This window comes from Streptomyces sp. NPDC046939 (assembly GCF_040644575.1).
Lineage (GTDB): Bacteria > Actinomycetota > Actinomycetes > Streptomycetales > Streptomycetaceae > Streptomyces.
This window is the reverse complement of the sequence record NZ_JBEYWV010000051.1, coordinates 1-50,952: the sequence shown is the minus strand read 5'-3', so window position 1 is coordinate 50,952 and position 50,952 is coordinate 1. Positions and strand designations below refer to the sequence as shown.

41 protein-coding genes and 1 pseudogene are annotated in these 50,952 nt (G+C 71.3%); 16 read left to right on the top strand and 26 right to left on the bottom strand.

The features are described from left to right. Window positions 1-101, top strand: a pseudogene (locus ABZ877_RS37745) (DUF2252 family protein); the annotation flags it as partial. A gap of 41 nt (window positions 102-142) precedes the next feature. On the opposite strand, the gene ABZ877_RS37740 reads toward ABZ877_RS37745, so the two are convergent. From ABZ877_RS37740 to eccD, 6 genes are all read right to left on the bottom strand, one after another. Further along, window positions 143-589, bottom strand: a complete 447-nt coding sequence (locus ABZ877_RS37740; RefSeq protein ID WP_361080803.1) for a hypothetical protein — start codon at window positions 587-589, stop codon at window positions 143-145. A gap of 9 nt (window positions 590-598) precedes the next feature. After that, the gene (gene dapB, locus ABZ877_RS37735) at window positions 599-1,354 is read right to left on the bottom strand and encodes a 4-hydroxy-tetrahydrodipicolinate reductase (RefSeq protein WP_361080801.1); all 756 of its coding nucleotides are present in this window, start codon (window positions 1,352-1,354) and stop codon (window positions 599-601) included. Between the two features lie 39 nt (window positions 1,355-1,393). After that, window positions 1,394-2,773, bottom strand: a complete 1,380-nt coding sequence (locus tag ABZ877_RS37730; RefSeq protein ID WP_361080799.1) for a pitrilysin family protein — start codon at window positions 2,771-2,773, stop codon at window positions 1,394-1,396. Further along, complete coding sequence (locus tag ABZ877_RS37725) at window positions 2,770-4,986, bottom strand: polyribonucleotide nucleotidyltransferase (RefSeq protein WP_361080797.1); 2,217 nt, start codon at window positions 4,984-4,986, stop codon at window positions 2,770-2,772. Before ABZ877_RS37725 ends, ABZ877_RS37730 begins: the two co-directional genes overlap by 4 nt. Before the next feature lie 283 nt (window positions 4,987-5,269). After that, complete coding sequence (gene rpsO / locus ABZ877_RS37720; protein ID WP_361080795.1) at window positions 5,270-5,557, bottom strand: 30S ribosomal protein S15; 288 nt, start codon at window positions 5,555-5,557, stop codon at window positions 5,270-5,272. Window positions 5,558-5,751: 194 nt separating this feature from the next. Next, a complete protein-coding gene (gene eccD, locus ABZ877_RS37715) occupies window positions 5,752-7,269 on the bottom strand; it encodes a type VII secretion integral membrane protein EccD (protein WP_361080793.1) in 1,518 nt (505 codons plus the stop codon). A 293-nt stretch (window positions 7,270-7,562) separates the two neighbouring features. Between eccD and eccCa the strand changes: the two genes are divergently transcribed. From eccCa to ABZ877_RS37700, 3 genes are all read left to right on the top strand, one after another. Further along, window positions 7,563-11,528: a type VII secretion protein EccCa gene (gene eccCa, locus ABZ877_RS37710; protein ID WP_361080791.1), complete on the top strand. Its 3,966-nt coding sequence runs from the start codon at window positions 7,563-7,565 to the stop codon at window positions 11,526-11,528. A gap of 173 nt (window positions 11,529-11,701) precedes the next feature. Further along, window positions 11,702-12,061 carry a DUF397 domain-containing protein gene (locus ABZ877_RS37705; RefSeq protein WP_361080789.1) on the top strand — a complete coding sequence of 120 codons (360 nt, stop codon included), beginning with the start codon at window positions 11,702-11,704 and terminating at the stop codon, window positions 12,059-12,061. 103 nt (window positions 12,062-12,164) lie between these two features. Beyond that, on the top strand, window positions 12,165-12,377 hold the full coding sequence (locus ABZ877_RS37700) for a hypothetical protein (RefSeq protein ID WP_361080787.1): 213 nt from the start codon (window positions 12,165-12,167) through the stop codon (window positions 12,375-12,377). Window positions 12,378-12,732: 355 nt separating this feature from the next. On the opposite strand, the gene ABZ877_RS37695 is transcribed toward ABZ877_RS37700, so the two are convergent. The 7 genes from ABZ877_RS37695 to ABZ877_RS37665 all read right to left on the bottom strand — a co-directional run bounded on the left by ABZ877_RS37695 (window position 12,733) and on the right by ABZ877_RS37665 (window position 20,271). After that, window positions 12,733-13,944, bottom strand: a complete 1,212-nt coding sequence (locus tag ABZ877_RS37695) for a hypothetical protein (RefSeq protein WP_361080785.1) — start codon at window positions 13,942-13,944, stop codon at window positions 12,733-12,735. Between the two features lie 312 nt (window positions 13,945-14,256). Continuing rightward, window positions 14,257-15,711, bottom strand: a complete 1,455-nt coding sequence (locus tag ABZ877_RS37690) for a PQQ-binding-like beta-propeller repeat protein (RefSeq protein WP_361080783.1) — start codon at window positions 15,709-15,711, stop codon at window positions 14,257-14,259. A gap of 101 nt (window positions 15,712-15,812) precedes the next feature. Next, window positions 15,813-16,112, bottom strand: coding sequence for a WXG100 family type VII secretion target (locus ABZ877_RS37685; protein WP_361080781.1), 300 nt, complete (start codon window positions 16,110-16,112; stop codon window positions 15,813-15,815). 64 nt (window positions 16,113-16,176) lie between these two features. Continuing rightward, window positions 16,177-16,509, bottom strand: coding sequence for a WXG100 family type VII secretion target (locus ABZ877_RS37680; protein ID WP_361080779.1), 333 nt, complete (start codon window positions 16,507-16,509; stop codon window positions 16,177-16,179). 123 nt (window positions 16,510-16,632) lie between these two features. Further along, entirely contained in the window at window positions 16,633-17,922 is a 1,290-nt protein-coding gene (locus tag ABZ877_RS37675) for a S8 family serine peptidase (RefSeq protein ID WP_361080777.1), read from the bottom strand. 25 nt (window positions 17,923-17,947) lie between these two features. Next, window positions 17,948-19,822 carry a hypothetical protein gene (locus ABZ877_RS37670; protein ID WP_361080775.1) on the bottom strand — a complete coding sequence of 625 codons (1,875 nt, stop codon included), beginning with the start codon at window positions 19,820-19,822 and terminating at the stop codon, window positions 17,948-17,950. Continuing rightward, a complete protein-coding gene (locus ABZ877_RS37665; protein WP_361080773.1) occupies window positions 19,822-20,271 on the bottom strand; it encodes a hypothetical protein in 450 nt (149 codons plus the stop codon). The genes ABZ877_RS37670 and ABZ877_RS37665 overlap by 1 nt, the downstream gene beginning before the upstream one ends. A gap of 675 nt (window positions 20,272-20,946) precedes the next feature. Here ABZ877_RS37665 and ABZ877_RS37660 point away from each other — a divergent pair. After that, window positions 20,947-21,657 (top strand): hypothetical protein, encoded by a 711-nt coding sequence (locus tag ABZ877_RS37660; RefSeq protein ID WP_361080771.1) that lies wholly within the window; start codon window positions 20,947-20,949, stop codon window positions 21,655-21,657. 26 nt (window positions 21,658-21,683) lie between these two features. Here the strand turns inward: ABZ877_RS37660 and ABZ877_RS37655 are convergent, their stop codons facing one another. Genes ABZ877_RS37655 through eccB form a run of 3 tightly spaced genes read right to left on the bottom strand, consistent with a single transcriptional unit; the run spans window position 21,684 to window position 25,168 of the window. Beyond that, entirely contained in the window at window positions 21,684-22,292 is a 609-nt protein-coding gene (locus tag ABZ877_RS37655; RefSeq protein ID WP_361080769.1) for a hypothetical protein, read from the bottom strand. Next, window positions 22,289-23,572, bottom strand: a complete 1,284-nt coding sequence (mycP, locus tag ABZ877_RS37650; protein WP_361080767.1) for a type VII secretion-associated serine protease mycosin — start codon at window positions 23,570-23,572, stop codon at window positions 22,289-22,291. The genes ABZ877_RS37655 and mycP overlap by 4 nt, the downstream gene beginning before the upstream one ends. Before the next feature lie 57 nt (window positions 23,573-23,629). Beyond that, window positions 23,630-25,168, bottom strand: a complete 1,539-nt coding sequence (eccB, locus tag ABZ877_RS37645) for a type VII secretion protein EccB (protein ID WP_361080765.1) — start codon at window positions 25,166-25,168, stop codon at window positions 23,630-23,632. A 251-nt stretch (window positions 25,169-25,419) separates the two neighbouring features. Here eccB and eccE point away from each other — a divergent pair, with 251 nt between their 5' ends. From eccE to ABZ877_RS37605, 8 genes are all read left to right on the top strand, one after another. Then, window positions 25,420-26,766 carry a type VII secretion protein EccE gene (eccE, locus tag ABZ877_RS37640; RefSeq protein WP_361080763.1) on the top strand — a complete coding sequence of 449 codons (1,347 nt, stop codon included), beginning with the start codon at window positions 25,420-25,422 and terminating at the stop codon, window positions 26,764-26,766. Next, window positions 26,766-27,503 (top strand): hypothetical protein, encoded by a 738-nt coding sequence (locus ABZ877_RS37635; RefSeq protein ID WP_361080761.1) that lies wholly within the window; start codon window positions 26,766-26,768, stop codon window positions 27,501-27,503. Before eccE ends, ABZ877_RS37635 begins: the two co-directional genes overlap by 1 nt. A gap of 364 nt (window positions 27,504-27,867) precedes the next feature. Then, complete coding sequence (locus tag ABZ877_RS37630; protein WP_361080759.1) at window positions 27,868-30,510, top strand: SCO5717 family growth-regulating ATPase; 2,643 nt, start codon at window positions 27,868-27,870, stop codon at window positions 30,508-30,510. A 280-nt stretch (window positions 30,511-30,790) separates the two neighbouring features. Then, window positions 30,791-32,677, top strand: a complete 1,887-nt coding sequence (locus ABZ877_RS37625; protein WP_361080757.1) for an ABC transporter substrate-binding protein — start codon at window positions 30,791-30,793, stop codon at window positions 32,675-32,677. Between the two features lie 64 nt (window positions 32,678-32,741). Next, entirely contained in the window at window positions 32,742-33,830 is a 1,089-nt protein-coding gene (locus ABZ877_RS37620; RefSeq protein ID WP_361080755.1) for an ABC transporter permease, read from the top strand. After that, the gene (locus tag ABZ877_RS37615; protein ID WP_361080753.1) at window positions 33,827-34,750 is read left to right on the top strand and encodes an ABC transporter permease; all 924 of its coding nucleotides are present in this window, start codon (window positions 33,827-33,829) and stop codon (window positions 34,748-34,750) included. The genes ABZ877_RS37620 and ABZ877_RS37615 overlap by 4 nt, the downstream gene beginning before the upstream one ends. Continuing rightward, entirely contained in the window at window positions 34,747-35,751 is a 1,005-nt protein-coding gene (locus ABZ877_RS37610) for an ABC transporter ATP-binding protein (protein WP_361080751.1), read from the top strand. The genes ABZ877_RS37615 and ABZ877_RS37610 overlap by 4 nt, the downstream gene beginning before the upstream one ends. Further along, a complete protein-coding gene (locus tag ABZ877_RS37605) occupies window positions 35,748-36,761 on the top strand; it encodes an ABC transporter ATP-binding protein (RefSeq protein WP_361080749.1) in 1,014 nt (337 codons plus the stop codon). The genes ABZ877_RS37610 and ABZ877_RS37605 overlap by 4 nt, the downstream gene beginning before the upstream one ends. A gap of 284 nt (window positions 36,762-37,045) precedes the next feature. Here the strand turns inward: ABZ877_RS37605 and ABZ877_RS37600 are convergent, their stop codons facing one another. The 10 genes from ABZ877_RS37600 to rimP form a co-directional block, all read right to left on the bottom strand. Then, complete coding sequence (locus tag ABZ877_RS37600) at window positions 37,046-37,534, bottom strand: carboxymuconolactone decarboxylase family protein (RefSeq protein ID WP_361080747.1); 489 nt, start codon at window positions 37,532-37,534, stop codon at window positions 37,046-37,048. A gap of 99 nt (window positions 37,535-37,633) precedes the next feature. Then, window positions 37,634-38,584, bottom strand: a complete 951-nt coding sequence (locus tag ABZ877_RS37595) for a bifunctional riboflavin kinase/FAD synthetase (protein WP_361080745.1) — start codon at window positions 38,582-38,584, stop codon at window positions 37,634-37,636. Window positions 38,585-38,753: 169 nt separating this feature from the next. Further along, window positions 38,754-41,414, bottom strand: coding sequence for a serine protease (locus tag ABZ877_RS37590; RefSeq protein ID WP_361080743.1), 2,661 nt, complete (start codon window positions 41,412-41,414; stop codon window positions 38,754-38,756). Between the two features lie 260 nt (window positions 41,415-41,674). Further along, window positions 41,675-42,580 (bottom strand): tRNA pseudouridine(55) synthase TruB, encoded by a 906-nt coding sequence (truB, locus tag ABZ877_RS37585; RefSeq protein ID WP_361080741.1) that lies wholly within the window; start codon window positions 42,578-42,580, stop codon window positions 41,675-41,677. A gap of 2 nt (window positions 42,581-42,582) precedes the next feature. Beyond that, the gene (gene rbfA / locus ABZ877_RS37580; protein WP_361080739.1) at window positions 42,583-43,044 is read right to left on the bottom strand and encodes a 30S ribosome-binding factor RbfA; all 462 of its coding nucleotides are present in this window, start codon (window positions 43,042-43,044) and stop codon (window positions 42,583-42,585) included. Between the two features lie 37 nt (window positions 43,045-43,081). Continuing rightward, window positions 43,082-43,375: a DUF503 domain-containing protein gene (locus tag ABZ877_RS37575; protein ID WP_037626190.1), complete on the bottom strand. Its 294-nt coding sequence runs from the start codon at window positions 43,373-43,375 to the stop codon at window positions 43,082-43,084. 158 nt (window positions 43,376-43,533) lie between these two features. Further along, window positions 43,534-46,620 carry a translation initiation factor IF-2 gene (gene infB / locus ABZ877_RS37570; RefSeq protein WP_361080737.1) on the bottom strand — a complete coding sequence of 1,029 codons (3,087 nt, stop codon included), beginning with the start codon at window positions 46,618-46,620 and terminating at the stop codon, window positions 43,534-43,536. Between the two features lie 146 nt (window positions 46,621-46,766). Continuing rightward, the gene (locus tag ABZ877_RS37565; protein WP_361080735.1) at window positions 46,767-47,045 is read right to left on the bottom strand and encodes a YlxR family protein; all 279 of its coding nucleotides are present in this window, start codon (window positions 47,043-47,045) and stop codon (window positions 46,767-46,769) included. A 129-nt stretch (window positions 47,046-47,174) separates the two neighbouring features. Beyond that, window positions 47,175-48,161, bottom strand: coding sequence for a transcription termination factor NusA (nusA, locus tag ABZ877_RS37560; protein ID WP_361080733.1), 987 nt, complete (start codon window positions 48,159-48,161; stop codon window positions 47,175-47,177). 2 nt (window positions 48,162-48,163) lie between these two features. After that, window positions 48,164-48,673: a ribosome maturation factor RimP gene (gene rimP, locus ABZ877_RS37555; protein ID WP_361080731.1), complete on the bottom strand. Its 510-nt coding sequence runs from the start codon at window positions 48,671-48,673 to the stop codon at window positions 48,164-48,166. A gap of 185 nt (window positions 48,674-48,858) precedes the next feature. On the opposite strand from rimP, the gene ABZ877_RS37550 reads away from it, so the two are divergent. From ABZ877_RS37550 to ABZ877_RS37540, 3 genes are read left to right on the top strand one after another with little or no spacing between them, the layout of a single operon-like run. Continuing rightward, complete coding sequence (locus ABZ877_RS37550; protein WP_361080729.1) at window positions 48,859-49,353, top strand: hypothetical protein; 495 nt, start codon at window positions 48,859-48,861, stop codon at window positions 49,351-49,353. A gap of 17 nt (window positions 49,354-49,370) precedes the next feature. Continuing rightward, window positions 49,371-49,847 (top strand): ferritin-like domain-containing protein, encoded by a 477-nt coding sequence (locus ABZ877_RS37545; protein WP_361080727.1) that lies wholly within the window; start codon window positions 49,371-49,373, stop codon window positions 49,845-49,847. A 54-nt stretch (window positions 49,848-49,901) separates the two neighbouring features. After that, window positions 49,902-50,804 carry an aminoglycoside phosphotransferase family protein gene (locus ABZ877_RS37540; protein ID WP_361080725.1) on the top strand — a complete coding sequence of 301 codons (903 nt, stop codon included), beginning with the start codon at window positions 49,902-49,904 and terminating at the stop codon, window positions 50,802-50,804. The last annotated feature ends 148 nt before the right edge of the window (window positions 50,805-50,952 follow it).

The window sequence follows — 50,952 nt, the reverse complement described above, 5'->3', positions numbered from 1 at the left end:
GGGACCTCAAACGGCTCGCCGCCTCGCTCGTGCTCGCCGGGCGCGAGGCCGGAGCGGACGAGGACGCGTGCCGCACGGCGGCCCACGACGCCGACGGTGCGGGCCCCTTCTCTCGTGACAGGCCACGCGGCCCTCTCTCGTGTCAGGCCGCGCGCCCCTCCTGGAGCGCGATCGCGCGCTGCATCGCCTTCCGCGCGCGCGGGGTGTCCCGCGCGTCCTTGTACGCGACGGCGAGCCGGAACCAGCAGCGCCAGTCCCCCGGCGCGTCCTCCGTCTCGGCCTTGCGGCGGTGGAAGACCTCGTCGGCGGAGTCGCGGTCGATGCGGCCGTACTGATCGCGCCGCAGCTCGTCGACGGGCAGGCCGCCCTCCGCCTCCAGGAGCTCGGCGAGCCGGTTGGCCTTGCGGACGAACTGGGTGTTCGCCCACAGGAACCAGACGCCGATCAGCGGCAGGATCAGGACGGCGACGCCGAAGGTGATCGTCAGCGCGGTGCCCTGCCCGATGAGCATGACTCCGCGTTCGCCGGCCAGGACGAAGTAGACGATCAGGACGGCGGCCGTGACCGCGTAGGTGATTTTCGCGCGCATTGCCGCCGGTCAGCCGTTCAGGTCGAGGAAGTGTTCCAGGCCGAAGGTGAGACCGGGGGTGGTGACGACCTTGCGGGCGCCGAGCAGGATGCCCGGCATGAAGCTGCTGTGGTGCAGCGAGTCGTGGCGCAGGGTCAGCGTCTCGCCCTCGCCGCCCAGGAGGACCTCCTGGTGGGCCAGGAGGCCGCGCAGGCGCACCGAGTGGACCCGGACGCCGTCGACGTCCGCGCCGCGCGCTCCGTCGAGCGCTGTGGCCGTCGCGTCGGGCTGCGGGGCGCTGCCCGCCTTCTCCCGCGCGGCGGCGATCAGCTGGGCGGTGCGGGAGGCCGTGCCCGAGGGGGCGTCGACCTTCTTGGGGTGGTGCAGCTCGATGACCTCGACGGACTCGAAGTACGGTGCCGCGGCCTCGGCGAACTTCATGGTGAGGACCGCGCCGATGGAGAAGTTCGGGGCGATGAGCACGCCCGTCTCCGGCGACTTGGCGAGCCAGCCGTTCAACTGCGCGAGGCGGTCCTCCGTCCAGCCCGTCGTGCCGACGACGCCGTGGATCCCGTGGCGTACGCAGAACTCCAGGTTCTCCATCACGGAGTCCGGCGTGGTCAGCTCGACCGCGACCTGGGCACCCGCGTCGGTGAGGGCGTCCAGCTTGTCGCCCCGGCCGAGGGCCGCGACCAGCTCCATGTCCTCGGCGGCCTCGACGGCCCGTACGGCCTCGGAGCCGATGCGGCCCTTGGCGCCGAGAACCGCCACGCGCAGCTTGCTCATGTTCTTCCCGTTTCTTTCAGCGATGAGAGCGAAGAGTTCTTACGCGACCGCTTCGTGCAGGCGTGCGGCCTGCTTGTCCTTGAGCGGGCCGATGACCGACAGGGACGGGCGCCGTCCCAGGATGTCGCGTGCGACCTCGCGCACCTCGTCCGGGGTCACCGCGGCGATGCGCGCGAGCATGTCGTCGACGGACATCTGCTCGCCCCAGCACAGCTCGCTCTTGCCGATACGGTTCATCAGCGCGCCGGTGTCCTCCAGGCCGAGCACCGTGGAGCCGGAGAGCTGACCGATGGCACGGCTGATCTCGTCGTCGCTGAGCCCGTCCTGTGCCACCTGGTCGAGCTCGTCGCGGCAGATCTTCAGGACGTCGTGCACCTGGTTCGGGCGGCAGCCCGCGTAGACCCCGAACAGGCCGCAGTCCGCGAAGCCCGAGGTGTACGAGTACACGCTGTAGGCCAGGCCGCGCTTCTCGCGGACCTCCTGGAAGAGGCGCGAGGACATGCCGCCGCCGAGCGCGGTGTTGAGGACGCCCATGGCCCAGCGGCGCTCGTCGGTGCGGGCGAGGCCCGGCATGCCGAGGATGACGTGGGCCTGCTCGGTCTTGCGGCCGATGATCTCCATGCGGCCCGCGGCGCGCAGCGTCTTGCTGCCGGTGCGCGGGCCGACCGGGGCTGCGGGCTCGACGTCCAGGGCGCCGGCCCGCTCGAAAGCGGCGCGGACCTGGCGGACGACCTTGTTGTGGTCCACGTTGCCCGCGGCGGCGACGACCAGGTGCGTCGGGTCGTAGTGCTTCTTGTAGAAGCGGCTGATCCGACCCCGGTCGAGCGCGTTGATCGTGTCGACCGTGCCGAGGACCGGGCGGCCGAGCGGCGTGTCGCCGAGCATGGTGTGCGCGAACAGGTCGTGCACACAGTCGCCCGGGTCGTCCTCGGTCATCGCGATCTCTTCGAGGATCACGCCGCGCTCCGCGTCGACGTCCTCCTGCGCGATGAGGGAGCCGGTCAGCATGTCGCAGACGACGTCTATGGCGAGCGGGAGATTGCTGTCGAGCACGCGCGCGTAGTAGCACGTGTACTCCTTCGCCGTGAAGGCGTTCATCTCGCCGCCGACGGCCTCGATCTCGGCGGAGATGTCGAGGGCGCTGCGCCGCGACGTGCCCTTGAAGAGCAGATGCTCCAAGTAGTGCGTCGCGCCGTTGAGCGCGGGCGTCTCGTCGCGGGAGCCGACGTGCGCCCAGATGCCGAAGGTCGCCGAGCGGACGGAGGGCAGCGTCTCGGTGACGATGCGCAGACCGCTCGGAAGAGTGGTCCTGCGGACCGTCCCGGCGCCGTTCGCGCCCTTGATCAGGGTTTGGGTACGGGCGACGGCCCGCGCCTCCGAGGAGGTGCGGGCCGTCGCCTTGGTGGTACGAGACGTCACTTGTCGGTGTCGTCCTTCGCCTCGTCGCCCTCTTCGCCCTCGACGACGGGGATGAGGGAGAGCTTGCCGCGGGAGTCGATCTCGGCGATCTCGACCTGGACCTTCTGGCCCACACCGAGGACGTCCTCGACGTTCTCCACGCGCTTGCCGCCGGCGAGCTTGCGGATCTGCGAGATGTGCAGCAGACCGTCCTTGCCCGGGAGCAGCGACACGAACGCGCCGAACGTCGTCGTCTTCACGACGGTGCCCAGGTAGCGCTCGCCGACCTCCGGCATGGTCGGGTTGGCGATGCCGTTGATCGTGGCGCGGGCGGCCTCGGCGGCCGGGCCGTCGGCGGCACCGATGTAGATGGTGCCGTCGTCCTCGATCGTGATGTCGGCGCCGGTGTCCTCCTGGATCTGGTTGATCATCTTGCCCTTCGGGCCGATGACCTCACCGATCTTGTCCACCGGGATCTTGACGGTGATGATCCGCGGGGCGTTCGGGGACATCTCGTCCGGGACGTCGATCGCTTCCATCATCACGTCGAGGATGTGGAGGCGGGCGTCACGGGCCTGCTTGAGGGCGGCGGCCAGGACGGAGGCCGGGATGCCGTCGAGCTTCGTGTCGAGCTGGAGCGCGGTCACGAACTCCTTGGTGCCGGCGACCTTGAAGTCCATGTCGCCGAACGCGTCCTCGGCGCCGAGGATGTCGGTCAGGGCGACGTAGTGCGTCTCGCCCTTGATCTCCTGGGAGATCAGACCCATGGCGATACCGGCGACGGGGGCCTTCAGCGGCACACCGGCGTTCAGCAGCGACATGGTGGAGGCGCAGACCGAGCCCATCGACGTCGAGCCGTTGGAGCCGAGCGCCTCGGAGACCTGGCGGATCGCGTAGGGGAACTCCTCGCGCGACGGCAGGACCGGCACGATCGCGCGCTCGGCGAGCGCGCCGTGGCCGATCTCGCGGCGCTTCGGGGAGCCGACGCGGCCCGTCTCACCGACGGAGTACGGCGGGAAGTTGTAGTTGTGCATGTAGCGCTTGCGCGTCACCGGGGAGAGGGTGTCGAGCTGCTGCTCCATGCGGAGCATGTTCAGCGTGGTGACGCCCAGGATCTGGGTCTCGCCGCGCTCGAACAGGGCGGAGCCGTGCACGCGCGGGATGGCCTCGACCTCGGCGGCCAGGGTGCGGATGTCGGTGACACCACGGCCGTCGATGCGCTTCTTCTCCTTGATGACGCGCTCACGGACCAGGGACTTGGTCAGCGAGCGGTACGCGGCGGAGATCTCCTTCTCGCGGCCCTCGAACTGCGGGAGCAGCTTCTCGGCGGCCAGACCCTTGACGCGGTCCAGCTCGGCCTCGCGGTCCTGCTTGCCCGGGATGGTGAGGGCGGCGGCCAGCTCGGTCTTGACCGCGGCGGTCAGGGCCTCGAGGACGTCGTCCTGGTAGTCCAGGAAGATCGGGAACTCGGCGGTCGGCTTGGCGGCCTTCGCAGCGAGGTCCGACTGGGCCTTGCACAGAACCCTGATGAAGGGCTTCGCGGCCTCGAGACCGGCGGCGACGACCTCCTCGGTCGGCGCCTCGGCGCCGCCCTGGACCAGCTGGATGGTCTTCTCGGTGGCCTCGGCCTCGACCATCATGATCGCGACGTCGCCGTCCTCCAGGACGCGACCGGCGACGACCATGTCGAAGACGGCGTTCTCCAGCTCGGTGTGGGTCGGGAACGCGACCCACTGACCGCTGATCAGCGCGACGCGGACGCCGCCGACCGGGCCGGAGAAGGGCAGGCCCGCGAGCTGCGTGGACGCGGACGCGGCGTTGATCGCGACGACGTCGTACAGGTGGTCGGGGTTGAGCGCCATGACCGTGGCGACGACCTGGATCTCGTTGCGCAGGCCCTTCTTGAAGGACGGGCGCAGCGGGCGGTCGATCAGGCGGCAGGTGAGGATCGCGTCCTCGGAGGGGCGGCCCTCGCGGCGGAAGAAGCTGCCGGGGATCTTGCCCGCGGCGTACTGCCGCTCCTCGACGTCCACCGTCAGGGGGAAGAAGTCGAGGTTGTCCTTGGGGTTCTTCGAGGCCGAGGTGGCCGAGAGCACCATGGTGTCGTCGTCGAGGTAGGCGACGGCGGAGCCGGCGGCCTGGCGCGCGAGGCGGCCCGTCTCGAAGCGGATGGTGCGGGTGCCGAAGGAGCCGTTGTCGATGACGGCCTCGGCGTAGTGGGTCTCGTTCTCCACTAAAAATTCTCCGTTACTTTCGTCTGTTACGTCTTTTGTCCACTGCTGCCCGTGTGGCAGTGGGACGGAACGGAGAAGCGCGCCGTGAATGCGGGCCGGTCTTCGATCGAAGCTCCCGGGGATCCTCGTGCGTCTCCGGGGGCCACTACCGAGGACCGGCGGCGGCGATGGTGCGCTTCTCCTCTTCGTACGTCACCAGAGTACAAAGCGTCGGTGACAGTGCGCACGTACGGCAAAGGGAGCGGCCCCCTCGAAAGTGGGAACCGCTCCCCTTCACGCTGCTCTAGCGGGCGCCGGCGGCACCGCGGCGGATGCCGAGGCGCTCGACCAGCGTACGGAAGCGCTGGATGTCCTTCTTGGCCAGGTACTGCAGCAGGCGGCGACGCTGGCCGACCAGGATCAGCAGACCACGACGGCTGTGGTGGTCGTGCTTGTGCGTCTTGAGGTGCTCGGTCAGGTCCGAGATACGGCGGGAGAGCATGGCGACCTGGACCTCGGGGGAGCCGGTGTCGCCCTCCTTCTGGCCGAACTCGGCGATGATCTGCTTCTTCGTAGCGGCGTCGAGCGACACGCGTACTCCTCTGGGGTTTCAAGGCCGCCGAGCGCCCCTGGTCTACATCTCAGGGGAGCTTCCGTAACTCGGAGGCGGGATCCGCTGGGCGCTGCCCTCTAATCACGTACTAGGGGGCGCGTACACAAGCGGCCGTCACACAGCGTACCAGCCGCTCGGAGCGCCTCCGAACGGGTCCCCCTGTGCCCCGGGATTCAGCTCGTCATCGCGCGCGCGGACGCGTAGACGTCGAAGACGGCCAGGGCGAGCGGGATCAGGGTGAGCAGGACGAACGTCTCGGCGATCTCCAGGAAGCGCCCCCAGAACGGGGTGACGCCGCGGCGCGGGGTGATCAGGCCGATCGCGGTGACCAGGGCGGCGGCCGCGCCGATGGCGGCGGCGATCCACACGGTGCGGATGTCGAGCGAGGTGGTGTCGTGCTTGATGATCGCCTCGCGCACGTAGTCCATCGGGGGGTGCAGGGCGAGGCCGAGGCCCAGGAAGACGAGGGCGGCGAGGCCCGCCGCGAGGGTGGCGCCGACCTGCGCGGTGTAACGGAACAGGTGGGCGCGCATGAGCATCGCGATGCCGGTGGCGAGGGCGAGGAGCTGGCCCCACACGTTGCTGGAGAAGCCGAGGACGATCGACGCGCCGACGGAGACGAGGGCGCAGCCGCCGACGAGGCCGACGAGCAGTTCGTGGCCGCGCCGCGCCTGGGCGGCGATGCGCTCGGCGTCGACGGCCTCGTGCGGGTCGGCGGTCTCGCTCGTGGTGTCGTAGCCCGCGCGTGCCTGGTTGGGCGCCGCGAAGCCGATGGGCAGGCGGGCGAAGCGCATGGAGAGGCCGGGCAGGAACGCCAGGGCGCTCACGGCGAGCGGCGCGCAGATGGCGGCCGTCTCGATGGGCTTCAGGTCGGTGAGGTTGGCGACGAAGGTGGTGAGCAGCCCGATCAGGGAGGCGAAGACGAACGCCACGAAGGGGCCGTCGCCGCCGGGCGAGACCAGGGTGAGGACGACGGAGGCGACCAGGACCGCCGCACAGGCGAGGAGGAACTGCAGGCGGCCGATGCCCTGGCCCTCGGAGAGCGAGAGGAGTCCGGAGCCCGCCACCGCGATGTTCGGCAGGGCGCCGAGGCCGAGGGCGACCGCCGAGCCGCGGTCGTTGTAGACCCGCGCGCGGACGCACGCCAGGGTGACCAGGAGGACGCCCGCGATGGCGGCGAGGATGCCCTGGAGGCTGTGCATGTCGTGGCGGAGCTCGGAGCTCCAGGCCACGAAGGCGATCAGGGCGGGCAGGACGCCGCCCGCGACGAGGCCCGCCGCGCGCGTGAGGTCGCCGCTCCACAGGGTGCGGTCCTTGGTGACGGCGGAGGCGACGGCCTCGGAGACGTCGTCGTAGACGGCGGGCGGCAGCGACTCGGAGAAGGGGCGCAGCGTGAGCAGCTCGCCGTCGAGGATGCGCTGCGCGGCGAAGGAGCGGGCGCTGTCGAGCACCGTGCCGTCGCGGCGTACGAGGTGGTAGCCGACGGGGGCGCCCTCGGCAGGGCTCTGCTGGGAGAGCCGCAGGATCTCGGGGTACAGGTCGGCGACCGGTACGTCGTCGGGCAGCGCCACGTCGATGCGGCTGTCGGGCGCCACGATGGTGACGCGGCAGAAGCCGAGGCCCGTGCCTGCCGCGGCAGGGGCTCGCGTGCCCGTTGCCCCGGCTCGGCCGGCCGGCGCGGAGGCCGTCATGCTCACCTGCTGTTCCCCCTTGCTCTGTAAAGACTTTGTGTACGTTGCGCGGTGCGGCTCGCGGGGCCGGTCACACTCGCCCTTCCGGGCGGATTCCAGGGAAGGCGCACGTTCCGAACCGCGTCGATTGCCCGCTTTGTCTGGGCGTATTCGCAACTGCTCACGCGTACCTCCGGCACCCTACCGCCCGCCCGTGTCAGTGGTTGTCAGTAGGATCGCGAACCGCGATCGACGTCCGCCTGACACGGGGCGGCGGACGGAACAACTCGGTCCGGCAAGGGAATTGGTGCAGAGTGAGCCACATCGTCGTCAAGCGCCCACCTCGGGCACTGCCGTCCGAGGTGCCCACGCAGGAGGTGGTGCTCCAGCCGCCGCCGGAGCTCCCGCGGGGGCAGCAAGAGGGCGCGCTGATGCAGATCCTGCCCATGCTCGGCATGGGTGGCTCGGTCGTGTTCTTCTTCAACCCCCAGGCCCAGCCCTTCATGAAGATCATGGGCATGGTGATGGTGGCGTCCACGATCGCGATGGGCATCGCGATGCTGGCCCGCTACCGCAAGGGCAACCAGGGACAGATGGCGGACATGCGCCGCGACTACCTGCGCTATCTGTCGCAGACCCGGCGCGAGGCGCTCGGCACCGCCCGCAAGCAGCGCGACGCGCAGTACTACCTGCACCCTTCGCCGGAGCAACTGTGGGCGCTCGTCGCCGAGGGCAGCCGGGTCTGGGAGCGGCGCAGCGGTGACGAGGACTTCGGGCAGGTCCGCGTGGGCCTCGGCCCGCAGGGGCTCGCCACCCCGCTGGTACCGCCGCAGACCGCCCCGGTCGACGAGCTGGAGCCGCTGACCGCCGGCGCCATGCAGCGCTTCCTCGCCACGCACAGCACGCTGGAGGAGCTGCCGATGGCGGTCTCCCTGCGCGCCTTCTACCACGTGTCCGTCAGCGGCGAGCCGGACACCGTGCGCGGCTCGGCACGCGCCCTCGTCGCCTCGCTCGCCTCGCTGCACTCCCCCGAGGACCTCGTCATCGCGGTCGCCGCCGGGCGCGAGACCGTGCCGGAGTGGGAGTGGGCGAAGTGGCTCCCCCACAACCAGGTGCCGGGCATGACCGACGGCGCGGGCACCCGCCGCCTCATCTCCACCGACCCCACCGAGCTGGAGGACCTGCTCGGCACGCGCCTGGAGGGGCGTCCGCGCTTCCACCCCGGCGGCGCCCCCGTCCCCGAGCAGCCGCACGTGGTGGTCGTCCTCGACGGCGTCTCCCTGCCGCCCACCTCGATCCTCGCGAGCCCCGAGGGCCTGCAGGGCGTCACGGTCCTGGAGGTCGTCCCCGGCGACCTCGCGACCGGGCGCGGTGACCTCTCCGTCGTCGTCCACCCGAAGGTGCTGCGCCTGGAGTCCGCGCACGGCATGGTCTACGAGGGCACCCCCGACGTCCTCTCCTACGCCGCCGCCGAGGCGCTCGCCCGCCAGCTCGCGCCGCTGCGCATGGCCTCGGGCGGCGACAGCGACGACGAGCCGCTGCTCGCCAACCTCGAGTTCACCGACCTGATGAACCTGGGCGACGCTGCGACCGTCGACACCAAGCGCACCTGGCGCCCGCGCTCGCAGGCCGAGCGCCTTCGCGTCCCGATCGGTGTCGGTGACGACGGGCGGCCCGTCATGCTCGACCTGAAGGAAGCCGCCCAGGAGGGCATGGGCCCGCACGGCCTGTGCGTCGGCGCCACCGGTTCCGGCAAGTCGGAGCTGCTGCGCACCCTGGTCCTCGGTCTCGCGGTGACGCACTCCTCCGAGACGCTGAACTTCGTCCTCGCGGACTTCAAGGGCGGTGCCACCTTCGCGGGCATGGCCCAGATGCCGCACGTCGCGGCCGTGATCACCAACCTCGCCGACGACCTCACCCTCGTCGACCGCATGGGCGACTCGATCCGCGGCGAGCTCAACCGCCGCCAGGAGATGCTCCGCGACGCGGGCAACTACGCGAACATCCACGACTACGAGAAGGCGCGCGCGGCCGGTGCCCCGCTCCAGCCGATCCCCTCGCTCGTCCTGGTCATCGACGAGTTCAGCGAGCTGCTGACCGCGAAGCCCGACTTCATCGAGATGTTCGTGCAGATCGGCCGCATCGGCCGCTCCCTCGGCGTGCACCTGCTGCTCGCCTCGCAGCGCCTCGAGGAAGGCCGTCTGCGCGGCCTGGAGACCTACCTGTCCTACCGCATCGGTCTGCGGACCTTCTCCGCCGCCGAGTCCCGCGCGGCCCTCGGCGTCCCCGACGCCTACGAGCTGCCGAACGTGCCGGGTTCCGGCTTCCTGAAGTTCGGCACCGACGAGATGGTCCGCTTCAAGGCGGCGTACGTCTCCGGTGTCTACCGCACCGGATCGGCGCAGGTCACCACGGTCGGCGGGCCGCTCCCGGTCGACCGGCGCCCCGCGCTGTTCACCGCCGCCGAGGTGCCCGTGCAGTACGTCCCGGTGCCGCAGCAGCGGGAGGAGGCGCCGCGCGACGAGAAGGACGACGCGCTCGCCGACACCGTGCTCGACGTCATCGTGCGCCGCCTTGAGGCGCAGGGCCCGGCGGCGCACCAGGTGTGGCTGCCGCCCCTGGACAGCCCGCCGTCGCTCGACTCGCTGCTGCCCGGCCTCGCGCCCGTGCAGGGCCGCGGGCTCACCCAGCCCGGCTACGAGGGCGCCGGACGCCTCGTCGTCCCCGTCGGCCTCGTCGACAAGCCGTACGAGCAGCGGCGCGACCCCCTGTGGATCGACTTCGGCGGCGCCGCGGGCCACATGCAGATCCTCGGCGGTCCGCAGTCCGGCAAGTCGACGCTCCTGCGCTCGATCATCGCGTCGTTCGCCCTGACGCACACTCCGCACGAGGTGCAGTTCTACGGGCTCGACTTCGGTGGCGGCGGCATGGCGGCCGTGGAGGGCCTGCCGCACGTGGGCGGTGTGGCCTCGCGCCTCGACCCCGAGAAGGTGCGCCGTACGGCGGCCGAGGTCTACGGCGTCCTGACCAAGCGTGAGGAGTACTTCCGCACCGCGGGCATCGCCTCCATCGCCGACTTCCGCAACCGCCGCGCGCGGGGCGACATCTCGGTGGCCGAGCAGCCCTGGGGCGACGTCTTCCTGGTCATCGACGGCTGGGGCAACTTCCGCTCCGACTACGAGGCGTTGGAGCCGCTCGTCCTCGACATCGCCGCGCGCGGTCTCGGCTACGGCATCCACGTGATCCTCACGGCGTCGCGGTCCATGGAGGTCCGGGCGAACATGAAGGACCACCTCATGAACCGCCTGGAGCTGCGGCTCGGCGACACGATGGACTCCGAGTTCGACCGCAAGGTCGCGGCGAACGTGCCGACCGGCGTGCCCGGGCGTGGTCAGACCCCGCAGAAGCAGCACTTCATGGCGGCGGTCCCGCGCATCGACGGCCTGTCCTCCGACACCGACCTGGCCGAGGCCACGGCCGCGCTCTCCGCCGAGGTCACCCGGCACTGGACGCAGCCCGGCGCCCCGCCGGTCCGCCTCCTGCCGCGCGAGTTCTCCGCGCGCGAGCTGCCGCCGGGCGACCGCTTCCCGGAGCGCGGCATCTCCTTCGCGCTGGACGAGGACAACCTGGAGCCGGTCTTCGTCGACTTCGACCAGGACCCGTTCTTCCTGATCTTCGGCGAGAGCGAGTCCGGCAAGTCGAACCTGCTGAAGCTGATCATCCGTCAGCTCACCCAGCGCTACAGCGGCGACACCTGTAAGCTGTTCGTCGTCGACAACCGGCGCTCGCTGCTCGATGTCACCCCGGCCTCGCACCTGGCCGAGTACATCCCGATGTCGAACCAGATGGGGCACCACATGGACGCCCTGGCCGACCTCATGCAGCGCCGCACCCCGACCGCGGACGTCACGGCCCAGCAGTTGCGCGACCGCAGTTGGTGGCGCGGCCCCACGGTCTACGTCGTCATCGACGACTACGACCTGGTCTCCACCTCCAGCGGCAACCCGCTCTCGGGCATCACCGAACTGCTGCCCTTCGCGCGCGATGTCGGCGTCCGCTTCATCATCGCCCGCTCCACGGCGGGTGCCGGCCGCGCCGGGTACGAGGCGTTCATGCAGCGCATGAAGGAACTCGGCGCGCAGGGCGTCGTCCTCGCCGGCGACCCCAACGAGGGCGACCTGCTCGGCGGGGTCCGCCCGCGCCCGATGCCGCCCGGCCGGGGCACGTTCGTCTCGCGCAAGCGCGGCAAGCCCTTGGTCCAGGTGGGCCTGGAGCAGTAGACCCGCCCCGGCACTCTGGCCGAACCCTCGAAGGGGGCCGCACTCTGAGAACGAGTGCGGCCCCCTTCGTCCTGCCCACGGGGGTGATCTGCCGGGACTCACGGGTCGGCGGGGACCGCGCCAAGTAGGGTGCTCGCACAGGTACTTCGCACGTCCGGAAGGGGCCGCTCACCATGGCGGATGCACAGGAGCCCACCACTCAGGAGACTCGGCGGACCGAGACCCCCGAGGAGACCAGGGCCCGCAAGGAGCGCGAGAAGGACGAGCTGTACGCGCTCGACATCTCCGACGTGGAGTGGCACAGCGCGCCCGGCACGGAGGACCAGGAGGAGCGCGTCGAGATCGCGTACCTGCCGGAGGGCGCGGTGGCGATGCGGTCGTCCTTGGACCCGGAGACGGTGCTGCGGTACACGGAGGCGGAGTGGACGGCGTTCGTCCTGGGCGCCAGGGACGGGGAGTTCGATTTGGAGCCTACGGTGGCTAATGGGGGGTTGACGGGGGACGAGGGGCGGGGGTCCGAGCAGGGTCAGTGACCCGGGACGTCACCCGGGACGCGTCACGCGGCCATGGCTACGGATCCGAAGACACCGAGCGCTGACCCCCCACGTACTCTGTGGGGCGACGGGGAGGCGGCTGGTGGCTGGCGTGGCCGTCACGGTGCTCCTCCTCGTGACGGCGGTCGTCGTACCGGCGACACTCGCGGGCTCGGTTGACGCGACGTCCTGCTGGCATGTTCCCGCCCCGACCCGGGCGCTCGTCGACGACTCCGCGGCGGCGACCCGGTTCCTCGACCCGATGAACGGCACGAGGCGTATTGCGGTGACGGTGCCTGGGATGTCGGCCGGGTGATCGTCGCGGCCGTGTAGTCGGTCCACAGCAAGCCGCACAGTGAAGCGCAGGCCCGTAGCGCGTATGAGGTGCTCTCCGTGCTGTCCTCCCGCACGGGGACGTTCGCCATGGAGTTGGAGCCCTCGGCGGCGCGCGTGATGGCCGAGTACGTCGTCGACGTGGTCCGGGTGCCGTCCCTCGCCACGCGCAGTTGAACGCCGCGCTCGATGTGCGGGCGCGGGGTGAGCGCGGAGCGGGTGGCACAGGTGTGGGGGTTGGTGGGTGAGCAGTATGTGTGGGTGGCGGTTACGCGGTGGGGTGGGCGGTAGGGGTCAGTGCGGACGCCGCTGATACGGCTGTTGCCGCTGTACCACTGTTAAGGGGTGAACTCTGGCTGGTCCGCACAATGTTCGGCGCGGGCCATCTGGTCCTTCACAAAGGCGCGCAGCAGGCGCTCGCGTAGTTTGTCGTCGATGCCGTGCTTGGCGGCGTCGTGTGCGGTCGTGAGCGAGAAGTTGGCGCGAGTGCCGTCGCAGCGGGTGATCGCGGTCATCGGGTCGCGCACCGCGGAGCTGGAGCCACGGCTGAGGAAACGGGTGCCCCAGTCCCCGTACCAGGCATGCAAGGTGACCGTCTGCGTCTCCGGGTCCGGGCCGGTGAGCGCGCAGGTCGCCGTCATGGACGTGGGCCGGCCCTTCGCGGTCACCGTCCACTGGTCGGCGTGCGGCAGACCCGCGGTCGCCGCCCAGCCGCAGGCGGTCCGTGCGGCGTCGGGTACGGGGACGCTCCGGACGGGCGCCTTGTCGTCGTCGCGGGCGGCCGGATCGGCGAGCGCCGCACGTGCGGCGGCGCCGGTCACCTTCAGCGGGGCGGTGTCACAGCCCAGCCGGCGCGCGGCGGCGTCGGTGAAGGAGGCGGCCGCGCGATAGGCCGCGCCCGGCACGCCGTGCAGGGCGTCGCGGGCCACCGAGACCCGGGTCAGCAGCGCGTCGGGCGCGCCGTCACCGCGGCACGGGACTCGCAGCACGATGTTCTGGAGCCGGTCCACGAACCCGGGCAGTCCGCCGGGCAGCGCCTCGTGATACTCGGTCCCGAACTGCGGGAACGACACGCGCATCTCGCGGTCCTGGTCGTCGGCGCCCGTGTACGCCTCCATGCGCAGCAGGGGCCAGTCGCGGGCGTCGTTCTCGCGGGCTTTCACGGTGAGGGTGCAGGTGTAGCTGCCGAGCCCGGGAATCCGCCGCGCCTTCGACTCCTTCAGGTGCACGTCGTCGGGGGTGAGCTGGTTGACGACCGACTTCGGGACAGCTCCGTCGCAGACGTCGCGGGCGACGAGGTGGTCGCGGACGGTGGGTTCGGCGACGTAAGCGGTGATGCCGAGGAGGGCGGCGGTGAGCGTGGTCCAGAGGGTGATGTGTTTGGTACGGCGCTTCACTTTCGGGTTCCCCGTGCGTCGGTGCGTACTGTTGTGTCGGAACTCGGTCGGTCTGTCGTCGGCGGGGCGAAGGACCGTCAGGGCGGCGACCGTGTTGCCGCTCATGACGAAGAGGCGGTTGCCGTCGGCGGCGCTCCCTTGCTGGTCCGTCAACGGGAGCCTGTACCTCCATACGCGCCTGCCATCGCGCGTCAGCACCATGTTCAGGCTGGCGTACCGCGCTGTCCCCTCTTGTCGTAGCTCTCCAGGGATCAGGCACCCCCGCCAACGCAGAAGCAGCGCTGGTAGGTGTCGGCCGGCCTCATAGCTCCGCTACATCTCGCTCGCGCGCCGCCAGACGCCGCGGATACGGGCGCCCCGTTCTCGTCCGGGGCCCTGCCCGTCCACGGCACGTTGGCGTCGGCCTGTTCAATGCTGCACAGCCGACTGAGGCGGTCGGCGAAAACCACCATCGGATGGCACGGCTCAATCCGCCCTGCCGATTCCGACGGCCATCCATTGCGCGTCGGGCATACGTTCCTCGCCGCTGCCCGTCACCTCGGAGTTACCGAAGAAGACCCTGCCGTTCTCGACCGCGACGGTCATCTTGTTCTGCGCGGATCCGCTCCTGATGTCCGGGGGAAGGGTGAAGCTGAAGTACGGGCGCTCTTTCCCGGTGGCAGGATCCAGCTCGACGAGGCTCATGGGAGCGACCTGGTCGGTCCCCTCTTTGACCGCAAGGATTCGACCGCCGCTCCTACGGATCGGATGGAGCTGCTGATTCGGGCCGGCATCGAACTTCACGCCTGATTTCCCGGTCGACAGGTCGAAGCCGACGAGCCAGTTCGTGTTGTTGCCCAGCGTTTCGCTCGTGGCCCCGCTCAGCACATAGACGGAGGAGTCCATGACGATGGCACCCGTGCAGGTCTCGCTCTCCTCGAGGTCACACTGCACCTGATAATGATCCTTCTCCATCCGGATGGTCGCCCGGTGTTTTCCCCGCTTGTCGAGTGAGAGCAGGTCGGTGACCCGGTCGTCCCCGGCCGCCACCGCCAGAACGGCAGGCTCGCTGGATACGATGTGCACAATGACATAACGAGCGGCGTGGTAAGTCCACACCACGCGACCGGAACGCGGATCCAGCTTCTGCACTCGGTACCTGACGTCTCTGTAATCCGTCCCGGGGTAGCAGCTATAACTGACGGTCAGCGCCCTTCCTCCCTGGACCTGGGCGTCGCTGCACTGGTCCGTCGATCCTCGTTCCCAAAGAATGTGCCCGGATCGCATGTCCACGCCGGCTGTGCCCTGCCACCATGTCGCGACGACGACGCCTCGTGTCATGGTGATTCGGGTCGGTTCGGCGATAGAAGCCGCCTGCCACGGGATGACGCGGTCCCACAGCCTCTCCCCGGTGTCGAGCCTGAACATCATCAGGTGGTCGCAGGCATCGGGATCCTTGTTCGTTCCACCTTTGTACGCAACAGCCGTACGGCCGTCGACGGTCACGTACGGCGCGGCCGCGCAGATCGGCCCCGGCAGGTGCTTCGTCCAGGCATCTTCTTCCGCCGTGCCGATCTTCACGGCAGCGAGAGAGGCGCCATTCCCTTTCACCAGTACCTTGTCGGTCGCCCACGTACCAGGAGTGGGCTGCGCCTTCCCGGGTGCGACACCGCGCGCCATCATCGTGGCTTCGAGATGCCCCACGCCCCCCTTTGGACGCGCCTCGACGCTCTCCCGGATGTCGTCCGGGGCCGGTGCGGGACTGGACTTCTTCAACTCCGTCGAAGAGTCCGACGCGTCGGGCCAGAAAACCCAGCCGCCGAAGAGCAGTACCGCAACGGCCACGAAACACGCGACCAGTGCATAAGAGCGGTGCCGACTCCGGCTCCGCGCCTGCTGCCGCGACTGCGTGAACTCGGAGGGCGGCGGCCCGAACGTCATGGCAGTCTGTACCTTTCTCGACCGTCGGCCGACTCATCGAACACAAGAGAAGGTGGGCGCCTCCCGCGCGCGCCCACCTGAGTCTCTTTACCGCGGTGCTGCTACTGGAAGTAGCTGGCCGCCTTCTTGTCGCCGTCCATGTACGTGCCGCCGGACGTGCCGACCACGTGGCCGATGCTCTTCAGCGCCGCGTGGATGTCGCCGGCTTCCTTGTCCCACTTCTGCAGCCTGGTGCCGAAGGAACCCTGGGCCTCGCCCGCCCAGTACTCCTGGCTCTTCACCACGAGCTGCCTGAGCTCATGCAGGTCGGCCTCGAGCGTCTTCGCCTCGTTGCCGATCTGAGTCGCCGCCTCGTCGAGCCCGTCGTACGTGACGAGCAGGCCGTCGCTGTTGCTGACCATCTGTGTTACCTCGCTGAATCCTGTGTGTGGTCCGACTACTGATGCGTTGTGCCGCGCTGACGACTCAGTAGGTGCTCAGCGAAGAGGCACCGTCCGTGGTCGAGATCCTGGCCACCGAGGCACGCACGTCGTCTTCGGTGCTGTCCTTGATGTTGCGCGTCTTGTTCATCGAGTCGATGACATCGGCGAGGATCTTGCCGATGTTCTGCAGAGAGGTGTTGATCTCCATCTGCTTCTTGTCGAACTCGACGCGGCCGATGCCCTGCCACTTGCCCTCAAGAGCGTCGATGACGCCCTGCAGCTTGTGCACACGCTGCCGGATGCTGTCGTACTTCTCCGACATCTGCTTCTCGAGCTTGATTACTTGCTGATCTTCGAGCTTCTGCTGCCCGGCCATGGCGCTCCTGCCTTTCCTTAGGTTTGCCCCTGGTTCCAACTGTTTTGGTTCATGCCCGCTCGGGGCCGAACCGCTCCCCCGTGGCCCGCCCAAGCAGCGCAGGAATACCCACGGTTGAAAGTCTCACTGGCTACGACGCGCCCGCATCACAGCGAATCCCCCGCCCCCGACCACGATCACCGCGGCGACGGCGCCGAGCACAATCCACAGCGTGTTGCTGTCATTTGACGACGGCTTCGCCTCTGATCCTGCCGCTTCGGCGGGGACTTCTGAAGCGTTCCGCGTGGGCTGTGACGAGTCTGATGCAGAAGCGGAGGGGGTCGTGTCCGCGCCCGAACCGGCCTCTGTCGTCGTCTTCTCGTTGGTGATCGGGTCCACGTCCGCGGGCCCCGGATCGCCCTCGCCGTGCAACAGGTTGCGTGCCGGCCGCACCAGGCCGTAGCCGAGGTAGGCGCTCGGTCGATCCTTCGGCCAACTGCGGCCGGCCGTGTCCTTCAGCACGCGGAGGACCTGGTTGGCCGTCCAGTCGGGGTGCGCGGACCAGATGAGCGCCGCCGCGCCGGAGGCGATGGCGGCCGCGGCACTGGTTCCTTGGGCTCCGCCGCAGTAGGAGGTCAGCGTCGCGTCGCACCAGTGGGGGATGTTCAAGCCGGGTGCGGCCAGGTCGACGTACCTGCCGTGCGAAGAGAACTTGCCCACCTTCCCCGTGTCGTCGGCGGCGGCCACGCCTACGACCCCGTCGTAAGCGGCCGGGTACTCGACCCGGTTCCTCTCCTCCGCATTGTTTCCGACGGACGCGAACATCAGCTTGCCCTTGGAATGGGCGTACTTGATCGCGGATGCCAAATCCGGATTCACCAGAGGATCGCCCAGCGACATGTTGATGATTTTCGCGTCGGTGTCAGCCGCGGCCCGCACGGCATCTTCGGGGTCGGGGGTCCTCGCTTGTTCGCTCTTGTCCTTCAGTTCGCTCAGCAAGACACGGTAGGGCACGATCTTCGCACCAGGAGCGAGGCCCTTGATCCCCCCACCGGACCCGGTACCGGCGATCAATTCGGCGATGGTCGTTCCGTGGCCGTCATAATCCTTGGTCGCGTGGTAGGCGACGCTCTTGGGCGTCTCGCCGGCGAGCACCTGACCCTTGAGCGAGGAGGTGCTGTCACTCACTCCGGAGTCGATGACAGCGACCTTGACGCCCTTGCCCGTACTGACCTTCCAGATGGCCTTCGCGTCCATGGCGTCCAGGAACCACTCCTGCGACTGGACGTCGTCGTCGGCCAGGGCGGCCGGGGCGATGCCGACGGACGTGCCGACCACGGCACCCAGCGCGGCGGCCGTCACCGCCACGCGCATGGTGACGCGCCGCGGCACGGACGCGTTCTGGCCGACTCGACGGCCGATCCCTGGCTTCATGCTGCTGTACGTCCTCGTTCGGGAGTTAGTCGATCACCGGCGGCACGTCGCGCCGCGGCTTCTGCGGGAGGTGCGTGGCTTCGTCCTCGACGACGTAGTCGGGACGCTCGGCGCCTTCCTGGTCGTCCTTGTCCTCGTTCCGTCGCGAAGAGGGACCGCGTACCAGTCCTTGCCCGCCCGAAGTGAAGCCGTTTCGACCGGCACGCGCCGTGGAGGACTGTCCGGTCGGGCGGCCGGTCACCGCCTCCGAGGCACCTTGGATCTTCCGGCCCGCCCCTGTGGAGCGACCCGCCGAGTCGGTGCCGGGGGCGCCCATGACGCCGCGCTGACCGATACGGCCGGCCGTCCCGCGCGAGTTGCCGGGGGCCCCGTCGCCCATCACGGTGCCGCGGGGCACCCGCGAACCGTTCTGTGTCGTGCCCTTCGACGTGCTGGGACGGCCACCGACCACACCGTTCGACCGGCCCGCTCCCGTGGTGCCCGGGCCCGAGGTACGACCGGACTTCGCGTCGTTCGGCCGCGCGGTTCCGCCCGTGACGCCACGACTCGTGGTGCTCGGCCGCCCGCCTTGCGTGGTCTCGCGCGAGGCACCCGGCATGCCTCCACGCGAAGTGCCTTGCTGTCCCGGGCCGCTCGGGCGGCTCGTCATCGGGTTGCTCGTGGTGCTGCGTGCCGGGTTCGGGCGTGAGGTTGCCGGCTGCGAGGTCGAAGGTCGGGCCTGGGGGGCCAGCGGACCCTTGGTGCCGCCTCCGCCGTACCTGCTCGTGCCCTGCACGGGGCCGGTGTAACCGGTCGGCATCGGCACCGGCGGGCCGCCCGTGGTGGGCGTCGGACCGGTCACCGGCGCCTGGGGGCTGGGGGCTGACGTCGTGGGAGGCGGGAGGGTGCCGACGCTGTCGATCTCCGTACCGACGGGTCGGTCGATGTTCGTGTCGCCGGGCCGGTCGAGATTCGTGTCGACGGGGCGGTCGAGATTCGTGTCGACGGGGCGGTCGGGCATGGTGATCGTGTCGTGCACCAACGGCGGCGCCGTGGTGTGCGAGCCGGTGGGACCTGGTGTCTCCTGGGCCACGTGACGCTCCGAGGCCGCCGGAACTTCCGCCGCCTGCCTCGTGGACCCCGTCTCCGTCCCGCTCTCCCCGCCGAAGCGCTTCAAGTCACGCGCAGGCCTCGGCACGCCCACATTCGGCATCGCCTCGAACTTCGGGGGCGTCAACCCGCCCAGCGACTCCGCCGAGACGGAGTAGAAAGACGCCAACCGGTTCATCTGGTTGATCGCCTCTTGCCGATGCTTCTCGACCTTGACGGCCTCGTCGTACTCGGGGTTCCCCTCGGTCCGCTTCTCCACCGGGAGCTTGTCCGGCTTCAGCGCCTTGTCCGCCGGACGGGTGTCCCGGGGCGGCAGGGAACTCTTGACCGAGGCGAGGCCGCTGGCCGCGGCAGCGATCTCCACGCCGGCGCTCTGCACGTAGGTGCTCAGGGCATCGGTGTGGCCGGCGAGTGTCGTGCCCCACTTCTCGAAGGCGGTGCCCGCCTCGCCCTGGAAGTCCTCACTGGCGTGCTTGATGTTGGCGCGCAGTTCGGTGGCGGCGTCGGCCATCGCCTTGCTCGCCTTGAAGAGCGCCGAGCCCGCGTGCTCGAGGTCGCTCGGCTTGGTGCCCTCGACCAGGTCGAGCATGGCGTTGAGGACGTGGTCCTCGAAGCTCGTGCTGCCGGGCTTGATGTTCAGGTCTTTGGCGAGATCGTCCGAGACCGAGAACGCATGGCCCGGTCCGAGGCCGAAGACGTCGTGCACCACGGACACGACGCTCTGGACGCCGTCCGTCAGCGCTACCTGGTTGGCGACCTGCTCCTGAGGGGTCGGCGGCGTCTCCGGGGTCTTCCCGTCGTCCTTGCCCATTACTTGTACAGGCCCCCCTTGGACTGCTGCTCCGTGCCGAGCTTCTTGTCGTCGGACTGGCGGTGCTCACTGTCGATCCTGGTCTGGATCTCCCAGAAGCGGCGCCGCTGTTCCTCCTCGAGGTTGGCGAAGCCGACCTCCGCGCCGTGCGAGGCGATGCTCATCGCCTCGATCTGCATGCCCAGCATCTTGGAGAGGGACGTGATGCGGCTGTGCACCTGCTCGTACGTGAGGTGCAGGGCGTCCGCCTCGACGAACGGCTGGGCTCCGCTGGAGATCGCGGCCCGGCTGATGCTGTGGTCGCCGATCTTGGCCGAACTGCCGGGTGAACCCTCGAACTCCCGAAGGATCTTGTCCACCCGCTGCTTGAAGGTCGTAAGCACCTCGGAGCCGACCTTCAGGTCGGCTGCCGCTGCCGCCGAAACACCCCCGCCTTCCGCCGGAATCACGACGTACCCTCCCCGTTTCCCCGTAGAGCCGTCCGGCCGAACTCACCGGATTGCCCGTCATACGATCGCAAAGCAAGTCCCGTCCTACAACGCACTTACCACTGTAGTCACCCGGTACATCTACTCCAACCGAGCCTTGCATTAACTCCGTCACGAGACTGCATCAGGCGGAGCGAATCGCCCCATTTCGCCTTGGCCGGTGACAACGCCTTTGCGCGCGAGCCGAGTTGGCACGGAGGGGTCAGCTCCGTGCCGTGCGGGTCTCTCGTCCGCCCGGCCGACGCGGTTGATCTTACCGACGTCGACCGTCAGGGTGCGGCGCGCGGTGGTGCCGGCCTTGTCGGGCAGGTTCTCGGGGCAGGTGACGTCGGACGTCGGTCGGCCCGACAGAGTGCGGTGACGGGGAGGCGGGAAGCTTGGTCATGGCGGTTCCCTTCCGGGCATTACGTGGGGGGTGCCGCGAGCGGCTTTCCGGTCGGGTCAGGATAGGGGCGCCGGTCGGCGTTATCGGCCGGGCTTCGCGCGGTGAAACGGTCATTCCGCTTCTCTTCATGGACCCTTCGCGTGCTTTTCCCGGCAAGCGCAGACGATCTTCACGGTTTCGCCTCCGTGTACACCACACACTCCTCCTGCTTCCCGGCTCAGCACATCAGGCGTCCGCAATAATCTCCATCCATGGTTGAGATCCTCGTGCCCGTCCTTTTGTTCGCGTTCGTCGTCGGCATGTTCACGCTGGTCATCAGGGCGTTCGTACGCAGCGGCCAGGAGGACAAGCGGATCCGCCGGGGCTGGGAGGAGCTCGCCACGGTCGCCGCGGAGCGCGGGTGGACGCATGAGCGGCGGGCACCCGGGCGGGCCACCGAGTTCTGCGGCGTGGGCCCCATGCCGGGCAGCGGGGACAACCTGACCGCGTGGCACTACATCACCGGTGAGTTCCGCGGCCGCGCCTTCAAGTGCTTCGAGTACCGGTACTCCAACCCGCTGTCGGGCAGCGGCCAGGCCGGGGAGAGCAAGAAGCTCACGTTCGAGTCGGTCTTTCTCGTCTCCGCGCCCGGAACAGGGCCGTTCCTTCAGGTCGGGAAGGTCGGCAAGTTCGACACCGTGATGGGGCGCGGGCCCCGCACGCTGCTCGGTGTGCCGGAGTTCGACGACGTCTTCCGCGTCGACACCGAGGACGAGGCGTTCGCCCGCGTCATCCTCGACGACGACGTGCGCGGCTTTCTGCTGACGGACGAGCGGGCCCGCGCCAACCCGCTGCGTGTGCGCCACGACGAACTCTTCACCTGGTACACCGGCACGCTGGCGCCGCGGGCGCTCGATGACCGGCTGAACTATCTGTGCGACGTTCTTGATCGAGTTCCGGCGCAGGCGTGGGCCTCCGCCTGATCCATCCGGGTCGGACGACGTGTGCGTCAGCAGGCCCCGCCCCGCGCCCGCACCGTCAACCGGTACGCCAACTCCCGGTACCCCGTGCTGCTTTCGCCGCCCGTCAGGCCCGGTGGCGTGTAGTCGTGGGTCTTCCAGCGGGACTTCTCCACGTGGACGCAGAAGGCCCGGTCCGTGCCGTCCGCCGAGACCGTGAAATCGCCGTCGGCGTCGGGGTCCCCGGAGAGCGGTGACGCGTTCACGCCGGTCTGTGGGGCGCCGCCGCCCCCGTGGCGTACGACCCGTTCCTCGATGAGTGCGGCGTAGTCGTCGAAGTAGGGGGTGTCGTGGGTGAGGGAGGACTCGCGGTACCAGTAGCCGTCCAGGTCGTCGGCGGTCTGCCGTACGGCGCTGGTCAGCTCGTCGTCGCTCCACTCGTTGTCGTGCGCCGCCGCCAGGCCCCGCGCGCCCTGCCAGACGCAGAGCGCGGCCATCACCAGGAGTACCGTGCGCGCGGCCACGAAGGCCGATGCGGGGAGGTCGCCGCCCGACGGGTGGGTGCGGCGGCGGACCGAGCGGACCCGGTCCGCCTTGACGCACACCATCGCCACGAGCACGGCCGCCAGGACGAACAGCGCGACCGACAGTCCCGTCACGCGCCGCGCCCCATCCGCGTACGCCTGCGGCGCGCGTCCCGTACCGCCACCGCGGCGCCCGCCAGCGCGACGACCGTCACGATCGCGCCGACCGCCGCGTAGGTGGCGAGGCGGGCGTTGCGTTCGTCGGCGGTCTCGCCGAAGTGGACGGGGGCCTGGTCCGGCGGGTCGACGCTGATGACGGGCCGGTCGGGGCGCGGGGACTCGATGGGGTTCTTCGGGTCGGCGATCTCGGTGACGGCCCTGACCGGGTCGACGACGCCCCAGCCGACGCGGTTGTCGTGGCCGGGGATCGAGCGCTCGGCCGTCTCCTCGATCTGGGCGACGATCTGCTGCGCCGTCCAGTCCTTGTGGTGCTGCTTGAGGAGCGCGGCGACGCCCGCCACGTAGGGGGCCGAGAAGCTCGTGCCGTTGTCGGAGCAGTGGCCGCCCTTGGGGACGGTGGAGATCATGTCGACGCCCGGGGCCGCCACGCCGACGAAGGCGCCGGACTGCGAGAAGGGGGCCCGCTCGTTGTTGCGGTCCGAGGCCGCCACCGCGAGGACGCCCTTGTACGAGGCCGGGTACGTCTCCTTCTGGTTGCCGCCGAGGCCGTCGTTGCCGGCGGAGGCGACCACGACGACCTTCTTCTGCAGGGCGTGCTGGACGGCGAGCGCCAGTGCGGAGTTGGCGGACAGCGCCTTCTCCGTGTCCTGGGAGATGTTGATGACGTCGGCGTGCGCCTGGTCCACCGCGTAGGTGATCGCTTCCGCCAGGTCGCTGGACGTGCCGTGGCCCTCCGCGTCGTTCTGCTTGATGGGGATGATCTCGGCGTCCGGGGCCAGGCCCACGAAACCCGTCGTCTTCTCCGACTTGCGGGCGGCGATGATGCCCGCCACGCGCGTGCCGTGGCCGACGGTGTCCGTGGTGCCGTGCGCGTTGCCCCGGTCCGCGATCTTCTCGCCCTTGTCGTCCTTCGGCGGGAGGAAGTTCCTGCCCGCCTTGACGTCCACCGCGGCCTTGAGCTGCGGGTGGCTCGGGTCGACGCCGGTGTCGATCACCGCCACGCGTACGCCCTTGCCGGTCGCGGTCTCCCACAGCTCGTCGAGGTTGACGCGCTGGAGCGACCAGGGCCGCCCCTTGTACTCCTTGCCGCCGAAGGTGCACTCGCCGCTGTCCGCGACGGCGGGCGCCGCCGGGAGGGCGAGCACCGAGACGGAGGCCGTCAGCGCCGTGGCCGCGAGCAGTGCGGCCGGTCGCCGCAGGATCCGCCCCACGGCACCCCCCACGGCACCACCCATGTTGCCCCCCATGTCACCCCTGTCCGTTCTCAGCGTCGGTCGCATCGGTCGCATCGGTCACGAACCCTGCGGCTGGCCCGCGTCGGGCTTCGACAGGCGCGGGCCGGTCGGCAGGAACGTGGACCAGGTCATCGGGATCGGCCGCGCCGTCACCTGGTCGTAGCCGAGCAGCTTCTGCGTCACCTTGGTCTCGTTCGCCAGTTCTTTGCGCTCCTTGGCGGTGAGGCCGACGCTGTCGTCCTTGCTGATGCTGTCGCCGTTGGACTGGAGCGCGTAGCGCAGGCCGGTGTCGGTGACGAGGAAGATCTGGCCCGCTTTCGTCGCCGTGCCCTGGATCTGCCGGAAGACCTGGCCGGAGCCCGGGGTGACGTACGCGCTGGAGGAGCCGGTCGGCAGGTCGGCGGGGAAGTCGGTGCCGGACCAGGTGGTCAGGGTGGTGCCGTCGGCGCCGCCGACGTCCCGCAGGACGTTGCAGACGGTGTTGCGGCCGCTGGTCGCGCTGGTGCCGTCGTTGACGGTGGCGGGCTTGTACGTGGGCCACTTCGCGCTCTCGGCGTCGTACGGCACGCTGTTCGGGACGGCGGCCGGGTTCACCTGCTGCGCCTCGGCGTCCCGGTTGACGTCGACGAGCTGCGGGCTGTTGAGCAGCAGGCGGGAGGTGAACTCGGAGATGCGGGCGACCTTGCCCTGGAGCACCACGTAGTACTGCGTCTTCGTGCCGTCGAGCGACTTGAGGACGGTGCCGACCTTGTCGTACGCGGCGTTGCCGCTGCCCACGACGGCGTTGGCGGTGCGGCCGGGGCCGTCGATCTGCGGGATGGCGATCGGGTCGCCCTGGTGCAGCGTCTTCAGCCACTCGGAGGAGACGCGCTGCGGGGCGCGGCTCTGGGTGTCGAGCGCGGTGAGCACGCCTTCCTGGGCGGGGTCGGCGATCGGGTAGGCGGTGCCCTTCGCGTCGACGACGTACTGCTTCTTCGTGGCCGAGTCGGCCACGTACATGAGGTCGCCGCCGCGCAACTGGCTGCCGGACTTCGTCCTTGTCGTCTTGTCCCAGTCCTTCTTCGCGAAGACGAACGCGGCCTTCTGTATGGCCCGTCCGCCGTCGCTGGGCCGCTCGCAGACCATCCAGCGCTTGACGGCCTCCGCCTCCTTGGCGCTGGGGAGGCGGTCGGGGGCGTAGGGGATGCCGAGGGTGGCGCCGTGCGGGATCTTGCCGTTGTCGAGGACGCCCTCGTCGACGGTGACGACCTTGTCCGTGTAGTCCTTGAGGAGGAGCTTGGCCGACGCCATGTTGAGCACGGGGTGGAGCTGCTTCTGGTCGCCCGTCTTGAGGACGACGTAGCGGGTCGTGGAGTCGCTCGCGACGATGACGTTCGTCGCCGTCTTGTCCCAGTCCTTCGGCGCGGTGGGCTTGAACAGGCCGATGCCGCCGAAGACCGCGAGGATCACCACTCCCATGATGGTGCCGGGCAGTACCGCCCGCAGCGGCCTGGGCGCCCCCTCCTCCGAGCCAGACGGTGAGGGCTGCACGAAGGCCGCGAGAGTGCGGCGCTTCGCGAAGGTGTAGGCGTTGAGTTCGTCCCGCCGTGATGCCATCTGTGTCCGCTCTCTCCCCGTGCGGAGCCATGGGGGCAGCTTCCCCCCGTCTTCGACCGGCTGACGGCCGGGGCGTGCGCGGCGGTGATCGCCGGTGCCCCCGAGGCTGTCAGACCCGGCCCCTACTATGCCTGTTGCGACGTTGTGCATGTGGCACGGGTAGGGTGCTGAGGCCTTCCAGGCAGGCGTGTGGAGCCGTCCGGGAGAGCTCGGCGCACGGCATTTCGGGAGAGTTCGGGGGGTTTGGAGTGATGGCTTCCGCAACGCGGGCTCGATCACGGTCGCAATCGAGGTCACGATCGAGTGAGCGTTCCGCGCAGAGTCCCCCGTCGTCTTCACAGATGCCTCACACATCTCCCGCGAGAGCGGCGGTCACCCCGCACCTGAAGTCGCGCTCCGGCCGCGGTGGATCGTTCGCCGCGCAGCGGCTCGTGATGATCGAGCTGGCCGCCGCGCTCGTCCTGTGCGGCTGGGTCGCCGGGACGGTCGCGCTGATCGCGTGCGGCACCGTCGCCGCGATCCTGTTCCTTCTCGCGCTCGTACGCCGCCGGGGGCGCTCCCTGCCGGAGTGGCTCGGCACCGTGCTGGCGATGCGCGCCAGGAAGCGCGGCGCGGCGAGCACCCCGGTGCCGCCGGGGACCGAGCCGGGGCTCGCGCCCGCCGTCGAGTGCGACCCGAGCCTGCGCACGTACAGCCACAACCGCGGGGACGACCGGGACCAGCGGCCGGTCGGCATGGTCGGGGACGGCGGCTTCCTGACCGCCGTGCTCCAGGTCGAGTCCGACGCCACCGCACTGCGCGCCGAGCGCAGCCGCAGACCGCTCCCGGTCGGCCTGGTGCGGGACGCCCTCGAAGTGGACGGCATCGCCCTGGAGTCGGCGCAGATCGTGCTGCACACGCAGCCCGCGCCCGCGCTGCACCTGCCGCAGCAGTCGGTGGCGGTGAGCAACTACGCGCCGTTGCAGGCGCAGACCGGGTCGCCCGCGGTGCGGATCACCTGGATCGCGCTCAAGCTCGATCCGGAGCTGTGCCCGGAGGCCGTGGCCGCGCGCGGCGGTGGCGTGGTGGGCGCGCAGAAGTGCCTCGCGCGCGTGGCCGAGCACCTGTCGAGCCGGCTGACCGGCGCCGGGTTCCGGGCCAGCCTGCTCACCGAGGAGGAGCTGATCTCCGCCGTCGCCACCTCCGCGTGCGCCAACCCGATGGTGACCGCGCAGGCCGGGCGCAGCGAGACGCCGCAGCGGCGCACCGAGGAGTCCGGCCGGAGCTGGCGCTGCGACAACCGCAGGCACACCACGTACTGGGTGCGGCGCTGGCCCCAGCTCGGCGCGGGCGGGACGACGCTGCCGCAGCTCGTCGCCCAGCTGACGGCGGTGCCCGCGCTCGCCACCACGTTCAGCCTGACCCTGGCCAAGGGCGACCAGCAGGACGTCACCGTGGCCGGGCACATGCGGATCACGGGGCGCAGCGACAGTGAGCTGACCACCGCCCGGCGCGATCTGGAGCAGGCCGCGCGCCAGGCGCGCACGGGGCTCGTCCGCCTCGACCGTGAGCAACTGCCCGGCGTCCTCGCCACCCTGCCGCTCGGAGGTGCCCGCTGATGGCCACGACCAGCCAGACCCCCGCCCTCGGCGAGCGGCTGCGGGCCGGGTTCGGCCTGCTCGGGCCGCGCCACCGGCGCCACGCCCTCTCCCCCGAGCAACTCGACACGCTCGCCCTGCCGATCGGGGACGACGGCGTGGTCGTCGGCGTGGACGCCGAGGGGCAGCCCGCGGTGATGGGCATCAACCGCCCGACGCCGTACGACATCGTGCTCATCGGCGGTCTGTGGACGGCGCAGGTGCTCGCGCTGCGGGCGGCGGCGACGGGCGCGCGCGTGGCCGTGGAGACGGGCCGCGCGCAGCAGTGGGCGCAGCTCGTGCAGGCGGTCGGCGGCGGCCAGTCGGGCATGACGGTGCACGACGTGGGGCGCGTTCCGCCGCAGGGCGCCTCGGCCGGCGGCCCCGTCCTCGTCATCCGGGACTGCGGCATGCGGCCCCCGCGCGGGCGGGTGGCCTCCGCGCCCTGGCAGTCCGTGCTGACGCTCCTCCCGTACCTGAGCCCGGTCGCGCCGCGGCTGATGCGCCAGGCACGGCTCGTGGGCGTGCAGCGGGTCTCGCCCGACGAGGCGACGGAGATCGGCCGCGTCCTGGGGCTGCCGCGCGCCGAGTACGAGTCGCTGCCGACGCTCGCCGACGGGGTGACCCTGTGGTGCACCGACCGCGACCGCCAGTACGTGATGACGCAGGCGACGGACGCCGAGACCGGATTGTTGGGAACGGCACGACGCATGGACTGACGCGTGCGGGCGCGTCGCCGGTGGTCCGGGGACGCGGGCGCACGCCCGGTCAACTATGGGCCCCTTTACGCACGATCCGGACATTTGACGACGCTGGACGGTGCTTGTTCGTCACGTTTTGGTGTACGTCCGCCGCGCGCGTGGTCGGCCCCGGGCCGTCCGTGCCGCGGTGGACATCGGCGCCGGGGCGGACGGGCCTGCCGTGCACGTGGTTTTCGTGATTAGGCTGGGGCAGGACGTGTTGTGAGTACTCGTGTGCGGGTGCCGCGGGCGTCAGGGGGCCAGGGGGTCAGCCCGGCGGATCGATCAGGAACGGTCGGCCCCCAGCACGGCACGAGGGTGCTCGACCACACCAGGAGGCATTGTGAACAGCGATCGGGACGGAATCCGCGGGGGCTGGGATTCACCCGTCGATGAGTCCGACGCGGAGTCCAGTGTCGAGATGACGGGCGAGTTCACCATCGACTACGCCCCTCCGGCCTGGTACACGCAGAACGCGTCGGCGAACGCTGCGCCCGAACCGGCGACCCCGCCGGTGCCGCCCGCGACCCCGCCGGTACCGCCCGCCGCCGCGCCGGTTCCCACGCCCCCGCCCCCGTCGGCAGCGCCTGTCGCGCCCGAGGCGGGTGCGGGCGCCGGTGATCTGGAGTCCGGCGCGACCATGAAGTTCTCCGCGGCCTCCCTCAAGCGGGAGTTCGAGGAGCTGGCCGCTCTCGGTGAGCAGCAGGCCGCCGCGGAGACGCCGGGTACGCAGGCGCCGAGCGCGCCCGCCCCCGAGGCCGCTGCAGAGCCGAACGCCGGCGCCGAGGAGACGCCGCAGCCCGCTCCGGAGACCGCCGAGGCCGCGCAGTCCGCACAGTCGGCCGGTCAGGACGCGGAGGAGGCGGCGCAGGAGCCGGACGAATCCGCCGCCCCGGAAGCCGCCTCCGCGACCCCGGACGCCACGCCCGACGCCGCTGCCGACAGCAGCGAGGCCGCCCCGGGCGACCAGGACGACGACAGCTCCGAGCCCGCCGCCGCCCAGGCCCCGGACCCGGCCCCAGCGACCACGCCCGAAGCCGCCCCCGCCGCCGGACCGGACGCCCCGAGCGCTCCCGGCACGCCGGGTGCGGCCTGGACTCCCCCGCCCGCCCCGGACGGTGGTGTGCCGCCGCTGCCGCCCGCGTTCCAGCCCGCCGCGCCGCCCGCCGCGCCGCAGTGGACCGACCCGGCGGCCCCAGCCCCGGCCCCGGCCCCGCAGCCCGGTTGGCCCGCACAGCCCACCGCCGCGGCGCCCGGCCCGACCGTGCCCCCGCAGGCGCAGCCGCCTCAGCCCCAGCCGCAGCCCGGCTACGGCTTCCCCCAGCCGCACCCGCAGGCCCAGCCCGGCGTCCAGCCGCAGCCGCCCTTCCAGGGCCAGCCCGCGCCCAACGCCCCGGTCCCGCAGCCGGGTTACGGCTTCCCGCAGCCTCCCGCCCAGCCCGGAGCGCAGCCCCAGCCGCAGCCCCCGGTCCAGGGCCAGCCGCCCGCCCCGCAACCCGGCTACGGCTTCCCGCAGCCGCACCCGCAGCCCCAGCCTGGAGCCCAGCCGCAGCCGCAGCCGCAGCCGCCCGCGCAGGGCCAGCTGCAACCCGGCTACGGCTTCCCCCAGCAGCCCGGCGCCCAGCCCCCGTACGGCGCCCCGCAGCCCCCCGCCGCCACCGATCCGCGTACGGGTGCCGCCTGGCCGCAGCCCGTCCAGCGGCAGCCGACCAACGTCGGTGGCGCGCCGCTGGGTTACACGGCGGCCGTCGAGCTGTCGGCCGACCGGCTGCTCAACAACAAGAAGCAGAAGGCGAAGAGCAGCCGCCCCGGTGGTGGCAACACGCGCTTCAAGCTCGGCGGCAAGAAGGAGGAGGCGGAGCGGCAGCGCAAGCTGGAGCTGATCCGTACGCCGGTCCTGTCCTGCTACCGGATCGCCGTGATCAGCCTCAAGGGCGGTGTCGGCAAGACGACCACGACGACGGCGCTCGGCGCGACGCTCGCGACCGAGCGGCAGGACAAGATCCTCGCGATCGACGCCAACCCGGACGCGGGCACGCTCGGCCGCCGTGTGCGGCGCGAGACCGGCGCGACCATCCGTGATCTGGTGCAGTCGATCCCGCACCTGCACTCGTACATGGACATCCGGCGGTTCACCTCGCAGGCGCCGTCCGGCCTGGAGATCATCGCGAACGACGTGGACCCGGCGGTCTCGACGACGTTCAACGACGAGGACTACCGCAGCGCCATCGACGTGCTCGGCAAGCAGTACCCGATCATCCTGACCGACTCGGGTACGGGCCTGCTGTACTCGGCGATGCGCGGTGTGCTCGACCTCGCCGACCAGTTGATCATCATCTCGACGCCGTCGGTGGACGGTGCGAGCAGCGCCAGCACGACGCTGGACTGGCTCTCCGCGCACGGCTACGCCGACCTGGTCTCGCGCTCGATCACGGTCATCTCCGGGGTCCGCGAGACCGGCAAGATGATCAAGGTGGAGGACATCGTCAGCCACTTCGAGACGCGGTGCCGCGGCGTCGTCGTGGTCCCGTTCGACGAGCACCTGGCGGCGGGCGCGGAGGTCGACCTCGACATGATGCGGCCGAAGGTGCGGGAGGCGTACTTCAACCTCTCCGCGATGGTCGCCGAGGACTTCGCCCGCGCCCAGCAGCAGCAGGGCCTGTGGACCTCGGACGGCAACCCGCCGCCCACCATGGCCCCGCCGATGCCGGGCGGCCAGCAGCCGTACCCGGGCCAGCCGCAGCAGCCCTACCCGCCGCAGGGGGCGCCCGCCCAGCAGCCGTACCCGGGGCAGCAGCCGCCCGCGCCGTACCCGCCGCAGGGCGCCCCGGGCCAGCCGCCGCAGGGGCAGCCGCAGCAGCCGGGTCCGCAGCCGGGCTGGCAGCAGGCCCCGCCGCCTCCGCAGCAGGCGCAGCAGCCGGGTCAGCAGCCTCCGCAGCAGCCCGGCCCGCCGCCGAACTGGCAGCAGCAGCCCCCGCAGCAGTAGGACGACGCCCGTAGCACGACTCCCGAAAGGCCCGCACCTCGGACGGTGCGGGCCTTTCTCGTGCGGGAATACGGAAAGGGGCGGCCACCTGGGCGCCATTCCGTGGCCTGCACAGCGTCACAGGTCTCGACCAATGGGCGTGAAATCCTGGTCAACTCGTTATTTCCGCAGGCCACATGGGGTTCACCGGCCGTTGACGTGCGTCAACCGCCGCTGATAAACCAGCACTTCATTCCACCCGAGAACCGGCAGTGCGAGCGATGCGTGAGGTCCGTGACCGATGGATACACAGGCTCAGCCAGACACGTACGACAGAACGGCCCGTCCCGTCCGCCGCGGCGTCCGGGTGCTTCTCGCGGCCGGAGCCGCCGCGTTCACCCTGACCGCGGGCCTGGCAACGCCGCTCAACCCGGCGCCGCAGCAGGCCGAGGCGAAGGCCGACGGCGGCAAGAAGACCCTCACCGTGGCGCTCGCGCAGAGCGTGGACTCGCTGAGCCCGTTCCTGGCCCAGCGCCTGGTCAGCACCAGCATCCACCGCCTGATGTACGAGTACCTGACGAACTACGACCCGAAGGACAACCACGTCATTCCGGGGTTCGCCACCAAGTGGGAATCCTCGCCCGACAAGTTGACGTGGACGTACACCATTCGGTCGAATTCGACGTGGTCGGACGGTGAGAAGGCCACGGCCAAGGACGCGGCCTTCACGTTCAACAAGATGATGACCGACGACGGAGCGGCGACGGCCAACGGCTCGTTCGTCAGCAACTTCAAGAAGGTCACCGCGCCCAGCGACACCAAGCTCGTCGTCGAGCTGAAGAAGCCGCAGGCGACCATGACGGCGCTCGACGTCCCGATCGTGCCGGAGCACATCTGGAAGGACGTCAAGGACTACTCGAAGTTCAACAACGACGAGAAGTTCCCCATCGTCGGCAACGGCCCGTTCGTGCTGACCGAGTACAAGACCGACCAGTACGTGAAGCTGAGGATCAACAAGGACTTCTGGCGGAAGTCGAAGACACCGCAGTTCGACGAGCTGGTCTTCAAGACGTACAAGGACCAGGACGCGGCGGTCGCGGCGCTGCGCAAGGGCGAGGTCTCCTTCGTCGCCGGCTCGCCCGCCCTGACGCCCGCGCAGGCGGCGTCCCTCAAGGGCGAGAAGAACATCAAGGTCAACGAGGGTCCGGGCCGCCGCTTCTACGCGATCGCGGTCAACCCCGGGTGGCAGACCAAGGACGGCAAGAAGTTCGGCGACGGCAACAAGGCGCTGCTCGACAAGAAGGTGCGCCAGGCGCTGTTCCGCGCGGTCGACACCAAGACCATCGTCGACAAGGTCTTCCAGGGCCACGCCGTGCAGGGCGCCGGATACATCCCGCCGCGCTTCAAGGAGTACTTCTGGCAGCCCTCGCAGAGCCAGACGCTGTCCTACGACGCCGGTGCCGCGGGCAAGACGCTCGACGACGCGGGCTACCCGCTCAAGGACGGCAAGCGGATCGGCAAGGACGGCAAGCCGATCAACCTGCGGATGCTGTGCCACGCCACCGACCCGAACGACAAGGCGGTCGGCAAGTACCTGAAGGAGTGGTGGGGCAAGATCGGCGTCGGCCTCAAGCTCAACTGCCTCGACGACGTCTCCGTGCCCTGGTACGCGGGCGAGTACGACCTCGCCTTCGACGGCTGGTCCGTCAACCCGGACCCCGACTTCGTCCTCGGCATCCACACCTGCGCCGCGCTGCCCACCAAGGCCCGCGAGACGGCGGCCACCGACAACGGCATCTGCGACAAGACGTACGACGGCCTCTACAACAAGCAGCTCGCCGAGTACGACCCCGCCAAACGCGCCGGTTACGTCAAGCAGATGGAGTCGTGGCTGTACGACTCCGGGTACATGAATGTCATGGCGTACCCGAACGCCGTCGAGGCGTACCGCACGGACCAGATCAAGTCCATCCAGACGATGCCGACCGCGGCCGGGAACATCTACGGCCAGGACGGCTACTGGAGCTGGTGGTCGGCGGAGCCCGCGTCGGCGTCGAGCGGCGACTCGGACTCGTCCGGTTCCTCCACCGGTGTCGTGATCGGGATCGTGATCGCCGCGCTCGTCGTCATCGGCGGCGGCGTCTTCTTCGCCATGCGGCGGAGGACCACGGCGGACGACCGCGAGTAGGGGCGCTCCGAGCGCTCCGCACGCCGGTCATCACCCGCACGAGTTACGAGAGTTCGCATGCCCCATGACATCTGACAGCACTCCCGCGCTCGTGCGGTCCGCGGACGCGCCCGACGGCGCTCCGGCCTCCCCGGCCGGGGCCACGTCGGGCGCCCACGGCCCCCGGGCCCGCAACACCAAGGCGTATCTCACCTACGCGGCGGCGAAGATCGCGGGCGCGATCGTCTCGCTCTTCGCCGTCCTCGTCACGAGCTTCTTCCTCTTCCGTCTCATCCCGAGCGACCCGGTCAAGCAGATGACCGGCGGCAAGCGCGTCTCCGAGCAGCAGTTGGAGAACCTGCGCCACCAGTTCGGCCTCGACCAGCCGATGTGGAAGCAGTTCACGTCGTACATCGGGGACGCGCTCACCGGGGACTTCGGCACCTCGTACCAGTTCCACACGCCGGTCATCGACAAGATCACCGACGCGCTCCCGGCGACACTGCTGCTCACCGGCACGGCGTACGTGCTCTACTCGCTGCTCGGCATCTGGTTGGGCACGCGCACGGCGTGGCGCAACGGCTCGCGCAGCGACCGCTTCAACACGGCGTTCGCGCTGACCCTGTACTCGGTCCCGTCGTTCTGGCTGGGCCTGCTCCTGATCATCGTCTTCTCGGTGGGCATCGGGCCGATCCCCGGCATGTTCCCGACCGGCGGTCTCGAATCGGGCGGCGAGACCGGGTTCGCGTACGTCATCGACGTCGCGCACCATCTGATCCTGCCGGTGATCACGCTGGTCGCGGTCGGGTACGCGCAGACGCTCCTCGTCATGCGGTCCTCGCTCCTCGACGAGATGGGCAGCGACTATCTGACGACCGCGCGGGCGAAGGGCCTGCGGGACGACGTCGTGCGGCGCAAGCACGCGGTGCCGAACGCGATGCTGCCCACGTTCACGCTGATGTTCGTGAATCTCGGCCATGTCGTCGCCGGGCAGATCCTCGTCGAGACGGTCTTCTCCTGGCCGGGCCTCGGCGGGCTGTTCTACTCGGCCCTTTCCGTGCCCGACCTGCCGCTCGTACAGGGCCTGTTCTTCGTCTTCGCGACCGCGGTGATCCTCGCGAACACCCTCGCCGACATCCTCTATCCGCTGCTCGACCCGAGGGTGGGCCGATGACGACCGAGACCACGCCCGTGACCGGGACGGGCAACCCGCGGGCGCTCGCACGGGCCCGCAAGCGCCAGTCCCTGGCCCGCTTCTGGCGCTCGTACCGCACGCACCGCAGCGGCCTGTGGGGGCTCGGGCTGCTGATCCTGATCGCGCTCGTCGCCGTGTTCGCGCCCGTCCTGGTCGGATCGGACGCGCAGAGCGTGACGGACGCGCCCGGCGGCCCGCTCGAAGGGCCCAGCGGTGAATTCCCGCTCGGCACCGACCAGTTCGGCCGCAGCGTGCTCGCGCTCCTGGTGTACGGGGCCCGGGTCTCGCTCACCGTCGGTCTGCTCGCCGCGTTCCTGTGCGTGGCGATCGGCACGGTCATCGGGATCGTCGCGGGCCACTTCCGCGGCTGGTACGCGACCGTGCTCATGCGGATCACGGACTGGTTCCTGGTGATGCCGACCCTGGTCCTCGCCATCGCACTCGCCACGGTCATGGACCGCTCCATGTGGACGGTGATCATCGCGATCGGCGTGACGACGTGGCCGACGACGGCCCGGCTCGTGCGCGCCCAGACGCTGGCCGTGGAGTCCCGCCCGTACATCGAGCGCTCCCGCGCGCTCGGCGGCGGCCACGGGCACATCATGACCCGGCACGTGCTGCCGAACGTGATGCCGCTCGTGCTCGCCCAGACCACCATGATCATCTCGTCGGCGATCCTCACGGAGGCGACCCTCGCGTTCCTCGGCCTGTCCGACCCGACGATCACGTCCTGGGGCGGCATGTTGCAGGACGCGCGCGAGGCGGGCGCGGTCAGCGCGGGCGACTGGTGGTACCTGGCGCCGCCCGGCATCGCCATTGCCGTCGTGGCCCTCGCCTTCACCCTGTGCGGGCGCGCCATCGAGTCCGTCCTCAACCCGAAGCTGGGGGCCCGGTCATGACGCTGCTCCAGGTGAAGGACCTGACGGTGACGTACGCGGGCGGGGCGCAGGCCGTGCGCGGCGTGGACCTGTCCGTCGAGGCGGGCAGCAAGCTCGGCATCGCGGGCGAGTCGGGCTGCGGCAAGTCCACGCTGGCCCTCGCGCTGCTGCGGCTCCTGCCCGCCGGGACCAAGGTCACCGGCGAGATCCTGCTCAACGGCGAAGACATCCTGACGATGAAGTGGGGGCGGGTCCGCGCGGTCCGCTGGGCCGGGGCCTCCATCGTCTTCCAGGGCGCCATGCACTCGCTCAACGCCGTCCACCGCATCGGCGACCAGATCGCCGAGCCGATCCTGCTGCACAAGAAGGCGACACAGGCGGGCGCCAAGAAGAAGGTCGCCGAGCTGCTCGAACACGTAGGGCTTCCGGCGGCGCGGGCGGACGCGTACCCGCACGAGCTGTCCGGCGGGCAGCGGCAGCGCGTGATGATCGCGATGGCGCTCGCCTGCGAACCGGAGCTGATCATCGCGGACGAGCCGACGACCGCCCTGGACGTGATGATCCAGGCCCAGATCCTGCGGCTCATCGAGCAGTTGGTGGCCGAGCAGGAGGTCGGCCTCATCATGATCAGCCACGACCTGGCGGTCCTCTCCGACACGTGTGACCGGCTCGCCGTCATGTACGCGGGCCGCGTCGTCGAGGAGGGCCCGGCCGCCCAGGTCTACGAGAACGCGCTGCACCCGTACGGCAACGCCCTCTCGGCGGCGTTCCCGACCATCGGCGACCCGGCGTCCCGGTTCGCGCCGCGCGGGCTTCCCGGTGATCCGCCGGACCCGTCGGCGCTGCCGTCCGGGTGCACGTTCCATCCGCGCTGCCCCCGGGCGATCGACGTGTGCGCCGTGGAGGACCAGCCGTTGCGGGACGCGGGGGCCGGGCGGCGGGCGGCGTGTGTGCACGTCGCCGGTGCGGTGGGGACAGCGGGCGAGACGAGCGCGGACGAGGCGAGGAGCACCACGGCATGACCGGGAACGTCGGTACGGAGACCCGGACCCTGTTGTCCGCGGAGCAGTTGCGGGTGACGTTCCCCGGGCGGCGCGGCGGCGCCGAGGCGCGGGCCGTCGACGGCGTCGACCTCGACATCGCGCCCGGCGAGATCGTCGCCCTCGTCGGTGAGTCCGGCTGCGGCAAGACGAGCCTCGCGCGCACGCTGCTCGGCCTTGAGCGGCCCACGGCGGGGCGGGTCACATTCGCCGGTGAACCGCTGAACTACGCGTCCCGCGCGCTGAAGGCGTACCGCAAGCGGGTGCAGTTGGTGTTGCAGGACCCGAGCGGGTCGCTCAATCCCCGGCACACGGTGTACGACGCGGTGGCGGAGGGTCTGCGGATCCACGGGTACGGGGGCGACGAGCGCGAGGCCGTCGCCGGGGCGCTGGCCCGGGCCGGGCTCCGGCCGCCCGAGCGGTTCTTCCTGCGCTACCCGCACGAGCTGTCCGGCGGGCAGCGGCAGCGGGTCGTCATCGCGGGGGCGCTCGTCCTGGAGCCCGAACTCATCGTGGCCGACGAGCCGGTCGCTTCGCTGGACGCGTCCGTACGGGGCGAGATCCTGGCGCTCCTTCTGCGGCTCCGCGATGAGCTGGGGCTTTCCGCGCTGGTCGTCACGCACGATCTGGGGCTCGCCTGGAACATCGCGGACCGGGTGGCGGTGATGTATCTCGGGCGGATCGTCGAGACGGGGGCGGTGGAGGAGGTGCTGACCTCGCCCCAGCATCCCTATACGCAGGCCCTGTTGTCGGTGTTGCCGGAGGCGCCGGGTGAGCCGGTCGTCCTGACCGGGGAGCCGCCGGATCCGTCGCGGATTCCGGGTGGGTGCCGGTTCCATGTGCGGTGCCAGGTGCTGGCGAGCGGGGAGGCGGAACGGGTTGGCGTCGCCGATTCCTGCCGGTCCGTGGATCTGCCCGTGTTGTCGGGTGGGGGTGGGGCGCAGGTGGCGTGTCATTGGGCTCGAGTGCGGGGGGCGGAGGGGGCGGCGTAGGTTCTGCCCCTTGCGGTCGTGTGGCGATCACCGGTCGCATGTGGCTGGTCGCGCAGTTCCCCGCGCCCCTGAGCGTCTGCCCCCTGCGCGTCGCCTTCGAGCGCGGGCTCGTCGTGGTTGCTCGCGCAGTTCCCCGCGCCCCTGAGCGTCTGCCCCCTGCGTGCGCTACCTCCAGGGGCGCGGGGGGGGGGAGGCTGCGCGGAGCGCATGCCTTCAGGGGCGCGGGGAACTGCGCGATCAGCCCCCACCGGGCCGCAGACGGAGACGAACGGCTACGACCTCGCTCAGCTCTCGTGGAACGCCGCCGCCTGGCCGACCTCGTAAGCGCCCCCCGGCTGCTGGACGATCACGTTCAGGCGGTTGAACGCGTTGATCGCGGCGATCAGCGAGACCAGCGCCCCGAGCTGATCCTCGTCATAGTGCTTCGCCGCGTTCGCCCAGGCCTCGTCCGTGACCCCACCCGCGCCGTCGGCGAGCCGGGTGCCCTGCTCGGTCACCTCAAGAGCGGCGCGCTCCGCCTCGGTGAAGACCGTGGCCTCGCGCCAGGCCGCGATCAGGTTGAGCCGCAGCGGGGTCTCCCCGGCGGCCGCGGCCTCCTTGGTGTGCATGTCGAGACAGCCCGAGCAGCCGTTGATCTGGCTGGCGCGGATCTTCACCAGCTCCTGGGTCGCGGCGGGAAGGCTCGATTCCGTGAGCGTCATGCTCGCGCCGACGAGACGCTTGACGAACGCGGTGGCCGACGGGCTGGCGAACATGTTGAGACGCGCTTCCATGACGGGCTCCCTGTGCTGGGGTGAGTGGTGCTGCCTTCACCGACCAGACGGGACGGGCGGGCCCGTTCGTGACATGGTTCCGGGTGATCCGGGTGTGAGCTACGCCTCATACCCTTCGATGAGCTCGCGCGAGCGCTTCACGTCGTTCGCGATGGCCTCGATGAGCTCTTCGAGGGAGTCGAACTTCGCCATGCCGCGTACGTAGGCGAGGAAGTCGACGGCGACGTGCAGGCCGTACAGGTCGAGCCCGGTGCGGTCGATGGCGTACGCCTCGACGGTGCGCTCGGCACCGTCGAACTGGGGGTTGGTGCCGACGGAGATCGCGGCGGGCATCGCCTCCCCGTTGACGTGCAGCCATCCGGCGTAGACGCCGTCCGCGGGGATCGCGGTGTGGGGCAGGGTCTCGACGTTGGCGGTGGGGAAGCCGAGTTCGCGGCCGCGCTGCGCGCCGCGGACGACGATGCCCTCGACGCGGTGCGGGCGGCCGAGGATCTCGCGGGCCCCCTCGACGTCGCCCTCGGCGACGAGGCGCCGGGTCAGCGTCGAGGAGAACGGCTGACCGCCGCCCGCGGCGCCGCTCACGTACAGGTCGACGACCTCGACCTCGAAGTCATACGTACCACCCTGCTCGGCCAGGAAGTCGACCGTGCCGGCGGCCTTGTGGCCGAAGCGGAAGTTGGGGCCTTCGACGACCACGCGCGCGTGCAGCTTGTCGACGAGGACCTTCGCCACGAACTCGGCGGGCGACAGCTTCGAGAACTCGGTGGTGAAGGGGAGGATCAGCACGGCGTCGACGCCGAGCTCGGCCATCAGCTCGGCGCGCCGGTGGTGGGGCGCGAGCAGCGGGGGGTGCGAGCCGGGGCGCACGACCTCGCTCGGGTGCGGGTCGAAGGTGACGACGACCGCGGGAAGGCCCAGCTCACGGGCGCGCTCCACGGCCCGCCCGATGATGAGCTGGTGCCCGCGGTGCACCCCGTCGTAGGAGCCGATGGTGACGACGCTGCGCCCCCAGTCCTGGGGGATGTCCGCCAAGCCACGCCAGCGCTGCACGGTGATTGCTCCTCGCGAAACTGTGTACGACGAATCCGTCCCTGCGGCCTCGGCGGTCCCGGCTCTCCGCCCGTCCCGTACCGATTACGCAGGTCTAAGAGTGCCATGCCGCGTGTCCGGCTCCCTCATCGGGCGGGGCAGGAGGGCCTGGTGGTGCGCCGGGAGCGCGTCAGGGGTGACGCGCCGCCGACGCGGGTACCTGCCGCTCCCCCGCGATCTCCCGCAGCGCCTGCTCCAGACGTGCGGACCGGGTCCGCGGGTCGCGGACGAGCAGGGCGAGCGCGGCGCTGTGCAGAGCAGCGTCGGAGGGGTTGGCCAGGACGTCGAGCGCGGCGCGGCGCAGGAGGGCCCGGTCGTCCTCGGCCGTGACGCGGGCGGCTGCCCGCAGCCCGTACGTCATCGCCGCCACGTGGCGTTCGGGGCGTGCGTCGTGCGCCCAGCGGTCGACGGCCCGGCACAGAGCGGAGGGCTCCTCGTCGGCGAGGCTGGTGAGGAGTTCCCCGGCGCGGGGGTGGGCGCGTTCGACCAGGGTGTCGAGGAGGTCGTCGACGGCTGTGTGCCGGTGTGTGTGCAGCAGCGCCTGCGCCGCCGTCGCCACGGTGGCGTCGGGCAGGGCGGGCAGCGGCCGCTCGTCGTCGAACCAGCGGACGAGGTGGCGCCGGGCCCGGTCCGGTGCGGTCGCGAGGAGCCCGGCGACCGTGTCGAGGTACCGGCCGCCCGGTTCCGGGCCGTCGTGCACGACGAGGCGCCGCAGCAGCTCGAAGCGGACGTCGTCGTCGACCGGCAGCGCGTCCCAGAACCAGGGTCCGAACGCGCCGCGGTCGGCCAGCTCCTCCAGGACGGGCAGGAAGGCCCCCGTCTCCCGGACGCGCGGCAGGACCGCGCCGAGGAGGTGCGCGGCCCACCAGTGGGCCTCGGTGGCGGCCCCGCCCGGCTCGACCCAGGCGCACAACTCCCCGAGCCTGCGCGCCAGTTCTCCCGCGCCCTCCTGCCGCTCCACGAGCAGCAGCGCCCGTACGACAGGGCCCGCCCTGTGGCGCGGCACCGGCACCGATCCGTCGCCGCGCCGCCGGAACACGAGCGCGTCGAGGGCGGCGTCCACGTCCAGGTGCATGCCTTGCAGCCAGTCGGCCATCTCCTCGTGGGCGAAGCGGTAGCCGCCGCCCGCGGGGACCAGGACACCTTCGGTGAGGACGGCCGGCGCCCAGCCGGTCGCCCCGTCCCGCGCACCCCACGGGAACAGCTCCTCGAACGCCGCGCGGTCCAGCTCGCCCTGTCCGGGGCCGAGGCTGCGCCGCGCCGCCTCGTGCAGTTGCCCGGAGACCCGGGCGGCCAGGCGGCGCACCCCGGTCCCGCGCACGGGGCCGCCCGCGGCGAGCCGTACCGCGACGCGCAGGCACATCAGGTCGAGGTAGGCCGCGAACACCTCGTCGCGGTCCGGGCGCCCGGCCACTTCTCCGGGCAGCGCCGCCCGTACCTCGGCGAGCAGCCGCAGGGCGAGCGGGTGCCCCGCGTCCTCGGGCGGGAGCGCGTCCTCGGGGACGCCGAGCCGTTCGCGGGCCAGCCGCGCCTGTGCGGGCGCCAGGTCGCCGAGGTGTACGCAGGCGGGCAGTCGCCCCGCGCGCCCGTGCAGCACGTCGGCGCCGAACAGCGGCCCGGCCTGTTCCCAGTACTCCGCGCGGCAGGCGATGACGAGCCGTACGCCCGTCTCCGCCAGCCGGTCCTGGGTCCGGCGGGACCATGCGGCGAGCCGGTGCGCGAGGACGGGCGGCATCTCCTCGGGCCCGTCGAGCAACAGCACGAGCGGCCGCCCCGCGGTGCGGGCGGCTTCGGCGACGCGCCCGAGGGTGAGCTCCCCCAGCGCGCCGGGCGCCGCCCCCATGGACGCGGCGACGATCCGGCCGGCCCGCTCCAGCGCGCGGCCCACGGCGTCGTCCACCGAGGTGTCGGCGCCGTCCAGGTCGGCGCCGCGCAGCCACAGGGTCGGCGCGGCGCTCGCGCCCCCGGCCCGCCGTGCGGCGAACGCCGCCAGCTCCGTCGTCCGCCCGGAGCCGGGGTCGCCGACGAGCGCGAGGACGCGGGCGCCGCCCGCCATGAACTCCGCCAGCTCCCGTGCGACGTCCGGCCGCTCGACCGGGTCGACGGGGGCGGGCCCCGGCCCGTCGCTGCCGACCGAGACCGCCGTCAGCTGCAGTACCCCGGCCAGATTGAGCGCGGCGCCGTACGCGGGGACCGTGGCGTCGGCGTGGGCCAGGAACTCGGCGAGCCTCGGTTCCACGGCGGCGGCCGCGCGCAGCGGCACCGCAAGACCGGCCGACGGGTGGCCGGGGTCGGCGGCGGTGGCGAGGACGGCGACGACCGCGCCGGTCGCGGCGTCGAGGACGGGCCCGCCCGCGGCACCGCCGCCGGGGCGCAGCGCGTCGGCCCCGGCGGTCCCGACGGCCAGCTCCATCACGCCGCGCAGCAGGTGGCGGCGGCCGGCGCCGGTGTACGCGGCGTCGACGTGACCGAGGATCCGCGCCTCGCGCCAGCCGCCCGCGGGGATGCGTAGATACGTCCCGGGGCCGCCGCACGGGCCCGCCGCGACGGGCAGCGGCGCCACGCCGAGCCCTTCGGTGCGCACCAGCGCCAGGCCGACGGCGGGCAGCGGAACGACGGACGCCGGGTCCGCCGCCCACACGGCGCCGTCCGGCGCGTGCACCACCACGCCTCCGACCCCGGCCACCGCCTCATGGCTGGTGACGACGGTCCCGCTGTCGTCCGCGACGAACCCCGCCCCGCGGGGCCGCCCGGCCGGGTCACAGATCCGTACCAGAGGCGGATCCACCATGCCGCGCCCCTCCTGCCGCTTCCCGTTACGCCCCGTATGTCCCGACGGTAGGCGTGCGGTGATCCATCGGACAGGACGCGGAGCGAACGCGCCCCCTTGCACTCCCCCGAATCACTCCGAGCGCCTGCTCGAAGGGGTGAACCGAGGGGCGCGGCGGATGGACCCTAGGAAAGGGGAGCAAGGGGGAACGTGGAGCGGCGGCCGCCCGGGGAACGGGCAACCGCCGCTCCACCGAACAGCTCAGTTACGAAGGGCGGCGCTCAGCCGAACACGGCGAGGCTCTTGGCCTTGCCCTTCACCTCTTCGACGAGGGCGAGCAAGCGTCCGGCCGGGTCGAACACGCCGACCGGGCCCCGGCCCGCGTACTCCTCGGGCATGTCCAGACGCACCCCGTTGAGCAGCAGCTTCGCGCGGCGCTCGTCGACGTCCCAGCGGGGGAACGCGGCAGCGGCGGCGTCCGCCACCGGCAGCACGGACAGCTCCTGCTGGTGCTGGTCGAGGGTGTGCGCCGCATCGAGCTTGTACGGGCCCACGCGCGTGCGGCGCAGCGCGGTCAGGTGCCCGCCGACGCCGAGGCCGGCGCCCAGGTCGCGGGCGAGCGCCCGGATGTAGGTGCCGGAGGAGCAGACCACGGAGACGACCAGGTCGAGCACGGGCGTGCCGTCCTCGGCGACCGCGTCCCGGATGTCGTAGACCGTGAACGACGAGACCGTGACCGGGCGCGCCGGGATCTCGAACTCCTCGCCCTCACGGGCCCGCTTGTAGCTGCGGACACCGTTGATCTTGATGGCGCTGACCTTCGACGGCACCTGCATGATGGCGCCGGTCAGCTTGGCGACGCCCGCGTCGATCGCCTCGCGCCGCACACCGGAGGCGTCGGTGGACGAGGTGATCTCGCCCTCGGCGTCGTCGGTGAGGGTGGACTGGCCCAGACGGATGGTGCCGAGGTACTCCTTCTCGGTCAGCGCGAGGTGGCCGAGGAGCTTGGTGGCGCGCTCGACGCCGAGCACGAGCACGCCCGTCGCCATCGGGTCGAGGGTGCCCGCGTGGCCGACGCGGCGGGTCTTCGCGATCCCGCGCATCTTGGCCACGACGTCGTGCGAAGTGAAGCCCGACGGCTTGTCGACGATGACAAGGCCGTCGGGCGGAGGGGTGCGGTCGGACATGCTCAGGCGTCGCCGTCCGTGTCGTCCTCGTCGGGGGCGTCGGCCTCCGGCTTGCGGTACGGGTCGGCGCCGCCCGCGAAGGTGGCGCCCGCGGAGGTCTCGCGCACCTTCTCGTCCGACTGCCGCGCCCGGTCGAGGAGGTCCTCGATCGTCTTGGCGTTGTCCGGGAGGGCGTCCGCGACGAAGGTGAGGCTCGGGGTGAACTTTACGCCCGCCGCCGCGCCGACCGCGGACCGCAGGACGCCCTTGGCGCTCTCCAGGCCCGCCGCCGCCTCGGCGCGCTCCTCGTCGTCCCCGTAGACCGTGTAGAAGACGGTCGCCTCCCGCAGGTCACCCGTGACGCGGGTGTCCGTGATGGTGACGTGGGAGCCGAGCCGCGGGTCCTTGATCCCACGCTGCAGCTTCTGCGCCACCACCTCTCGGATGAGGTCCGCCAGCCTCTTGGCGCGCGCGTTGTCGGCCACTGGTCCGTCTCCTTAGTAACTGTTCTCGCTTGTTGCTTCAGTCTTCGTCGCTGTGGAGCCTGCGTCGAACCGAGAGCAGTTCCACCTCGGGCCGTCCGGCGACCAGCCGCTCGCAGCGGTCCAGCACGTCGGAGAGGTGTCCCGTGTCCCCGGAGACCACCGCGAGCCCGATCTCGGCCCGGCGGTGGAGGTCCTGGTTCCCCGTCTCCGCCGCACTCACCGCGTACTTGCGCTGGAGTTCGGCCACGATCGGGCGGACCAGGGAGCGTTTCTCCTTCAGCGAGTGGACGTCGCCGAGGAGCAGGTCGAAGGACAGAGTCCCCACATACATGTGTGTCCGGATGTCCCGCCGGTTCGGGTTCGTATGGACGCGACTGACGCGGCGCCCGATACAGGAACGGTACACGCAACGGCCGGGGCCGATCGACGGAAAATAGCTCCGCCGACCGGCCCCGGACCTGCTGCCGCGTGGATCCGATCCGCTGGGGATCAGGCGCGCGGCTTCTCGCGCATCTCGTACGTCGCGATGACGTCGTCGACCTTGATGTCGTTGAAGTTGCCGAGGTTGATACCGCCCTCGAACCCTTCGCGGATCTCGGTGACGTCGTCCTTGAAGCGACGCAGACCGGAGATGTTGAGGTTCTCCGCGATGACCTTGCCATCGCGCAGGAGGCGCGCCTTGGTGTTGCGCCTGACCTCGCCGGACCGGACGAGCACACCGGCGATGTTGCCCAGCTTGGACGACTTGAAGACCTCGCGGATCTCCGCCGTGCCGAGCTCGACCTCCTCGTACTCCGGCTTGAGCATGCCCTTGAGGGCCGCCTCGATCTCCTCGATGGCCTGGTAGATCACCGAGTAGTACCGGACGTCGACGCCCTCGCGCTCCGCCATCTGCTGCGCACGGCCGGCTGCCCGGACGTTGAAGCCGATGACGATGGCGTCGGAGCCCGTCGCCAGGTTGATGTCGGACTCGGTGACCGCACCCACACCGCGGTGCAGGACGCGGATGTCGACCTCGTCGCCGACGTCGAGCTGGAGCAGCGAGGACTCGAGAGCCTCCACCGAACCGGACGCGTCGCCCTTGATGATGAGGTTGAGCTCCTGCACCAGGCCGGCCTTGAGCGCCTCGTCCAGGTTCTCCAGGGAGAACCGGATGCCGCGGCGCGCGAAGTTGGCGTTGCGCTCGCGGGCGGCGCGCTTCTCGGCGATCTGACGGGCCGTACGGTCCTCGTCGACCACCAGGAAGTTGTCGCCGGCGCCCGGGACGTTGGTGAGACCGAGCACGAGGACGGGGGTCGAGGGACCCGCCTCCTCCACGTTCTCGCCCTTGTCGTCGAGCATGGCGCGGACGCGACCGTAGGCGTCGCCCACCACCATCGTGTCGCCGACGCGCAGCGTGCCTCGCTGGACGAGGACGGTCGCCACGGCGCCGCGGCCACGGTCGAGGTGGGACTCGATCGCGATGCCCTGCGCGTCCTGCTCCGGGTTGGCCCGCAGGTCGAGCGAGGCGTCCGCGGTCAGGACCACGGCCTCGAGCAGCTCGTCGATGTTCAGCCCCTGCTTCGCGGAGATGTCGACGAACATGGTGTCGCCGCCGTACTCCTCCGCCACCAGGCCGTACTCGGTGAGCTGACCGCGCACCTTGGTCGGGTCGGCGCCCTCGACGTCGATCTTGTTGACCGCGACGACGATCGGCACCTCGGCGGCCTTGGCGTGGTTGAGCGCCTCGATCGTCTGGGGCATGACCCCGTCGTTGGCCGCGACCACGAGGATCGCAATGTCCGTCGACTTCGCACCACGCGCACGCATGGCGGTGAACGCCTCGTGACCCGGGGTGTCGATGAAGGTGATCCTGCGCTCTTCGTCGTTCACCTCGGTCGCGATCTGGTACGCGCCGATGTGCTGGGTGATGCCGCCGGCCTCGCCCGCGATGACGTTCGTCTTGCGGATGGTGTCGAGGAGGCGGGTCTTTCCGTGGTCGACGTGGCCCATGACGGTCACGACCGGCGGACGGGAGACGAGCATGTCCTCGCCGCCCTCGTCCTCGCCGAACTCGATGTCGAAGGACTCGAGCAGCTCGCGGTCCTCCTCCTCCGGGCTGACGACCTCGAGGACGTAGTTCATCTCGCCCGCGAGCAGCTGGAGGGTCTCGTCGGAGACGGACTGCGTGGCAGTGACCATCTCGCCGAGGTTCATCATCACGGCGACGAGCGACGCCGGGTTGGCGCCGATCTTCTCCGCGAAGTCGGTGAGGGACGCACCGCGCGACAGGCGGACGGTCTGTCCGTTGCCGCGAGGCAGCATGACGCCGCCGACCGACGGGGCCTGCATGGCCTCGTACTCCTGGCGCCTCTGCCGCTTCGACTTGCGGCCACGACGGGCGGGCCCGCCGGGACGGCCGAACGCACCCTGCGTGCCACCACGGCCACCCGGACCACCGGGACGTCCGCCGAAGCCGGGACGGCCACCGCCGCCACCGGGACGGCCGGCGAAGCCGCCGCCACCGCCACCGGGACCGCCGGGACGGCCCGCGAAGCCGCCACCGCCGCCGCCACCGGGACGACCGGCGAAGCCGCCGCCACCGGGACGACCGCCGCCGCCACCCGGACGACCGCCGCCACCCGGACCACGGCCACCAGGACCGGGACGCGGGCCCGCGGCAGGACGCTGCGGCATCATGCCCGGGTTCGGACGGTTGCCGGCGGGGCCGCCGCCGGGACGCGGACCGGCCGCGCCGCCCTGCGGACGGGGCATGCTGCCGGGCGTCGGACGGGGACCGCCCTGACCGCCCTGCGGACGGGGACCGCCCTGGCCGCCGCCCTGCGGGCGCGGGCCGCCGGGGGCACCCTGGCCACCGGGGCGCGGCGCGCCGCCCGGACGGGGCGCCTGCGGGCGCGCCATGCCGGTGGAGCCGCCGGACGTGAAGGGGTTGTTGCCCGGACGCGGGCCCGCGGGACGGGCACCACCGGGACGGGGCGCACCCTGACCACCGGGGCGCGGGGCGCCCTGACGGTCGCCGCCACCGCGGTTGTCACGGCCCTGGCCGCCCTGGCCCTGGCCGGGCGCCGGACGGGCGCCGGGCTTGGGGGCACCGGGACGGGCGCCGGGACGCGGGCCGCTGGGCGCCGGGGCCGACGAAGCGGCCGGGGCGGCGGGCGGTGCCGTGAACTCGGGCGCGGACGGCGCCGGCGAAGCGGGCTTGGGGGCCGGCTTCGGACCGGGCGTCGGGCGCGGACCCGGCGTTCCCGGAGTCGCGGCCGGGGCTGCCGGAGCGGCCGGGGCCTGCTCGGCGGCGGCCGGCTTCGGGGCCGGCGGGCGCGGCGCGGCAGGCTTCGCGGCCTGCGCGGGAGAGGGGGTGGGACGCGGCGCCGCGGGCTTCGCGGGCGCGCCCTTCTTCGCGGCGGGCTTGCCGCCGTTGCCCTGCTGGAGGGCGTCAGTCAATTTGCGTACTACCGGCGCCTCGATCGTCGAGGACGCAGAACGTACGAATTCACCGAGTTCTTGGAGCTTGGCCATGACGACCTTGCTCTCAACGCCGAACTCCTTGGCGAGCTCGTATACCCGGACCTTAGCCACTTCGCTCCTTTTAGGTCCGGGTTCCGCCGGACCGTCGCTACTTCATGGGCGTACTCATCGCGTGCTCATCGAGTGCTCATCGCAATCTCGACCTACTTCCAACTCGCGGGGTACCAGGGCCGCACGGGGGTTCCGCGCGGCGCTTCTTACGGTGTCGCCTGCTCGATCCGGTGGCGGAGCGCCTCCGTGTCGAACGGTCCAGGAGCCTTATAAGCCCGCTGGAACGCCCGGCGGCGGACCGCCAGGTCGAGACAGACCAGGGCGGGGTGCACATAGGCACCCCGGCCGGGCAGCGTACCGCGATCATCGGGGACGCACCGGCCCTCGATCACCACGATCCGCAGCAGATCGCTCTTGGCCGCTCGCTCCCGGCATCCCACACAGGTTCGCTCAGGGCATGCGCGGGCATGCGTCCGGCCAGACACGCTTAAGTCTACCTCCCCGTACCGACCTCACCCCTTTCGGGGCAAGAATCGAACGGCTGTTTCTTGTCACAAGCGACGTCACCGCTGACGTCACATGCTGTCGTGGTTCAAGCGCGGAGCGCCAGAACTTTATTCCCCGCCCTGCTCGGTGTCGGGCCGGATGTCGATGCGCCAGCCGGTGAGCCGCGCCGCGAGACGGGCGTTCTGCCCCTCCTTGCCGATGGCGAGGGAGAGCTGGTAGTCGGGGACTGTCACGCGCGCGGAGCGGGCCTGGAGGTCGACGATCTCGACCTTGGAGACGCGGGCCGGGGAGAGCGCGTTGGCGACCATCTCCGCCGGGTCGTCCGACCAGTCGACGATGTCGATCTTCTCGCCGTTCAGCTCGCCCATCACATTGCGCACACGGCCGCCCATCGGGCCGATGCAGGCGCCCTTGGCGTTGAGCCCGCTGCGGGTCGAACGCACGGCGATCTTCGTACGGTGACCGGCCTCACGCGCGATGGCCGAGATCTCGACGGACCCGTCGGCGATCTCCGGCACCTCCAGGGCGAACAGCTTCTTCACCAGGCTGGGGTGCGTGCGCGACAGGGTCACGGACGGGCCGCGCACCCCCTTCGCGACGCGGACGACGTAACTGCGCAGGCGCATGCCGTGCGGGTACTCCTCGCCCGGCACCTGCTCCTGCACCGGCAGGATCGCCTCCAGCTTGCCGATGTCGACGAGCACGTTCTTCGGGTCGCGGCCCTGCTGGACCACGCCCATCACGATGTCGCCCTCGCGGCCCGCGTACTCGCCGAGCGTCGCGTCGTCCTGCGCGTCGCGCAGACGCTGGAGGATGACCTGCTTGGCGGTGGTGGCGGCGATGCGGCCGAAGTCGGACGGGGTGTCGTCGAACTCCTTGGGCTCCTGGCCCTCTTCGAGGTCCGCCGGGTCCTCCGTCGCCCAGACCGTCACGTGGCCGCTCTCACGGTCCAGCTTCACGCGCGCGCGGCGGTAGCTGCCGTCGGTGCGGTGGTAGGCGATGAGGAGGGCCGACTCGATCGCCTCGACCAGCAGATCGAAGGAGATCTCCTTCTCCCGGACCAGACCCCGCAGGGCACTCATGTCGATGTCCACGGCTACGCCTCCTCTGCTTCTGATGCGTCGTTCTTGTTCTTGCGGTTGAACTCGACCTGGACCCGCGCCTTGGCGATGTCACTGAAGGCGAGCCGTCGGGCGGTGGCCTTGCGGCCCTTCACGCCCGGTACTTCGAGGTCGAGGCCGTCGTCGTCGACCTCGAGGATGCGTGCGACCAGCTCGGAGTCGTCGCTGAGCTGGAACTTCACGAGGCGGTCCGTCGCGCGGACGTAGTGGCGGTGCTCGGTGAGGGCGCGCTCGGCGCCCGGCGTCCCGACCTCGAGCTCGTACTCGCCGTCGCCCATGGCGTCCGTCTCGTCGAGCTTCGCCGAGAGCGCGCGGCTCACATCGGCGACCTTGTCGAGATCGGCTCCCTCGTCGGAGTCGACGACCACGCGCAGCACCCGCTTGCGTCCTACCGAGGCGATCTCGATCTCTTCGAGGTCGAGCCCCTGTGAGCTGACGAGCGGTTCCAGTAGTTCCCGCAGCCTCTCGTTCTGGGTGGTGCTCATCCGGGTGACTCCTCGGCCGCGTGTGCTGTTGTGGGGTGTCCGCATTCCATGCGCGTCAGGTCAAAGGGTATCCGGTCCAGGGGGGTGTTGCGGTCCACCGGCCGGGAGGCGGCGGTACGGTGATCACCGGCCGCGCCGTCCCGGTCGTGCCGAAACCGCCGCCAGTCTGCCGAGGACGACCGCCCGTGCCGCTCACCGCCCAGGCCCCACGGGGGCCACGCCGCAGGACCCTGCTCACCTCGCTGGCCGGGACCGCGCTCCTGGCCGGCTGTTCGAGCGGCGGCGACGACGGCGCCCGGGGCGCGCCCTCCGCCGCGCAGGAGAAGCGGGTCCGGGCGCGGGCGGCCCGCGAGAGCGCCGATCTGCTCGGCCAGTACGACCAGGCGCTCGCCGCCCACCCCTCCCTCGCGGCGCGGCTCTCCCCGCTGCGCGCGGAGGTCGAACGCCACGTCCAGGCGTTCGGCGGCGCGGCGAAGCCCAAGGCGCTCAAGCCCACCGCCACCACTCCCCCGGTCCCCGAGAAGGACGTGCTCAAGGCGCTGGCGGCGGCTGAGCGGGCGCTGTCGGACCGGCGGATGACGGCCCTCGCCGACCCGGACACACCGGCCGAACAGGCGCGGCTGCTCGCCTCGGTGGCGGCGGCCGGGGCCGGGCACGCGTACCTGCTGACAGAAGGCTGACGGGAAGGCTTACGGGGATGAGCGACAAGGAAAGCGACGAAGGACTGCTCGCGGCGGTGCAGGCGGCCCTGCGCGCCGAACACGCGGCGGTCTACGGCTACGGGGTCGTCGGCGGCCGGGCCGGCGAGGACCGGCGCGCGGAGGCGAGGGCCGCGTACGACGCGCACCGCGCACGCCGGGACGAGCTGCGGCGCACCGTACGGGACCTGGGCGCGACGCCGGCGGAGTCCGCGGGCGCGTACGCGCTGCCGTTCCCGGTGCCGGACCAGGCGTCGGCGGCGCGGCTCGCCGCCGACATGGAGGACAAGGTCGCCGGGGCGTACGCCGACCTCGTCCGCGCGGCGAGCGGCGAGCGGCGCAGGGCCGCGGCGGACGCGCTGCGCGAGGCGGCGGTCCGCGCGGTGCGCTGGCGCGGCGGGAGCGTAGCCTTCCCTGGGCTCGCCGAACGGGCCGCGGTGCCCTCCGCGTCCGCCACGGCGGCGCCCCGTACGTAAGCGGCCGCTGTGGTTCAGCGGCCGGGCAGTTGGTGTGGAAGGGATCTCTCGCGCATGGCTTTCGAACCTCCGCAGCGGCTGGTGAACGCGCTCGGCGAGGTGCGCGACGACGGGGCGACGGCCTGGCTCGGCCGGGTCGGGGCCCTGCTCGCCGAGGCGGCGGCCCGGCGTGAGGTGACCGTCGAGCGGGTGCACCTGCCCGGCGGGCGCAGCAGTCTGGTCGCCCAGGTCCGTACGGCGGACGGCTCGCCCGCGGTACTGAAGCTGGCCCCGGAGCGGTTCCGCCCCGAGGCGGAGCGCGCGGCGCTCACCCAGTGGGACGGGTTCGGCGCGGTGCGCCTGCTCGACCCCGGGACCGGCGACGGGGCGCTGCTCCTGGAGCGGCTGCACCCCGAGGTCTCGGTGCGGACGCTGCCGGAGGCGAAGGCGCTCCTGGAGGCGGCGGGCACACTGCGCCGCCTGTGGACGGAGCCGCCCGCCGGGCGCAACTGCGAGACGGTGCCCGAGCGCACCGGCCGCCAGGCGACGGCGATGCGGGCGGGCGTGGCCGCGTTCCCCGAGGTCGCGCCGCTCGTGGAGGCGGCTCTGGAGGCCCGCGCGACGCTGGTGGAGGACCCGCCCGAGGTGCGGCTCCTGCACGGCACGTTCCGGCAGTCCAAAGTGCTGTCCGGCGAGCGGATGCCATGGCTGGCCGTCGGCCCCGACCCGGTCGTGGGCGAGTGCGCCTTCGACCTGGCGCGGCTGGTGCGCGACCGCGTGGAGGACCTGATCGGCTCGCCGTCGGGGCCCGCGATCACGCGCCGCCGGGTGAAGCGCCTCGCCGAGTCCCTGGATGTGGACCAGGAGCGGCTGCGCGGCTGGACGCTGTTCCGGGCGGTGGAGTCCGGGGTGCGGGCGCTGCGGGTGGGCCGTGAGCGGGACGGGGAGAACCTGCTGGAGTTCGCGGGCTGGCTCTGAGGAGCCTGGTGACAGGGAAGCGGGGGGGGGCGGGGGGGGGGGGGGGGGGGGGGGGGGGTTGGGGGTGGGGGGGTTGTTGTTGGTGGGCTGCACAGGACAACCTCCGAGCGGACGCCCCCGAGAGGCGCGGCGGGGGGTGAACACCACC

Excerpts from the sequence above, each read along its gene's own strand:
- ABZ877_RS37740 (WP_361080803.1), bottom strand. The coding sequence starts at position 589 with ATGCGCGCGAAAATCACCTACGCGGTCACGGCCGCCGTCCTGATCGTC.
- dapB (WP_361080801.1), bottom strand. The coding sequence starts at position 1,354 with ATGAGCAAGCTGCGCGTGGCGGTTCTCGGCGCCAAGGGCCGCATCGGC.
- eccD (WP_361080793.1), bottom strand. The coding sequence starts at position 7,269 with ATGACGGCCTCCGCGCCGGCCGGCCGAGCCGGGGCAACGGGCACGCGA.
- ABZ877_RS37705 (WP_361080789.1), top strand. The coding sequence starts at position 11,702 with ATGGCGGATGCACAGGAGCCCACCACTCAGGAGACTCGGCGGACCGAG.
- ABZ877_RS37690 (WP_361080783.1), bottom strand. The coding sequence starts at position 15,711 with ATGACGTTCGGGCCGCCGCCCTCCGAGTTCACGCAGTCGCGGCAGCAG.
- ABZ877_RS37685 (WP_361080781.1), bottom strand. The coding sequence starts at position 16,112 with ATGGTCAGCAACAGCGACGGCCTGCTCGTCACGTACGACGGGCTCGAC.
- ABZ877_RS37680 (WP_361080779.1), bottom strand. The coding sequence starts at position 16,509 with ATGGCCGGGCAGCAGAAGCTCGAAGATCAGCAAGTAATCAAGCTCGAG.
- ABZ877_RS37675 (WP_361080777.1), bottom strand. The coding sequence starts at position 17,922 with ATGAAGCCAGGGATCGGCCGTCGAGTCGGCCAGAACGCGTCCGTGCCG.
- ABZ877_RS37670 (WP_361080775.1), bottom strand. The coding sequence starts at position 19,822 with ATGGGCAAGGACGACGGGAAGACCCCGGAGACGCCGCCGACCCCTCAG.
- ABZ877_RS37660 (WP_361080771.1), top strand. The coding sequence starts at position 20,947 with ATGGTTGAGATCCTCGTGCCCGTCCTTTTGTTCGCGTTCGTCGTCGGC.
- mycP (WP_361080767.1), bottom strand. The coding sequence starts at position 23,572 with ATGGGTGGTGCCGTGGGGGGTGCCGTGGGGCGGATCCTGCGGCGACCG.
- eccB (WP_361080765.1), bottom strand. The coding sequence starts at position 25,168 with ATGGCATCACGGCGGGACGAACTCAACGCCTACACCTTCGCGAAGCGC.
- eccE (WP_361080763.1), top strand. The coding sequence starts at position 25,420 with ATGGCTTCCGCAACGCGGGCTCGATCACGGTCGCAATCGAGGTCACGA.
- ABZ877_RS37635 (WP_361080761.1), top strand. The coding sequence starts at position 26,766 with ATGGCCACGACCAGCCAGACCCCCGCCCTCGGCGAGCGGCTGCGGGCC.
- ABZ877_RS37625 (WP_361080757.1), top strand. The coding sequence starts at position 30,791 with ATGGATACACAGGCTCAGCCAGACACGTACGACAGAACGGCCCGTCCC.
- ABZ877_RS37620 (WP_361080755.1), top strand. The coding sequence starts at position 32,742 with ATGACATCTGACAGCACTCCCGCGCTCGTGCGGTCCGCGGACGCGCCC.
- ABZ877_RS37615 (WP_361080753.1), top strand. The coding sequence starts at position 33,827 with ATGACGACCGAGACCACGCCCGTGACCGGGACGGGCAACCCGCGGGCG.
- ABZ877_RS37610 (WP_361080751.1), top strand. The coding sequence starts at position 34,747 with ATGACGCTGCTCCAGGTGAAGGACCTGACGGTGACGTACGCGGGCGGG.
- ABZ877_RS37605 (WP_361080749.1), top strand. The coding sequence starts at position 35,748 with ATGACCGGGAACGTCGGTACGGAGACCCGGACCCTGTTGTCCGCGGAG.
- ABZ877_RS37600 (WP_361080747.1), bottom strand. The coding sequence starts at position 37,534 with ATGGAAGCGCGTCTCAACATGTTCGCCAGCCCGTCGGCCACCGCGTTC.
- ABZ877_RS37590 (WP_361080743.1), bottom strand. The coding sequence starts at position 41,414 with ATGGTGGATCCGCCTCTGGTACGGATCTGTGACCCGGCCGGGCGGCCC.
- truB (WP_361080741.1), bottom strand. The coding sequence starts at position 42,580 with ATGTCCGACCGCACCCCTCCGCCCGACGGCCTTGTCATCGTCGACAAG.
- ABZ877_RS37575 (WP_037626190.1), bottom strand. The coding sequence starts at position 43,375 with ATGTATGTGGGGACTCTGTCCTTCGACCTGCTCCTCGGCGACGTCCAC.
- rimP (WP_361080731.1), bottom strand. The coding sequence starts at position 48,673 with ATGAGCACCACCCAGAACGAGAGGCTGCGGGAACTACTGGAACCGCTC.
- ABZ877_RS37545 (WP_361080727.1), top strand. The coding sequence starts at position 49,371 with ATGAGCGACAAGGAAAGCGACGAAGGACTGCTCGCGGCGGTGCAGGCG.
- ABZ877_RS37540 (WP_361080725.1), top strand. The coding sequence starts at position 49,902 with ATGGCTTTCGAACCTCCGCAGCGGCTGGTGAACGCGCTCGGCGAGGTG.